A 50,557-nucleotide genomic window follows, 5' to 3' on the forward strand; every position below is an offset into this window, starting at 1 on the left:
TCTCGTACGCGGTGGCGAGGTCCTCCGGGTCCTTCAGGTCCAGCACCACCGAGTGCTTGTTCCGGTTCACCGAGAGGTAGTACGTGCCGAAGCCGTTGACGCTCGGTGGCACGAACGCCCGGGTGTCATCCCCCTCGGGGCCCTCCACCTTGATCACGGTGGCGCCCATGTCCGCGAGCAGCATGGTGCAGTACGGCCCGGCCAGGATGCGGGAGAAGTCCGCCACGACGATGCCGCTGAGCGGACCCGAGCGCGCGGGTCCCGTGGGCGTGGTGCTGAGCGTCATGAACCCTCCACTTCCAACTGTGCTCCAGAACACACAAGCACCGCCGCGGGGCCCTGTCCACCGCAGGGAGAGGGCCCCGTGCGGTGGCCTCAGTCGTAGTCGTACCAGCCGTGGCCGGACTTGCGCCCGTACTCCCCGGCCTCGTACTTCTCCTTGACGGACTCGGCGGGCAGGGAGGCGGGGTCCCCGGTCTGCTCGTACTCGGCCATGCGGATCAGGTAGACCACGTCGATGCCCACCATGTCCATGAGCTCGAACGGGCCCATGGGGTGGTTCAGGGCGGTCTTCGCGGCGACGTCGATGTCCTGGAAGTCGGCCACGCCGTCCTCGTAGAGCTTCAGCGCCTCGGCGCGCAGGGCCCCGAGCAGGCGGTTGGCCACGAAGCCCGGAACCTCCTTCTTCAGCTGCACGGGGGCCTTGCCCAGGGAGCGGGCCAGCTCCGTGGCGGTCTCCACCGTCTCCGTGGAGGTCCCAGCGTGGGGGACCACCTCCACGCACTGCATCACCAGCGCCGGGTTGAAGAAGTGCAGGTTGCACACCTTCTCCGGGCGGTTCGTGGCACCGGCCACGCGGGAGGACACGATGTTCGAGGAGTTCGTGGCCAGGATGGTGTGCGGCGGGCACACCCTGTCCAGCTCCGCGAACACCTGTCGCTTGATCGTCAGGTCCTCCACCGCGGCCTCGATCACCAGATCCGCCTGCGCGGCGCACGCGTCCCGGTCCGTGGAGAACGTGAGGCGCTCGAAGGCCGCTTCCACGTCCTCCCGGGTGCGGCGCTCCTTGCTCACGTTCCGGCCCATGCGGGAGTGCAGCTGCTCGGAGGCGCGGTCCACGGCCTCCTGTTTGATGTCCACCACGTCCGTCTCGTACCCGGCCAGGGCGCACACCATGGCGATCTGGGAGCCCATGGCCCCCGCACCGACCACGGTGATGTGCTGGATGTCCTTCAGGGGGTTCTCACTCACCTGTTCACGTCCTTCTGTGCCGCGGTGCGGAAGTCCGGGGCCCGCTTCTCCAGAAAAGCGTTCGTTCCCTCGGCCTTCTCCGCGCTGCTGTAGAGCACGGACTGCGCCAGCCGCTCCAGGAGGATCCCGGTCTGGTGGTCCACGTCGAAGCCGTGGCGGACCACGGTCTTGGCCAGCTGGATGGCCAGCGGGCCCTTGGCCATGATGGCCCGCGCGGTCTCCCGAGCGGCGTCCAGGAGCTGGTCCGGCTCCACCACCTGGGCGACGAGTCCCATGGCCAGGGCGTCGTCGGCCGCCACCCTGCGTCCCGTGAGGATGATCTCGGTGGCCCGCCCCAGACCGACCAGCTTGGCGAGCCGCTGCGTGCCGCCGGCCGCGGGCATGATGCCGAGCCCGGTCTCCGGCAGCGCGAACTGCGCGTTCGTGGAGGCGATGCGGATGTCGCACGCCAGCGCCAGCTCGTGCCCGCCGCCGAACGCGTACCCGTTCACGGCCGCGATGGTGGGTTTGGGGAACTGCTCCACCTTCTCGTACACGCCCTGCATGGTGGCCTTCAGCCCGTCCTTGGGGGTGCGCACGGCGAGCTCGTTGATGTCCGCGCCCGCCACGAACGCCTTGTCCCCGGCGCCGGTGAAGATCAGCACCTGGACGCCCTCGTCCTCGGCCAGTTCCGCGAGCGTGCGGGTGAGGGCCTGCAGGACCGTGGCGTTGATCGCGTTGCGGACCTCCGGGCGGTTGACGGTGACCAGGGCGATCCCGTCCGTGACCTCCACGGTCAGGACGTCGCTGTCCTCTGTGCTCATGGTGGGTTCTCCCTCTCTGTGGTGCGGTGCGCTCCGGCACCGCGGCGACCTCTGGTGTTCTTCATACCCCGTCCGGGTGAGCGGCGGCACATTTCCGGCACGACATGACCGCCCCGCGTTTCTTTCGGTGGCCGTACAACGCCCCGGATGACCGCCCGCCGCTCAGGACGACGCCGCCGGGCCCTCCCCGCGCGCCACGTTCCGCTCGTGCGCCTTCACGTCCGCCAGCAGCCGACGCCGCTGGGCCCGGACCTTGCGGGCCTCGCGGTTCCGTGCGGCCTCCTGAGCAGCGCGCTTGCGGGCCGCCGTGCCCGGGGCGGGAATCTGGCTGAGCAGGAGAGCCAACAGCCCGATCATGAGAGCCCAGGTGCTCTCGTGCCACACGAACTGCAGGAGGAGTGCGATCACCAGGCACAGCAGGCAGCCGATGCCGGGCAGGAACTTCACGAACTGGTTCACGGTCACTCCTCGGGGGTCTGGCCCCGTGCATGGCGGGGCGCGGGTTGGCCTTCCACCACGCTGTCAGGTCAGGGTGGGCATGTCATCCGCCCATTGGCCATTCTTTGCAGACACCGGCCCGCGCTACCCCGCCTCGCCCCGCAAGCGGTCGTAGAAGCCCGCCGCCATGGCCAGGGACACCAGTTCGCTGGTGGGCATGTCCTGCAGCACCTTGGCGAACTTCTCGGAGAGGTCGTTGTGGCTCCACACGCTGTCCTCCAGGACCACCCGCAGCTCGGGGGAGCGGGCGAAGTCCATGGGGGTGTTGTTGCGGGCCTGCTGCCGGAGGTTCTCGTTGTCCTGGGCGGTGGTGAGCCAGAGATCCACGGCGTTGACCTTGTAGTCGTCGCTGGCGTCCAGGCCGCCGAGGTACTTGTTCACCTTCTCCACCAGCTCGGTCTTGGCGGCGCGTTCGCGTTCCGCCTGCTTGCTCATGCCCACCTCGGTGAGGCCTCGCAGGCCCTCGGCCTCGCCATCTTGTAATTCCAGGTTCTGCTCGCGCTGCTTCTCCAGGTGGTAGTGCGTGAGCACCACGTCCTCGGCGGTGACCGTCTCGGGGGTCTCGGTCTCCAGTACGGCGTTGAGCCGCCGCTCCAGCAGGTCCGCGAACACGGAGAGCTTGAGGTACTCCGGGTCCCCGAAGTTCAGGATCTGCGAGAAGAACGCGTAGGACGTCACGTACTGGCCCAGCAGGGAACGGAACTCTTCGAGCACGTCCCGCGCGGCGGCGTCGTTGTCCGCGAGGGCGCGGTTCCAGCGGTCCATGAAGCGGTCCACGGCGGGGTCCAGGCCGGGGGAGAGGGAGCTGTGCTTGCCCCGCACGTTGTTCCACGCCTCCCACACCTGGTCCACCTCGGAGGTGTTGAAGATCCCGGCGGCCTTGAGCTTCTCCAGCTGCTTGGAGACCAGGTCCAGGTCCGAGGGTGTCTTGATGACCGCCTCCTGGTAGTACTCCTGGAACGCTTTGAGGATCTCGTCGGCGTCGTTCACGAAGTCCAGTACGTACGTGTCCGTCTTGCCGTCCATGCGCCGGTTCAAGCGGGACAGCGTCTGCACCGCGGCGATCCCGGAGAGCTTCTTGTCCACGTACATGCCCACCAGTTTCGGTTGATCGAAGCCGGTCTGGTACTTGTTCGCGACGATCAGGATGTGCTGGTCGTCCTGGTTGAACACCGAGGCCAGGTCCCGGCCCTTCACGTCCGGGTTCATGGACGCCTCCGTGACTTCGGGGCGCTCGCCGTCCCCGATCACCGACACGTCCGGGTCCGGCAGCGAGCCGGAGAACGCCACCAGGGTCTTCAGCGGCAGCCCCTCGCGCTCGATGTGCCGCTGGAACGCCCGCTGGTACTGCACCGCAGACGCGCGCGAGCTCGTGACCACCATGGCCTTGCCGCGCCCGTTCAGCGCGGGCTGGACGGTGTGCAGGTAGTGCTTGATGATCACGTCCACCTTGGAGTCCACGTTGGTGGGGTGCAGCTCCACGAACCCGATGTACGCGCGCGTTCCCCGCCGCACGTCCACCTCCTCGCCGCCGCCGGACGACGACGCCGCTGCCGCGCCTTTCCTGCCGCCCGTCCCGTTGGCGCCGGGCAGGGTGTCCGGGTCCGAACCGCGCAGCGCGATCTTGGCCACCCGCTCGTAGGTGGTGTAGTTCTTCAGGACGTCCAGGATGAAGCCCTCCTGGATGGCCTGCTTCATGGAGTAGAGGTCGAACGGCTCGTTCTCTCCCGCCTCGTTGGGGGTGCCGAAGAGGTCCAGCGTCTTGGCCTTGGGTGTGGCCGTGAACGCGAAGTAGCTGATCCGGTGGCCGTCGTCCGCCTGGGCCGCCATGCGGAGCAGGGCGTCCTGGTCCGCTCCCGGCTCCAGGACGCCGTCCTGGTCCACGAGCGGTGCGCCGTCCTCGCCCAGCGCGGCAGCGGGGTCGTTGAGGTACAGCAGCTCCTTGACCGCGCTGGCCGCATTGCCGGACTGCGAGGAGTGGGCCTCGTCCGCGAGCACCGCAAAGCGCTTGCCCTCGAATGTGCCGCCCTGCTCGCGGATCTTCGAGAGGGCATAGGGGAAGGTCTGCAGGGTCACGCCGATGATGGGCACCCCACCGGCCAGCGCCTCGATGAGCTGGGCGGTTTTGGAGCCCTCAGAGCCGGAGGTGATGGGCTGGAACTGTCCCGTGGCGTTCACCAGCTGGTCCACGGCGTCCTGGAGCTGGCGGTCCAGCACCTGGCGGTCCGCGATCACGAAGACGGTGTCGAACACCTTCTCCCCGGCGGGTGTGTGGAGCGTGGCCATCCGGTGGGCGGTCCACGCGATGGAGTCCGTCTTGCCGGAGCCCGCGGAATGCTGGATCAGGTACTTGTGCCCCGGACCCTCCACACGCGCGGCGGCGGTGAGCCGGCTGACGGCGCGCCACTGGTGGTAGCGCGGGAAGCGGATCTGGGCGGTGTCCGTCTCCGCGCCCGTGCGGGGGTCCACCTTCTTCTGGTGGTTCACGTACACGAACTTGGTGAGGATGCTCAGCCACGTGTCCCGCTCCAGGGTCTCCTCCCAGAAGTAGGAGGAGCGCGCGCCGTGCGGGTTGGGCGGGTTGCCCGCGCCGTGGTCGTGACCGCGGTTGAACGGCAGGAACGACGTTCCCCGGCCCTTCAGCTCGGTGGTCATGTACACATCGTTGTCCGTGAGCGCGAAGTGCACGAGCGCGCCCCGGAAGGGGGTCAGCAGGGGTTCACCGGCGGGAGCGCGGTCGTTCTCGTACTGCTTGATGGCTTCCTGGAGGGACTGCGTGTAGTTCGTCTTGATCTCCACCGTGGCCACTGGCAGGCCGTTGAGGAAAAGGACCAGGTCGATGCGGTCCGCCTTGCGCGTGGAGTACACGACCTCCTGCACCACCCGGAGGCGGTTTTTCGCGTAGCGCTCCGCAATGCGGGGGTTGCGGTCATCTGCCGGGGGCATCTGCAGCATGCTGAACCGGCGCGCCCCGGGCACCATGAAGCCCTTGCGGAGGACGTTCAGCACGCCGCCGCCGTCCCGCTCCGGCTGGGAGAGCTGACTGGTGAGCCGATCCAGGATGCGGCGCTCGCCCTTGGTTTTTGCCGCCTCGTCACCGTGGGGCGGGACAATCGTGGCCAAGTTCTCCGGGTCTGTGTCTTCGAGCCAGCCCAGGACGTCCTCGGGGAAGAGGGCACGCTCCTTGTCGTAACCGGCCGACGTCTCCGAGTGGAGCCACCCGTGGTCCCCGAGGTACTCCGCGATCTCCTGCTGGAGCTTCTTCTCCTGGTGCTGCTGACTCATGGGCTCTCCCTAGTTCTTTCTGTGCAGACCCTGCGCGATGTCGTCTTCCAGCTGCTCCGCCGCGGGCCTGTTCCTGGCCGTGACGTCGATCTGACCCGTGACCGCGGCCGTAATGAGGGCGGCGCGGCGCTCGCGGGCAAGGTCGATTGCGTTCTTAGCTTGGGCTTCGACCTCCAACTCACGAGACATTAGTGAATCTACGTGTGCAACAATTTCTTTCTGGGTGCGCTCGTCCGGCACCGGGACTTGAATGCCAAGAAAATCGCTGTAACTCAAATTTTGCATTGACGAACTTGCCCCCACGGAAAGCATGGATATCTGCTCTCGGTAGGCGCGGGTGGATAGGGCCAAGGCTATATATGAGTTAACCGCTTTAAAATCGATTGACCAAAGTTTATCGGAGAGGAAAAGATTCTGTGCATCATTGGCGATGTAAACCGCCGAACCAACCAGGTCGGGCGTATTTGCTCGATTTACAAGGACTCGGTCACCCGTCAAAGGTGCAGTGAGTCTGGAGGCTTCGCGGGGGTCCGTTACAGCCTTATTCTCGGAAGGGTCAAACCAGCCTTTTGAGACTGCCCCAGTTTTTAGGATGCCGGGGGCTCCAGGGTGAGCTGGTTCCGAGTCTGCATTTACGCTGGTGCCAGTCCTCCTCATGGGGGACAGTCTGCGAAGTTTTATACGGGTAAATTGTTCACCTCGCAGTAGACTCTCTACCGTGGCTTTCATTCGCGCGTGTGAAATATCTAGGAAGAGGTGTAAGTCCTTTATGAGGTGGTCAATTTCGGCGGTCTCGTGGTCGAGGTAGTCCGCTATTTTATTCTGCACACTCACGTCGGGCGCTGGCGTCCGGTAGTTCTTCATACTGGACTCCGATACCCGGCGGAGACCTCCGGCTCCGGTCATTGAGGCAATTGCCGCTGATCGGAAGCCTTCCGACTGCAGGACGTAGGTCAGGAAGCGTTGGGACACATCCGGTTGGGGGCGCAGAACGGACACCTCGGTGGTGGCGAAGGTCGGCCCCTCCAAGTCGGCGCCATCAAGGCCTTTGCCGTTCTCGAAGCACGGTGTGACTTTGGCGTACGCAATGTCCGATGGTTCGAGGTAGGAATATCCTGTGGATAGCGCTTCGTAGGTACGGTGCTGGGTAATGGTTGGCGGGGTGAAGTTTCCGATGTCTTCCATGGGCAGCAGTGGCCACTCTGCTACAGGATCCGAGGTCACGGCTTCGGGCACGGGCGGGTTGAACTGGGCGAGATGACGCAGCTTCACCGTGGGGTGGGGGCTGCTCACTTCTTGACCTCTTCCAACCGGGCACGGATGCGGCCCAGGACCTCGTCCAGGTCGCGGTCGATCTCCTCCAGCGGGCGGGGTGGGACGTACTCGTAGAAGTGGCGGGTGAAGGGGATCTCCGCGCCCTCCTTGGTCTTGGACTCGTCGATCCAGGCGTCAGGAACGAAGGGCTTCACTTCCCGCTCCAGGTACTCGTGAATGTCCTCGTCCCAGGGGACGTTCTCGGTGTCCCGCAGTGTGGCATCCGGCTCGGGGGTATTGAGACGGCCGGTTTGCAGCTCGCCGTCCTCGTCCCGTTCGCTCAGCTCGTTGACGATCACCTTCACGAGAGCCGGCTTCAGACGCAGGCCCTTCTCCGTGGCCACTGCCATGAACTCGTTGGTGAACTGCGCGCGGTTGGTGCTGACCGTGCCGTCTCCGCGCTGGGACAAAAGGTCGAGTGTGGAACGCAGCGCGGCGGCGTCGTCGTCCGAAAGCTTGGTGACCTGCTTGGCGGCCATGACGCGCTCGATGCGGTCCTCCGTGCACGCGAAGTTGAGCCGGAGCGGGCGCTCCACCGTGATGGTGCGGTAGAAGAAGTCCTCGGTGCGGAAGATCTTGGAGTGCTTGGTCTCCGCGAAATCCCGGTAGAGCCGGGCGATCTCTGCGATGTTGTCGGCGGAGAGCTGCTTGCGCTTGGAGCCCACGGACTTGCGCATCTTCACGAACATGTCCGTGGCGTCGATGAGCTGGACCTTGCCGCGGCGCTCCTCGGGCTTGTCCTTGGAGAGGCTCCACACGTAGGTGGAGATGCCCGTGTTGTAGAACATGTCCGTGGGGAGGCCGATGATCGCCTCCAGGTAGTCGTTCTCCAGGACCCACTTGCGGATGTTCGACTCGCCCGAGCCCGCGCCGCCCGTGAAGAGCGGGGAACCGTTGAGGACGATGGCCGCGCGGCCTGCAGCCTGGGTCTCGTCCGCGGAACCGGGCTCGCGCATCTTGGAGATCATGTGCATGAGGAACAGCAGCGAGCCGTCCGAGACGCGGGGGAGGCCCGGGCCGAAGCGGCCCGTGAAGCCCGCGACCGTGTGCTCGCGCGCCACCTCGCGGCGGTTCTGCTTCCAGTCCACACCGAACGGGGGATTGGAGAGGCAGTAGTGGAACGTGCGGTTGCGGAATGCGGGCTCCGTGAGGGTGTTGCCCAGCACGATGTTGTCAATCGGCTGGCCCTTCACCACCATGTCCGCCTTGCAGATGGCGTAGGACGCGGGGTTGATCTCCTGGCCCAGCAGATTCACCTGGGCGGAGGGGTTGAGCGACTTGATCTTGTCGTCCGCCACGGAGAGCATGCCGCCGGTGCCGGCCGTGGGATCGTACACCTCACGGATCAGGCCGGGGACGGTGAGGTCCTCGTCGTCCGTGAGCAGCAGCGTGACCATGAGGTCGATGACCTCGCGCGGGGTGAAGTGCTCACCCGCGGTCTCGTTGGAGGCCTCCGCGAACTTGCGGATCAGCTCCTCGAAGATGTGGCCCATCTGGTCGTTGCTGACCGCGTCCGGATGGAGGTCCGCCTTGGAGAAGTGCTGGAGGATCTGCAGCAGCAGGTCGTGGTTTGCGAGGTCCACGACGGTGTCCTCGAAGCGGTACTTCTGGAAGATCTCCCGCACGTTCGGGGAGAACGCGTTCACGTAGTCCCGGAGGTTCTCCTCCAGGTTGTCCGGATCCCCCTGGAGAGACTTCAGGTCATGGCGTGAGCGGTTGTAGAAGCTGTAGGTGTGGCCCGCGCGGGCTCGGAGCATCCCCAGGGGCGGCTCCACGTCCACGTACATGGGGCCGATGGCCTCCAGCACCGCCTCCTTGGTGGGAGCCAGCACCGCATCCAGGCGGTAGAGAACCGTGAACGGCAGGATCACATCGCCGTACTCGTGCTGCTTGTAGGTGCCGCGGAGGATGTCCGCCGCACCCCAGATGAAGGACGCATGGTTGAACACTTGGGGGCCTTACGTGGAGATCAGGAGGGTACTGCGAGTGTAGGGGGCGCGGGTGCCGTGCGCGCGGAAGGGGTGCGGGCGGCGTCGGGGTCCGATGGTTGCAGCTCTGCGGCGAGACCGTGGGGGAGCGGAAGTCATAACTCCGAAGCGCAATTTTATGAGAAACTCAGTTACTCATAATTTTGGGAGGCGATCTTCTGAGCAAGCACAGCTGGCCGGCCATCGGGCTCGAGGAGCTGGCGTGGGTGCCCGGCGCCCAAGCCTCGTGGGGTGTGAACGCCACGAGAGGCGGACGCACGGAAACCTATCGGGCTGCGGTGGTTCCGCTCATCGAAGGGCGGGTCCCGGGGCTGAGCGAGAGCACGCGGCTGGACGCGGAGGAAGCGTCCCACGAACTCGCACGGTTCGATGCAGAGCTGGGGGAACGCGTCGCGTCGTTCGCTCCGGTGTTGCTCCGCTCAGAAGCGGCGTCATCCTCGCAGATCGAGAACCTCACGGCGTCCGCGAGGGCCATCTTCAGCGCGGAGCTCGGTGTGCGCCGCAGCCGCAACGCGGAGGAGATCGCGGCCAACACCCGGGCCATGCAGGCAGCACTGGAGCTTGCGGACAGCCTCTCGGCCGAGGCCATCATGGAGATGCACCGGGTGCTGATGTCGGGACAGCCGCAGCACACCCCTGGCCAGTGGCGGGACCAAGCCGTATGGATCGGCACCCGGTCCGACTCCCCGGCGGGGGCAGCGTACGTCGCGCCCGTTCACGAGCGCATCCCGGAACTGGTGACGGACCTCGTGCAGTACATGAACGGGAGCACCGCCAGTCCGCTGGTCACGGTGGCGGTGGCGCACGCCCAGTTTGAAACCATCCACCCGTTCACCGACGGCAACGGGCGCACAGGGCGCGCCCTGGCACAGGCCATGCTGAGGCACTGGGGCATCACCCGCAATGTCGCGGTGCCCGTCTCGGCGGGGCTGCTCGCGGACGTGAACGGATACCACGCGGCGCTGGACGCGTACCGCGCCGGGGACGTGGAGCCCATCGTGCAGAAGTTCTCTGCCGCGTCCTTCCGGGCGGTCGCCAATGCCCGGCGGCTCGTGGCGGACATCGACCGCATCCGCAGCGAGTGGGATGCCCGCCTCACCGTTCGGAAGAACTCCAACGCCTGGAAGCTTCTGGACGTCCTGGCCCGTCGGCCCGTGCTGGACAGCGCCACCGCTGCCGCAGAGCTGGGCGTCCAGCAGCCGAACGTGTATCCGCCGCTGCGCGCTCTCACGGACGCCGGGATCGTGAAGTCCAAGGCAGAGCACAAGCTGGGCCCGTTCTGGCGCAGTGACGAAGTGCTGGCGGCGATCGACGCGTTTGCGGAGCGGGCGGGGCGCCGGCCCACCGGGTGAGGGCGGCCCCGTCCGGGTGAACCAGGACGCCGGGATCGAGGCCGCGTGGCAGGGCTTCCCGGCACCCGGCCGCGGCAGACTACTTCAGCTCCGTCACCGTCCGGAACTCGTACCCCAGCCCCTTGATCCCCTTCACGGTGTCCTTGAGGTAGGTGATGTCCAGGTACGGGTGGAAGAAGAAGCTTGCCGTGGACTCGCGCACCACCAGGTTCGCCTTGGCGCGGGAGACCAGGAACTCGGGGGAGCGCGTGGCGTGGTTGTTCTGCTCGCCCTCGGTGATGTTGCCCAGGTTCTCCGGGTAGACCGTTCCGCCGTAGATGTCGTGCACGGTGTAGGGGAACTGCTGGCTGTAGGACTTCCGGGGGTCGGAGGTGCCTCCGGTGAGGGTGCTCGCGTAGTAGTTCCCCTGCTCGTAGCGCGCGTCGTACTCCTGGGCCATGGCCGTGTAGGCGTTCACCGACCCTCCGTAGTGGGGGGTCTCGAAGATCGCGGTGTCGCCGAGTCCGGCCTCGGACATGACCTCCCGCCCCGCCTGCAGCCGCTGGGTCCACTGGGAGACGTCGTCCTGGGCCACCCGGCCCACGGGGGTGATGTACGAGTCGTTGGTGCAGTCCTCGAACGTGTAGGGCTCGGTGTCCGTGGTGGTGCACCCGTACCTGTAGAACTCGTAGTCCTCCCCGGACCGCCCGCTGTAGGGGTTGTTGCCGGTGCCCATCTGGTGGGTTGTGCCGTGCTGGATGAGTGTCCCGCCCTTGTCCTGCATGTACTTCAGGGCCTTCACCACCTCGGGGCGGTCCTGGAGGCTCAGCCCGTACCAGTCCGAGCCGTCCTTGTTCCTGCCGATCTGGACGGGGATCACGGCCACCTGGAAGGGCACGTTCTCGGAGGCCAGATAGTCCGCCACCCGACGCAGGTCCTCGGGGTCGGACTCCGGCCCCACGTCCTCGAGGCGCACCGCGGCCTGCTTGACGGCGGGTGCCCGGGAGCCCAGCAGGTCGTAGAAGAGGTCCGTGTACACCAGGTAGACGTCGTTCGCGTCGATGTAGTCCAGGGGCACCTCGGCCACGTAGGTGAGGTTGCCCGAGCGCACCGCCCAGGGCACCTCCGTGGGCCCGGTGCCGGAGGACGTGCACGACACGCGCTTGCCGCTCTCCGTGCACTGCGAGGTGGCCAGCACCTCCACGCCCTTCCGCGTGCCGGTGAACGGAACCGTGAGATCCTCGGCGCCCTTCGTCTCGCGGTGCACCGACCGGCCCCGGTATCCCACGGTGGCGGCCTTCGTGCTGGCCACGGAGGACACCTGCCGGGGATCCCACCCGTACTTTTCCGTGAACTGGGCCGCCTGGGCGTCGTCCCCGCCCGCGAGCTCCTCCACGTTCTGGTCCACCCACATGACCGGCTTGTCGCTGCCGCGCACGTCCGCCAGGAAATCCCGGGGCAGGGTGGTCCGGTAGTCGGTGCCCAGGTAGACCGCGGCGTCGTACTTCTCCAGCATCCCGGCCTCGTAGCGGGCCACCGGCTTCAGCTCGGTCCTGCCGAAGTGGGTGAGGAGGTTCCCCGTGGCGATCGCGTACATGGCGGTGTCGTCTGCGTACTCGCCGGTGTCGTCGTAGAGGACCAGAGTGGACTTGCCCTCGCCCCTGCCGTAGCTCGCGGGCAGCTGCTCCTCCGCGGCGGTCGAGCTCTCGCCGTCCAGCGCCGGATCGGTGTACTGCTTCGCCACCGAGGATGCCTGCCCCTCCACCAGCGACGTGCTCGTCAGCCCGAACACCACCACCAGTGCGACCACCAGCACCAGGGCCAGCCCCGCGAGCCACCCCCACTGCGCCCGCCGTGTGAGCTTGAAGTTCTCGTCCATCGTCCTCCGCCTTCCTGGTCCGCGCGCCCTGGGACGCGCGGCGCGGCGTCGTCGTCCGTGCCGGCAGCCGGGGCGGTTGCGCCCCGTGGCTCGCGGACGTCGTCGCCCGCCGTCTTCTCGTGCCGCGCCCCGTCCGCAGGGCGCACCGTCACCCCTGTCCCGTGACCTCGAAGTCGCGGAACAGCACCCGGGCGTCCTCCGTGTAGAGCCCGATCGCGCCCCCGCGGTAGGGGGAGTCGTCGTCGGTGACCGTGGCGAGCTCGGTGCCGTCCACGGTGACCGTCATGCGGGGCCAGTCCTGGGTGACCTCCACCCGGTGGTCCTCGCCCACGGGGAACGTGCGGTCCGTGCCGGAGGCGATGAAGCGCTGCGCCCCGGGGTAGGCCGGGTCCTGCTTGGAGACCTCCCAGCCGTTGGGCTTCAGGGCCACCGCGTAGAAGTGGTCGTTGTCGCGCAGGTTCCACTGCACCCAGCCCACCTCCCACACGTTGGGGGAGTCGTTGCGGCGCAGCTGCTCCTCCGTGCGCACGGTGACCGCGAAGTCCGCGTCCTGGTAGCTGTCCACGGTGTGCACGAGCGCGCCGTGGGTCACGTTCGCGGCCTCGGCGGCGTGGGGTTCCAGCAGCACCTGGTCGTCGGTGCCCTTCACGGTGCCGTAGCCCGTGTACATGACCTGCCAGCGCCCGTGCGTGGAGCCGTCCGCCCAGGGCTGCACGCGCCAGAGGTTATTCATGACGGCCACCACGGCCAGCACCAGCACCACCGCGACCACGCCCACGACGACGCCGCGGCGCCTCATGCATGGGCCTCCGCCGTCAGCTCCGCGGCCGAGGCGTCAACCTGCTCCTGGTTCTCGACCACCCGCTCGGTCTTGGCCCAGCCGTTCTGGCCGCGCACCGCGCGCCACGCCGCCTTCCACCCGGCCACGTACCACAGCACCGCGTAGAGCACGTAGAGGTGGATCAGCCCCACCGCCTTCAGCGCGGAGAGTCCGCTGTGCCGCTCCTGGGACCAGTAGACGAGCCCGTAGAGCAGCGCCGGCCCGAACGCGATCAGGTAGGAGGACAGCCACCACCCGGAGACCACCGCGGTGCCGGTGACCACACCCACCGCGAGGTCCAGGACCCAGAACGCGAACGCGAGCGTGAGGAAGGAGGTGAGCAGCAGCAGGAACGGGCTGGTCAGGTGGTAGACCAGGTCCGCGCGCCGGGCACCGGTGAGGTCCCGCAGCACCCACGGCACCAGGTTCCACGACTGCAGGTGGCCCTGGAACCACCGGGTGCGCTGCTTGACCCAGCGCTTCACGTCCACCAGGCCCTGCTGGTGAACGGACGCGGTGGAGACGAACTCGGTCTGCCAGCCGTCCATGAGCAGCCGCACACCCAGGTCCAGGTCCTCGGTGAGGCTCCGGGACCACGGGGAGGCCCCCAGGCCGTTGAGCGCCGAGAGCCGCACGAACTGGCCGTTGCCACCGAGCCCCACGCTGCCCAGGTGGCGCCGCCCGCGCTGGAACACGTGGGTGTAGAGCACGAACTCCACGTCCTGCATCCGTGCCAGCAGGTTCTGCGCCCGGTTGTTGATGCGCACGCCGATCTGGGCCGCGCCCAGGCGGCGGTCCTTGAACAGCGGCATCACGTCCGCCAGCGCGTGCGGGTCCAGGCGGCCGTCCGCGTCCATCACGCACACGACCACGTCCGAGTGGGCGGTGCCCGCGATCAGCTCGCTCGTGCGCAGGTGCTGGACGGCGGCGTTGAGCGCCTCGCCCTTGCCCTGCCGGGCGTTCGGGAGGGTGCGCTGGAACAGGTGCACACGAGGATCCGGGAAGGAGGTCACGATCTCGGCGGTGCCGTCGTCCGAGCCGTCGTCGATCACGATGATCTCCACGTCCGGGTGGTCGAGTCCGGTGAGCCGCTCCAGGCTGGGGCGCAGCACCCGCTCCTCGTTGAGGCACGGCACCACGAAGACAACCTTCAGGTGCCCTGGGATGCGCTCGATCCGCACCCTGCGGTCCTGGGCGCCGCGGGGCTCGAAGCGGGAGAGCACCAGGATGAACAGCCCGTACAGCACGCTCACGGTCACCAGGACCACGGCGAGCACCAGGACCAGGTCCACGCGGTGGCCGAAGAGCAGGACCACGGTCAGCCCTCCGCTCGCACGGTGTGCCGACCCCGCCCAGGGATTTCCTGGTGGGGCAGCTCCGCCTCCGGGGTGATGGGTGCCATGGCCCGCGGGTGGGCCGCCTGGCGCGGGCGGCGCCGGATCTGGTGCCACGTGGTGATCGCGCTGGCGATGGACACCGTCCCCAGGAAGAACAGCAGATAGGCCAGGAACAGGGCCATGGCGATCATCAGCAGCATGCGGCTGCCGCCCTGCAGGAAGATCTGCAGGAACTCACCCGTGGATGCGGCGTGTGACAGGACGTGGACAGGCATGTGGAATCCCCCGATTCACCTGCGGAAGTGGCGCGGATCCCCCCGGACCTGAAACGCCGCTGACGTGCCACGATGCGTGGCCTGGGAACACCATGACAGGTCGGAGTTGCGAAAGTGAAGGTGTGACGGTGACGGAATGGGAGCGGGGAAACCGCCGGTCCGTGAACAGATCGGGTTGATTCGTCACCATCCCGCGGTTTTTGCCGCCAATGACGATGAATATGCATTTACATTGCCGAGAGGTGCGTTCCGAAAATTCTTGTTTGTTACGCGGTGTCCTGGCCCTCGTCGGCGGGGGTTCCGTGACCTCGTGGGACGAGGTGGCCGGTGAGACCGGGACGAGCCGGGGGGCGCCGGGACGGGTGGGCCGTCCGGCCGCTCCGCCTACCCTGGACCCATGCCCACCCCAGACCTCACCCTTCCTGCGCTCCCCGATCTCCTCGACTCCGCCCACGTGGTCTCCCTCCCCATGCGCGTCACCTTCCGCGGCGTGACCGAGCGCGAGACCGTGGTCTTCCGCGGCCCCGCCGGCTGGGGCGAGTTCGGCCCGTTCCCCGAGTACGGGGACGCTGAGGCCGCCGCGTGGCTGCGCGCCGGGGTCGAGGCCGCGTGGCAGGGCTTCCCGGAGCCCGTCCGTGACCGGGTTCCCGTGAACGCCACCGTCCCCGCGGTCCCCGCCGAGCGCGTCCCGGACGTCCTGCGCGGCTACGACGGGCAGGTCCACGCCGTGAAGATCAAGGTGGCCGAGCGCGGCCAGGGCCTTGCGGACGACGTCGCCCGCGTCGCCGCCGTCCGCCACCTCCTCCCCGAGGCCGAGCTGCGCGTGGACGCCAACACGGGCTGGGACGAGGACGCCGCCGTGGCCGCCCTCAGCGCGCTGAGCGAGTTCCGCCTCGCCTACGCCGAGCAGCCCGTGGCGAGCGTCGAGGGTCTGGCGAGCGTGCGGCGTCGGCTGCGGGAGGCGGGCGTGGGAACGCTGATCGCCGCGGACGAGTCCGTGCGCAAGGCAGAGGACCCGCTGGCCGTGGCGCGCGCGGGTGCCGCGGACCTGATCGTGGTGAAGGTGGCGCCGCTCGGGGGAGTGCGCCGCGCCCTGGACATCGTGGCGCAGGCGGGACTGCCCGCCGTGGTGAGCTCCGCCATCGACTCCTCCGTGGGCATCCGCGCGGGCGTGGCCCTGGCCGCGGCACTGCCCGAGCTGCCGTACGCGTGCGGGCTCGGCACGCTCTCGCTCATGGAGGCGGACGTCACCGCCGAGCCGCTGCGGCCGGTGGACGGCTTCCTGCCCGTGCGGGACGTCGCCGTGGACCAGGCCCTGCTCGCCGAGCACGCCGTCACGGGCGAGCGCCGGGACTGGTGGCTGGAGAGGCTGCGCCGCACCCACGCGCTGCTCGCGGGGGAGCGGGACCGGGGCTGACGACGTCGGACGGTCACCGGGCGCGGTTCACCTCCAGTTCGCCCGGCGGTCGCCCGGCGATCACACGGCAGTGGTGAGGTGGCTCACGGAACCACTCGCTGACATGCGCCAATGCATGTCTCACCCAGGGAGCCACTCCATGACACAAGCACCCGAACGCCGCCGTCTGCTGCCCATGCTGGGCCATGTGAACGGCAAGCGCAGCCCGCTCACGTGCGAGCTCAAGTGCGGCAGCCAGTGCATGACGCCGGACGCCAACACCTCCGCCAACGAGTACGGGCACGACATCATCTCCGCCGCCGTGAGCCGCCGCGCGGCCCTGGGTCTGGGCGCCGCCGGCGCCCTGACCGTGGGCGTGGTGGCCGCGAGCTCCGAGCCCGCGCAGGCCACGTACGGCTACTGGGGCCAGGGCAGGGCGCGCCTGGACTTCACGCCCATCAAGCCCGTGGACATGACCGTGGACGACCTCAGTGTCCCGCAGGGCTTCGACTGGTCGCCCATCATCCGCTGGGGCGACCCCATGTTCTACGACTCCCCGGAGTTCGACCCCAAGAACCAGACCCCGGAGGCCCAGGCGAAGCAGTTCGGCTTCAACTCCGACTACCTGGACATCATCCCGGACCCGAACGGGCTCACGGGCGTGCTGGTGAACAACCACGAGTACACCAACGAGAACACCATGTTCCCCACGGGCTACGACAAGACGAACCTGGCCAACATGGTGCGCACCACCATCCAGGCGCACGGCATGTCCGTCGTGGAGATCACCCGCGCGAAGGTGGGGGAGCCCTGGACGTACGTGCGCGGGGGCGCCCGCAACCGGCGCATCACCCTGACCACCCCGTTCGTGCTGGACGGCCCCGCGGCGGGCTCGGACCTGCTCAAGACGCAGGACGATCCCACGGGCAAGCGCGTGCTGGGCACCCAGAACAACTGCTCGGGCGGCGTGACCCCGTGGGGGACGGTGCTCTCCGGCGAGGAGAACGTGCACCAGTACTTCATCACCTCCGGCACCGCGGAGGAGAAGCGGTACGGCTTCCCCACCACCATGCCCTCCCGCCGCTGGCCCGAGGTGGAGAAGCGCTTCGACGCCCGCATCCCCGGGTACAAGAACGAGCCCAACCGCTTCGGCTGGGTCGTGGAGATCGACCCCCAGAACCCGAACTCCGCCCCGCTGAAGCACACCGCCATGGGCCGCTTCAAGCACGAGGGCGCGAACGTGCGCGTGGGGGACGACGGCACCGTGGTGGCGTACTCCGGTGACGACGAGAAGTTCGAGTACATCTACAAGTTCGTCTCCGCCAAGAAGTACAAGGCGGGGGACAAGAAGCACAACATGACCCTGCTGTCCGAGGGCGACCTCTACGTGGCCAGGCTCAAGGGCAACTCCCCGCAGCGCCAGATCACCGGAACGGGCACCCTGCCCGCGGACGGCGAGTTCGACGGCTCCGGCGAGTGGCTGCCGCTGGTCAAGGGCGGGAAGTCGATGGTCAAGGACATGTCCGTGGAGCAGGTGCTGGTCTACACCCGCCTGGCCGCGGACAAGGCCGGTGCCACCAAGATGGACCGTCCCGAGGACGTGGAGCCCAACCCGCACACCGGCAAGGTGTACGCGGCGCTGACCAACAACTCGGACCGCGGTGCGGCGGGCAAGGCCGGTGTGGACGAGGCCAACCCGAGGACCGGCAACCGGGACGGCTACGTCCTGGAGCTCACCGAGCGGCACAACCTCCCGCAGGCCACCCGCTTCGACTGGAACCTGCTGCTCGTGTGCGGTGACCCCACCAAGGACTCCGGCACGTACTTCGGCGGCTTCCCCAAGGAGAAGGTCTCTCCCATCTCCTGCCCGGACAACCTGGCCTTCGACAACTCCGGGAACCTGTGGATCTCCACGGACGGTGCGCCCTCCAAGATCGGCTACAACGACGGCCTGTTCAAGGTGGCCCTCTCCGGCACCGAGCGCGGGCGCGTGCAGCAGTTCCTGGCGGTCCCCCAGGACGCCGAGACCTGCGGACCCGTGGTCCACGACACCGAGGGCATGGTCTACATCTCCGTGCAGCACCCGGGCGAGGACGGCTCCTTCGAGCAGCCCCGCTCGTACTTCCCGGACTACGCGCTGCCCACGCGCCTGGGCCCCGGCGAGTTCTCCATGCCTCGCCCGGCCGTGGTCCAGGTGTTCCGCAAGAACCGCAGCAACAAGCCGCAGTTCCCGGGCGGCGTGAGCGACCAGCCCGGCAAGACCGAGAACCAGGGCAAGCGCCGCAAGAACGGGAAGACCGGTCCCAAGTACCGCGGCTACCAGGGCAAGTCCACGCGCGAGCTCCGGCAGCGCGCTCAGCAGGCTCCCAAGAGCTACGAGGGCTGAGCCGGCACCCCACCGGGCGCCACCACGGCGGGCGGGACCGCGAGCACTCGCGGCCCCGCCCGCTCGTCCGTTCCCGGCACCACCTCCGCCCCCGGACGACGACGCCGCCCGCGCCCGCCCTGCCCCCAGCGCACCATTGGTCGGTCCACACGGTCCACACGGTCCACCCGGTCCACCCAGCCCCCGCCGCCCGGCACCCGGGTGAGAGGCGGCGGCAACTGGGCGCGGCGGCGTCGTCGGCGGGAAGAAAGGCGCGTGTGACCTGCGGGGACGCCGGTTGTGTGACGTGTTTGTGACGGTGGGTCGTGGGGGTCCGCGAGGGCTCTGTACGTTGGGACGAATCGTCTCCCTCTCACCCAAGGAGCACCCATGACCACCCCCGCAGAGACCGGGCAGAGACCGCCCACGGCGCAGTCCGGCCGCGTGCGCGGACCCCGCAAGGGCACCGACCTGGGCCAGTGGAAGGTCAGCGGCCGCACCCCCCTGAACCACAACGAGGAGTTCAAGGCGGAGGAGAACTCCCTCAACGTCCGGCAGCGGATCATCGAGGAGTACTCGAAGACCGGCTACGCCTCGATCCCCTCGGACGACGTCCACGGCCGGTTCCGCTGGCTGGGCCTCTACACCCAGCGCAAGCAGGGCGTGGCCGGGGCGAACACCTCCAAGCTGGACGCCGAGGCCCTCTCGGACGAGTACTTCATGCAGCGCATCCGCCTGGACGGCGGGCAGCTGAGCACCGAGCAGGCGCGCGTGCTGGGCGGGATCTCGCAGGAATTCGCGCGTGGCACCGCGGACGTCTCGGACCGGCAGAACATCCAGCTGCACTGGATCCGCGTGGAGGACGTCCCGGAGATCTGGGACCGCCTGGACGCCGTGGGGCTCACCACCCTGGAGGCGTGCGGGGACACGCCCCGCGTGTTCCTGGGCAGCCCGGTGGCGGGCGTGGAGAAGAACGCGGTCCTGGACCCCAGCGAGGACCTCGCCGCACTGCGGGAGGAGTTCATCGGCAACCCCGAGTACGTGAACCTGCCGCGCAAGTTCAAGACCGCCATCACCGGCAGCCCCACCCTGGACGTGGTGCACGAGATCAACGACGTCAGCTTCGTGGGCGTGAACCACCCCGAGCTGGGCCCCGGCTACGACCTGTGGGTGGGCGGCGCGCTGTCCGTGTCCCCGCGCCTGGGGGAGCGGCTGGGCGTGTTCGTGTCCCGCGAGGACGTGGTGCCCGTGTGGGCCGGGGTGTGCGGGATCTTCCGCGACTACGGCTACCGCAAGCAGCGCACCAAGGCCCGCCTGAAGTTCCTGCTGGCCGAGTGGGGCACCGAGAAGTTCCGCCAGGTGCTCCAGGACGAGTACCTGGGCCGCGCGCTGCCGGACGGCCCCGCCCCCGAGCGCGCGGTGGGCCACGCGGACCACGTGGGCGTGCACGAGCAGGTGGACGGCAACCGGTACGTGGGCTTCGCGCTCACCGCGGGCCGGCTCTCCGGGGACGCGCTGGTGGCCCTGGCCGACGCCGCCGAGGCCGCCGGCTCCACCCGCATCCGCCTCACCCCGCACCAGAAGGTGCTGGTGCTGGACGTGCCCGAGAACAACGTGGAGGGGTTGATCGAGGCCGTGGCGCCGCACGGGCTGCACGCGAAGCCCAGCCCGTTCCGCCGCTCCACCATCGCGTGCACCGGCATCGAGTTCTGCAAGCTCGCGTTCGTGGAGACCAAGGGCCTGGCGGCCCGGGTGATCGACGAGCTGGAGCAGCGGCTCACGGACGTGGAGATCCCCACACCCATCTCACTGCACGTCAACGGCTGCCCCAACTCGTGCGCCCGCATCCAGACCGCGGACATCGGGCTCAAGGGCCAGTACATCGGGGAGGAGTACGTCTTCCAGGTGCACCTGGGCGGCGGCCTGGCCTCCCCGGACCGGGAGGAGGGCGGCCTGGGCCGCACCGTGCGCGGGCTCAAGGTGACCGCGGACGACCTCCCCGACTACGTGGAGCGCGTGACCCGCACCTTCCTGCGGGAGCGCGAGCCGCACCAGAGCTTCGCCGAGTGGGCCCTGAGCGCCCAGGAGGAATCACTGCAATGACCACCACCGACACGACAACCGCCCCCGGGCGCACCCGCTCCACCGAGGAGCTCAAGGCCCTCGTGGAGGACGCGCAGGCGCGCTTCGGGCTGCGGGACGCGGACCCGGACGAGGTGCTCGCGTGGGCCGCGGAGACCTTCGGGAAGAAGCTGGCCGTGGCGTGCTCCATGGCCTCGGACACCGTGGTGCCCGCACTGGTGAGCACCCACCTGAAGAACGTGGACGTGCTGTTCCTGGAGACCGGCTACCACTTCCCGGAGACCCTGCAGACCCGGGACCGGTTCGCGAGCGAGTGGCCCGTGAACGTGCGCACCCTGCTGCCCGAGCTCACCGTGGCGGAGCAGGACGAGAGGTACGGCGCCAAGCTCCACGACCGCGACCCCGGCCTGTGCTGCGGAATGCGCAAGGTGGCCCCGCTGGACAGGGCGCTGGAGGGCTACGAGGCGTGGGTCACCGGACTGCGCCGCGAGGAGACCCCCCACCGTGCGAACGCCGCACCCGTGGAGTGGGACGAGCACCACCAGATGGTGAAGATCAACGCCATCGTGGACTGGAGCTTCGACCACGTGGTCGAGTACGCGGAAACCAACCTCGTGGTGGTCAACCCGCTGCTGAGCCAGGGCTACCCGTCCATCGGGTGCGCCCCGTGCACGCGCAGGGTGGCCCCCGGAGAAGACCCCCGGGCCGGGCGCTGGTCCGGTGCGGGCAAGACGGAATGCGGGATCCACCTGTGAACACCACCACACTGACCCAGCTGCAGCGGCTGGAGGCCGAGTCCATCCACATCTTCCGGGAGACCGCGGCGGAGGGCGAGCGCCCCGTGCTGCTGTTCTCCGGCGGCAAGGACTCCGTGGTCATGCTGCACCTGGCCGCCAAGGCCTTCTGGCCGGCACCCATCCCGTTCCCCGTGCTGCACGTGGACACCGGGCACAACTTCCCGGAGGTCCTGGAGTTCCGGGACCGCACCGTGGAGCGGCTGCGGATCCGGCTGGAGGTGGCGTCCGTGCAGGACTACATCGACGACGGCCGCCTGGCCGAGCGCCCGGACGGCACCCGCAACCAGCTCCAGACCGTTCCCCTGCTGGACGCGATCACCGAGGGCCGCCACGACGTGGTCTACGGCGGCGCCCGACGGGACGAGGAGAAGGCCCGCGCCAAGGAGCGGATCATCAGCCTGCGGGACGAGTTCGGCCAGTGGGACCCCCGCAACCAGCGCCCGGAGCTGTGGAACCTCTACAACACGCGCCACCGCCCCGGTGAGCACGTGCGGGTGTTCCCGCTGTCCAACTGGACGGAGCTGGACATCTGGTCCTACATCACCGAGCAGGGCATCGATCTGCCCTCCCTGTACTACGCCCACGAGCGGGACGTGGTGAGCCGGGACGGCATGTGGCTGGCCGTGGGCGAGCACGTGCAGCCGCGCGAGCGGGAGACCGTGCAGACCCGCACGGTGCGCTACCGCACCGTGGGGGACATGAGCTGCACGGGTGCCGTGGAGTCCCCGGCCGCCACCGCCCAGGAGGTGCTGGCCGAGGTTATGACCAGCACGCTGACGGAGCGCGGCGCCACCCGCGCGGACGACCGCGTCTCCGAGGCCGCCATGGAGGACCGCAAACGAGAGGGCTACTTCTAGAGATGAGCACCGAGAACACAGCGAGCCTGCTGCGGATCGCCACGGCCGGCAGCGTGGACGACGGCAAGTCCACCCTGGTGGGGCGGCTGCTGCACGACACCAAGAACATCCTGGTGGACCAGCTGGAGGCCATCGAGCGCGTGAGCGAGTCCCGGGGGCTGAGCTCCGCGGACCTCGCGCTGCTCACCGACGGGCTGCGGGCCGAGCGCGAGCAGGGCATCACCATCGACGTGGCCTACCGCTACTTCGCCACCCCCGCGCGCAGCTTCATCCTGGCGGACTGCCCCGGGCACGTGCAGTACACCCGCAACACGGTCACCGGGGCGTCCACCGCGGACGCACTGGTCGTGCTCGTGGACCTCACCCACGGGATCGTGGAGCAGACCCGCCGCCACCTGGCCGTGGCCGCGCTGCTGGGGGTGCCGCACCTGATCGTGGCGGTCAACAAGATCGACCTGGTGGACGACGCCCAGGAGGCCTTCGAGGCCCTGGACCGGGACCTGCACGCGCTCGCGGACGAGCTCGGCGTGCTGGCGCTGCGGACCATCCCCGTCTCCGCCCTGCGCGGGGACAACGTGGCCGAGCGCTCCGCGCAGACCCCCTGGTACGAGGGCCCCTCCCTGCTGGAGTGGCTCGAGAACCTCCCGGACGCCTCCCAGCTCACCCGGGAGGAGCAGTTCGCCCTGCCCGTGCAGACCGTGATCCGCCCGCAGTCCGCGGCGCTGTCCCCGGAGTTCACGGACTACCGCGGCTACGCCGGTCTGGTGGCCTCCGGGTCCGTGGCCGTGGGGGACACCGTGCGGGTCCAGCCCGCGGGCCGCACCACCACGGTCACCCGCATCGACGTGGCCGGCGCGCCCGCCGAGCGCGCCGTGGCCGGGCAGTCCGTGACGCTGAGCCTCGCGGACCAGATCGACATCAGCCGCGGTGACCTCATCGCCGCGCCCGCCGCGGCGCCGGAGGGCTCCAAGTCCGTGGACGCCGTGGTGTGCTGGCTGGACGACGAGCAGCCCCTGCGCGAGGGCCAGCGCGTCCTGCTCAAGCACGGCACGCGCGTGGTCCGCGGCATCGTGGGCTCCCTGGACGGTCGGCTGAACCTGGAGAGCCTCGCGGCGGAGTCCGTGTCCGCGTTCGAGCTCAACGACATCGGCCGCGTGAGCCTGCGCGTGGCCGAGCCGCTGTTCACCACGGCCTACACCCGCTCCCACGCGCTCGGGTCGTTCCTGCTGATCGACCCGCAGTCCGGGCGCACCCAGGCCGCGGGCATGGTCCAGGACGACGGCGCCCGCACCCCGGGCGTGCTCGGCAACCTCCGGGTGGACGCGGGGGACTGGGACATCTGAGCCCCCGGGTCACCCCGCCCCGCACCGCCCCCGACAGCCCGCTGCCCGGGGGGGGCGGTCTCGTCCGCCCAGAACCGCGACGCCGTCGACCGGGCCCGCGCGGAGGGCCGCCGTTCTGCGTGTCGGCGGGGCTGGGTAGCGTCGGCGGCGTGATCACGCCCAGTCTGCTCTCCGCCACCACTGTCCTGCGGGCCCTCGCGCTGCGCGGGATGCGGCACCTGGTGGTCTCCCCGGGGTCCCGCTCCGCCCCGCTCGCGTACGCCGCGGCGGCCGCCCACGCGAGCGGCGCGCTGAGCGTGCACGTGCGGATCGACGAGCGGGACGCGGGGTTCACCGCCCTGGGAATCGCCCGCTCCACGGGGCACCCCTGTGCCGTGGTCACCACGAGCGGCACGGCCGTGGGGGAGCTGCTGCCCGCCGTCATGGAGGCCTCCCACGCGGGCGTGCCCCTGGTGGTGCTCAGCGCGGACCGGCCCCCCGAGCTGCGGGGCACGGGCGCGAACCAGACCACCCAGCAGCCGGGCATGTTCGCCAACTTCGTGCGCGCCGCCGTGGACCTGCTGCCACCGGAGGGCTCCGACCTCACGGACGAGGACCACCGCGAGGACCTGGAGTACCTGCTGCGCCGCCCGCTGGCGGCGCTGTCCGGGGACCGCGAGGACGCTCCGGGTCCCGTGCACCTCAACGTGGCCCTGCGCGACCCCCTCCACCCCGTCTCCGACGCCGACCACACCCACCTGGCCGACTGGGCCGGTGAGCTCACGCGCGAGCTGCGGCGCGTCCGCTCCGGCACGGCCACCGAGCCCGTGGCGCACCCGTGGTCCGTGGTGCCCGAGCCGTTCCTGCCCTCCACCCCGACCCCTGAGCCCGTGCCACCGGCCGGGACGGGAACCTCCCACCCCGTGGTCCTCGCCGGCGACGGCGCCGGGGCCGCCACCGCGCGCTTCGCCCTGGCCCACGGCATCCCCCTGCTGGCCGAGCCGTCCTCGAACGCCCGGTCGGGGGAGGCCGCCTTGGCCTGCTACGAGAGCCTGCTGACCTCCTCGCTGGGGGAGCGGGTGGACACCGTGGTCCTCGTGGGCCGTCCCACCCTCAGCCGCTCGGTGGCCGCCCTGCTCCGGCGCCCGGACGTGCGGGTGCTCGCGGTGCGTCCCGGGCCCGCCCCCTGGTTCGTGCCCGGACGCCGCCCCGAGACCGCCGTGCGCTCCTTCGGGGAGGCGGCGAGCGCCGTCGGGCCCGTGGCTCCCGGGTGGTTCCGCGCGTGGCGGCAGGCCGGGGCGGCCGCGGACGCCGCGGTGGTGCGCTGCGCGGACGCCCAGGAGGGACTGACCCGCCTGCACGTGGCGCGTGCCGTGTGGGACGCGAGCTGCCAGGACGGCTCGGTGCTCGTGGTGGGCTCCTCCACCGTGGTGCGGGACATGGACCTCGTGGCGCGAGCCGCGGACCCGGTGCCCGTGGTGGCGAACCGCGGGCTGGCCGGGATCGACGGCACCGTGGCCACCGCCCACGGCGTGGGCCTCGGCACGGGTCGGCCCGTGCGGGCGGTCATGGGGGACCTCACGTTCCTGCACGACGCCGGGGGCTTCCTGGTGGGTGCCGGGGAGAAGGTCCCGGACGTGCACACCGTGGTGGTCAACGACTCCGGCGGTGGGATCTTCCAGACCCTGGAGCACGGTGGGCTGGGCCGGGACGAGCGCTACACCGCGGCGGTGGAGCGGTTCTTCGGCACCCCGCACCGGGCCGGGATCGCGGAGCTGTGCGCGGCGTACGGCGTGGAGCACGTGCGCGTGGACACCGCCATCGAGCTCGCGGCCGCGCTCGCCGCTCCGGTGGTGGGTCGCCGCGTGGTGGAGGTGGTGCTGGAGCGGGAGACCCTGCGGGACTTCAACACCGCGGCCCGACGCGCGGGGACCCGGGCCGCGGAGCAGCACCTGGCCGGTAACGCTGGCCGGTGACGGCGGGGCCGCTCGCTAGCATGGCTCGCATGAGCGAACCCACGGCACAGCAGACAACCCCTCGCACCGCCCTGGTCACGGGTGCCACGCGCGGCATCGGACGGGCCGTCGCCCAGGAGCTCGCCCGGGACCACGTGGTCCTCGTGGGCGGGCGCTCCACCGCGGACGTGGAGCGCGTGCGCGAGGAGCTCGCGGGGCTGGGCCCGGGCACGCGCGCGTTCGTCGCGGACGTCAGCGACGACGCCGCGGTGGCCGCCGCCTGGGCGCCCCTGCGTGACGAGTTCGCGGCACTGAACGTCCTGGTGCACTCGGCCGGGATCGCGCCCCAGGCCGCCGTGGCGGAGGCCTCGCGCGAGACGTGGGAGCGGATCTTCGACGTGAACGTGGTCTCCGTGGCGCAGCTGACCCGGCTGACCCTGCCCGAGCTGCGTGCAGCCCGCGGGGACGTGGTGGCCATCAACTCCGGCTCCGGGTTCACCTCCCGGGCGTCCTCCGCCCTGTACTCCGGGAGCAAGTTCGCGCTGCGCGCCCTCACGGACGCGCTGCGCGAGGAGGAGCGGGAGAACGGTGTGCGCGTGACCTCGGTGCACCCGGGCCGCGTGGCCACGGACATGCAGGAGGAGCTGCACGAGCACATGGGTCAGCCGTACCGCCCGGAGGAGTGGATCCAGCCCGAGCAGATCGCCGCGGCCGTGCGCCTGGCCGTGGACGCGCAGCGCACCTCCGAGGTGGAGGTCATCACGGTGCGCCCCTCCGGGATGCGCTGACCCCGCGGACCCCGCCCGGCCCATCCGTCCGCCGCGTCCGGCGAGGCCGCCGCTCCCCGCCCGGACGCACCGCCCGGTGCGCCCGCCGCGTCCCGCTCACCGTGCGGGCAGCGACTCCAGCATGGGGCGCAGCTTGGCCCACGTCTCGGCGAGCTCTGCGCGGGGGTCGGACTCGGCCACGATCCCGCACCCGGCGCTGACCCGGGCCCGGTGCGCGTCCAGCTGGACCGCCCCGCGCAGGGCGATGCCCCACTCGCCGTTGCCGGAGCCGTCGAGCCAGCCCACCGGCCCGGCGTAGAGGCCGCGGTCCGTGCGCTCGAGGTCCTCGATCACCGCTCCGGCGGTGTCCGTGGGGGTCCCGCACACCGCGGCCGTGGGGTGCACGGCCTCGGCGAGCTCCAGCGCGGAGGGCGGGGTGCCGTCCACCCCGGCGCGCAGCCGTGCGGTGACGTCCGAGGCCAGGTGCCACACGTTGGGCAGGTCCAGGATGAAGGGCTGCTCGCCGCCGGAGACCTCGTCCGCGTAGGGGGAGAGCCCCGCCACCAGCGACTCCACGGCGAAGCGGTGCTCCCGGCGCTGCTTGTCGGAACCGGCCAGCTCGGCCACCGCGAAGTCCTCGGGGTCCGCACCCTCGGGGAGGTCCTGACGGTCCAGGGTCCCGGCGAGCACGCGCGCGGAGGCCGTGCCGCGGTGCACCCGGACCAGCATCTCGGGAGTGGCGCCCAGCAGCCGCCCGGCGCCCTCCTCCGCGGAGTTCTCGTCCCCGAGCCGCACGCAGTACGTCCAGCACGTGGCGAAGCGCTCGCTCAGCCGCCCCAGCACGGCACCCAGCTCGATGGGCCGTCCGGTGTCCACCACCACGTCCCGCGCCAGCACGAGCTTGTCCAGCTCGCCCGCCCGGATCATCCCCACGCCGTCCGCGACGGCGGCCATCCACTGCTCCTCGTCCAGCGTGCCGGGCTCCACGGCGGGCTCCGATGCCGCCGCGTCACCGTCTGCGGGCGCGCGGTCGGGCAGGACGGCGGGAACGAGACGGCGCCAGGCGGCGTCGACGTCCTCGGGGGTGGGCACGGCGGTGCCGGAGGCGGTGAGGGTGAGCCAGGCGGCGTCGTCGTCCGTGGCCACCACCAGCTCGGGGACCACGAGCCCCGAGACCGCCGCGGAGGACGGCGCGAAGGCGAACGCCCCGAAGGCCAGCAGCCCGGAGCCGGGACGCTCCACCCGGTCCTCGACCGCGGCGTCCTGGCGCACGGCGTCCCACCACACGCGGGCGGAGGTGAACCGGGTGCCGCCGCGGACCCGGAACGCCGCGGTGCGCCCGAGCCCCACGAGCCCGCGACCGCCCATGATCCAGGTGGCGGGGTCGCGGCCGTCCAGCAGGCGGCGGACGTCCGGGTGGCGGGCGAACTCCCTGGCCGAGGGGACGTCGGAGAGGGGGAGTGTCAGGGCGCCCAGGCGGGGCGCGGAAAGCTCAGGAGTCATCGCCCACCAGCATAGGACGCGCCCGCCACCGGCCCGTTCCGCCCGCGGACCACGGGAAGCCCGCCCGGGGCGCACCCGCGGCGGCTCGGGGCGTCGGAGCGCGGTGACACAATGAGGACGAATTCGTCCAGGGGGCACGCGCCGCACCGGTGCGCGCCCCGGAGCCGGGAAACGCGGAGGGCTGCGGCGCAGTGAAGGTCTTGATCAGCGGGGGTGGCCCCGCCGGTGCCACGGCGGCGTACTGGCTCGCGAGCCAGGGGATGGACGTGACCGTCCTGGAGAAGTCCTCCTACCCCCGGGAGAAGGTGTGCGGGGACGGGCTCACCCCGCGTGCCGTCCGGCAGCTGCAGCTCATGGGCGTGCCGCACGGGAAGGCGGAGGGGTACACCCGCAACCGGGGGCTGCGGCTCGTGGCCGCCGGGCGCACCGTGGAGTTCCCGTGGCCCGAGCTCACGGACTTCCCCTCCTACGGGCTGGTGCGCACCCGCGCGGGCTTCGACGAGGACCTCGTGCGCCACGCCCGCAGCGCCGGGGCCACCGTGGTGGAGCGCCGCTCCGTGAAGGACGTGCTGCGGGACGTCACCGGCCGCGTGGTCGGCGTCAGTGCCGCCGTGCTGGACCCCGCCACGGGGCGCCGCACCGGCGAGACCGAGGAGCACCGCGCGGACCTCGTGCTCGCCGCGGACGGCAACTCCACCCGCACCGCCGTGGCCGCGGGACTGCACCGGCGCACCGACCGCCCCATGGGCGTGGCCGTGCGCACCTACTACCGCTCCCCGCGCTCCGAGCTGGACTGGATGGAGGGCTGGCTGGAGCTGCAGGACGGCTCCGCCGCGGAGCGCCCGCTGCTGCCCGGCTACGGCTGGGTGTTCGGCGTGGGGGACGGCACCGCCAACGTGGGCCTGGGCATCCTGGACACCTCACCTGCCTTCGGCTCCCTGGACTACCGCGCGGTGCTGCGGGACTGGACCGCCTCCATGCCCCCCGAGTGGACCTTCGACCCCGAGCACCAGGTGGGCTCCGTGGGCTCCGCCGCCCTGCCCATGGCCGCCAACCGCACACCCCACTACGTCCCCGGGCTCATGCTCCTGGGCGACGCCGCCGGGCTCGTCTCCCCGTTCAACGGCGAGGGGATCTCCAACGCCATGGAGTCCGCACTCTTCGCGGCGCAGTGCATCGTGGACGCGGCCGCCGCGAACGGGCCCCAGCAGCGCGAGAACGCCCTGGCCCGCTACCCGCGGCTCGTGCGCGCCGAGTGGGGAGCGCACTTCACCCAGGGCAGGGCGCTCGCCGAGCTCATCGGCCACCCCGCGGTGCTCACCGCGGCCATGCACGCGGGAATGCGCGTCCCCGCGCTCATGCGCTTCGCGGTCCAGGTGATGACCGAGCTCTCCGACCGCCCCGCTCGCAGTGTGACCGACCGCGCCATCGCGGTCCTGGACGCCCTGACCCCCGCGACCTGATTTGTCGATAGAGTGGTGGACCGTGACTGAACCCAGCCGCCCCGAGGGCTCCCTGCGCCTGCCCGCGGGGTTCGAACTCATCGCCCAGGACCCCCACCTGGGCCCCCTCATGCTGCGCTCGCTCGGGCGCGTGGAGGAGCGGCTGGGAGACGCGGTGCGCTCCGCTGACGGGCTCGCGGACGTCACCGCCCGCCACCTGCTCAGCGCGGGCGGCAAGCGCGTGCGGCCGCTGCTGGCCCTGCTCGCCGCCCAGGCCGCGGGCACCGTCACGGACGAGGTCGTCGAGGCCGCCGTGGTCGTGGAGCTCACCCACCTGGCTTCCCTCTACCACGACGACGTGATGGACTCCGCCCCCCTGCGCCGCGGCGTGGAGACCGCGCACACCGTGTGGGGCAACACCGTGGCCATCCTCACCGGCGACATGATCTTCGCCCGTGCCTCCGCCCTCGTGTCCGCACTGGGCCAGGAGCCGCTGCTGATCCAGGCCACCACGTTCGAGCGCCTGGTGATCGGCCAGCTCAAGGAGACCACCGGCCCCGCCGAGGGCCAGGACCCCGTGGAGCACTACATCCAGGTGCTCGCCGGCAAGACCGGCTCCCTGATCGCCGCGAGCGCCCAGTACGGCGCCCTGCTCGGCGGCGCCCCGCGCTCCGTGGTGGATCTCATGGTGGTCTACGGCGAGAAGCTGGGCCTCGCGTTCCAGCTCGCGGACGACATCATCGACCTCACCGGCCACCCGGACGTCTCCGGGAAGACCCGCGGCACGGACCTGCGCGAGGGTGTGGACACCCTGCCCGTCCTGCTGCTGCGCCGCGACGCGGCCGGACCCGACCCGGAGGCCGCCGCCTCCGCAGCCCACGTCCTCCGTCTGATCGACGGAGACCTCACCGACGACGCCGCCCTGGCCACCGCCGTGGCGGCCGTCTCGGACCACTCCGCAGCCGCCGAGGCATGGCAGATCGCCAACCGGTGGGCGGACGAGGCCATCGAGGCCCTGGCACCCCTGCCGGACTCCGTGGCCAAGGCGGCACTGATCGAATTCGCCCACGCGGTGGTGCACCGCCAGGGCTGAGTTCCCTGTGAGATCCATCCGTTCCTGATCCACTGGCGTGCGCCCCACCCGGCGCGCGTGCATGGATGCACACCTTCACGAGGTACCCGTATGTCCACTGACTCACCGCGTGGTGGCGCCGCCAAGGAAGCATTCTCCGGGCGCACCATGTTCATCTTCGCGGCCATCGGCTCAGCCGTCGGCCTCGGCAACATCTGGCGCTTCCCGTACGTCGCGTTCGACCACGGCGGCGGCGCCTTCATCATCCCCTACCTGGTGGCGCTGCTGACCGCAGGGATCCCTCTGCTCATGCTGGACTACGCCGTGGGCCACCGCTACCGCGGCTCCGCACCCCTGTCCTACCGGCGGCTGCACCGCAAGCTCGAGACCATCGGGTGGTGGCAGCTGGCCATCTGCGTGGTCATCGCCCTGTACTACGCCCTGATCATCGGCTGGGCCATGCAGTACACGGTCTTCTCCTTCTCCAAGGCGTGGGGCTCGGACCCCGCCTCCTTCTTCATGAAGGACTACATGCACGTCTCGGACCAGGTGACCATCGGCTTCGACTTCATCTGGCCCGTGTTCACCGCCACCGCCATCGCCTGGCTGGTCATGCTGGTGGTTCTCATGCTCGGTGTGCAGAACGGCATCGGCAAGATCAACGTGGTCCTGATCCCGCTGCTCGTGGTCATGTTCCTGATCATGGTGGGGATCGCGGTGACGCTGCCCGGCGCCAGCGACGGCCTCAACGCGCTGTTCACCCCCTCGTGGTCCGCCCTGGGAGACTCCTCCGTGTGGGTGGCCGCGTACGGGCAGATCTTCTTCTCGCTCTCCGTGGGCTTCGGCATCATGGTCACCTACGCCTCCTACCTCAAGCCCCGCTCGGACCTCTCCGGCTCCGCGCTGGTGGTGGGCTTCGCGAACTCCTCGTTCGAGATCCTCGCCGGCATCGGGGTGTTCGCAGCACTGGGCTTCATGGCCCACGCCTCCGGCACCCAGGTCTCGGACGTGGCCACCTCGGGCATCGGCCTGGCGTTCATCGCCTTCCCGGCCATCATCTCCCAGGCGCCGTTCGGCACCCTGATCGGCGTGCTCTTCTTCGGTGCCCTCACGTTCGCCGGCTTCACGTCCCTGATCTCCATCGTGGAGGTCATCGTGGCCGGTGTGCGTGACAAGCTCGGGCTCTCCCGCGTCACCTCCGTGGTGGTCGTGGTGGTGCCCCTGGCCGCCGTGTCCCTGCTGTTCTTCCCCACCACCACGGGGCTGAACCTGCTGGACGTGGTGGACTCGTTCGTGAACAACTTCGGCATCGTGGCCGCCGCCCTGGTGGCCGTGCTGGTGCTCACCGCGGGGTTCACGGCGCTGCCCACGCTGCGGGACCACATCAACTCGGTGTCCTCCTTCAAGCTGGGGCGCACCTGGATGATCATGGCCGGCGGTCTCACCCCCGTGATCCTGGGCTACATCCTGATCGACCAGGTCAGTCAGACCATCTCCAAGGGGTACAACGACATGCCCCAGTGGTTCGTGAACACCTTCGGGTGGGGCATGGCCCTCTCCCTGGTGGTCGTCGCGTACCTGCTGGCCAAGCTGCCCTGGTCCAGGCGCACCGCCGAGGCGTTCACCAGCCCGGCACCGCCCATCCAGGACGCGTACCTGGACCGGAAGGAGATCGCCCAGCACGAGCCCCTGACCCACTACCGGGATACCGCCGGCCGCACGGTGGCGCTGGACCAGGACTTCTCGCTGAACGCCATCCACCACGGCACCGTGGTGCAGCGCTCCGCGCCCTGGGCCGGTGCGCCGTCGGTCACCGGAACCGGTCGCGGGGACACCGCAGAACACAGCGCCTCCGCGGGGTTCGCCCCCGGTGACGCGGAAGGAGGGAACCGATGAGCATCGGCGCGATCATCATGATGAGCATCGCCATGGTCACGGTGTGGGGCGGTCTCGCCCTCGCCGTGGCAAACATCAGGCGCTCGCCCGAGCACCCGGACGAGCTGGACCTCTCCCCCGAGGAGCAGCAGCGGGTGCCGTCGCCGGAGGGCGACGCCGCCGCGCAGCGCCCGGGCACCGCAGAGCGGGTCTGACCCGCTCCCGGAACCTCCGGCACCCAGAACCGCCCCGGACCCGTCTCACGGGTCCGGGGCGGTTCGTCGTGCGGGGCTTGCGAGGCCGGCTCAGTCCCGGGGCGCGGAGGGTCTGCCGGAGCCGCTGCCGGAGCGGCGGGCGAGGCGGGGTGCACGAGGCGCGCGGACGGCGTCGAGCACCAGGAGCACCACCGCGACCCACACGAGCCCGAAGCCTGCCCAGCGCTCGGGCGGCATCTGCTCGTGGAACAGCGCCACGGCCAGGATGAACTGGCCGATGGGTGCCACGTACTGGATCATCCCCACGGTGCTCAGGGGCAGCCGGGAGGCGGCGGCGCCGAACAGGAGCAGGGGGACGGCGGTGATCACGCCCGCCGCGAGCAGGAGCAGGAAGTGCCCCGCGCCCTCGGTGACCAGGGTGAGCCGGTGCTGAGAACCCAGCACGGCCACGGCGGCGAGCGCCAGGGGAGCGATCATGGTGGTCTCCCCGCTCAGGGTCACCAGGGCGGAGTAGCGGGAGCCCAGTCGGGACTTCACGAGCCCGTAGAACCCGAAGGTGAACGCGAGCCCCAGGGACAGCCAGGGCACCGCGCCGTAGAACACGGACATCACCAGCACGGAGGCCGCGCCCACGGCGATGGCGGCCCACTGCATCCGGCGCAGCTTCTCGTGCAGCACGAGCACGCCCAGCAGGATGGCCACGAGGGGGTTGATGAAGTACCCCAGGGACGCCTCGAGCGTGTGCCCGGTGGTCGCGGCCACGGTGTAGAGCAGCCAGTTCCCCGCGATCAGCACTCCCGCCGCGCCCAGGGCCAGCACGGCCTGGCGGTCACGGAAGAGCCGGAGGTAGTCCCGCAGCCCGCCGGTCACCGCGAGCAGCAGCAGGCAGAAGAGCAGCGAGAAGAGGATGCGCATGGCCACGATCTCGTACGGGGTGGCCGGGGCCAGCAGCACGAAGTAGAGGGGCAGCAGCCCCCACAGGGCGTAGGCGCCGAAGCCGTAGCCGACTCCGGCCCGGGCCCGAGCGTGGTGGTCGGGGTCCGGGCCGGTGGTCGCGGTGTCGGTCATCGCAGCATCCTATCCCCGGGCGGACGTGCCGTGACGGCCGGGGACGGGATGGTGGGCCTACAGGTCGAAGAAGCGGCTGAGGAACCCGCGCTTCTTCTTGCCCTTGCGCTCGGCCTGCTCGTTGGTCTCGACCTCCTGGCCGTCCACCACGGCGGGGGCGGTGAGGTCGTCGTCCGCGGCACCCGGGCCGGCCACGGTCTCGCGCTCCACGAGCTCCTCGTGCTCCTCCCGCAGGGGGCGCTCCTCGCGGGCCGTGCGCTCCCGGACGTCCTCGCGGACCGGGGTCTCCTCGCGGGTCACCGTGCGCTCCTCGAACTCCTCCACCACGGTCTCGCGCTCGGCCACCTCAGGTGCGCCCGGCTGGGACGCGGCGAAGTCCGGATCGGGAACGCGGGACATGGCGGTGGTGTCGGGGTGCGGCGAAGCCTGCGGCCCGGCGGTGGCCGCATCCTCGCGGGAGCCGGGCAGCACGGTGGTCTCCACGCGTCCCGGCTCGGCGGGCGCGCGCGTGGGCTCCTGGTCGAAGGGCAGGTCCGCGTCCCGGACCTGGCTCGCGGGAACGGCCACGTCCCCCTCGGGCTGCTCGGGCTCGGGCGCCTCGATGTCCTCGGGAGCCAGCTCGCTGGGCAGCGGCTCCTCGCGGGAGTCCACCGGCGCGGGCGACGCCGCGGCGTCGGCCTCCGCGCGCTCGCGCCGCTTGCGATCGGCGGCCTCGGCGCGCTGCTGCTCCCCGAGCTGCTCGGCGCGGGTCACCGCCGCGCGCCGGTCCTCGAGGAGGGCCTCGCGGTGAGTCTGCGCCTGGCGCTCCAGCTCGCGCAGCTCGGCCTCGCCCACGGTGGGCTCGGCGGGCTCCACGCCCGTGATCTGGTGCTCGTCGAACCAGAAGCGCTGGGCGCCGTCGTGGACGGTGACCACGCAGGTGGCGTCCGTGTCCCACTGCACGTGGGCGCCGCGCAGCCGGGCGTAGCTGGCCACGGCGGCGTTGTGGTCCACGGCCGTGCCGGTGGTCAGGGACTCGCCGATGACCTGCATCATCCGCTGCTCGGTGAGGCGGGGCAGGTCGAACTGGGGGCCGTCCAGCAGCAGCCACGCGGTGATGTTGCCCCCGGCGCGGGCGGGGTAGTGGGCGTAGAGACCCGTGGCGGCCTTGGCGGCCAGCGTGAGGCGGCGGGCCAGCCCGTCCTGCAGGGGCAGCTCGTCCGTGGTCAGCTCCGCCACGCCCTGACGCTCTCCGGCCTGCCTGGTCTGCACCGCCGCGGAGACCACCCGGGGGTCGAAGTGGCCGAGCTCCTGCCAGGACCACACGAAGGACCCGCGCGCGGCGGACTCCGTGCCCAGCAGGTACGGGGTCAGGGTGACCGGGGGAGTGGTTTGCAGGGTGAACGACGGCGCGGAGAAGTCCACGTCCCATTCCGCGCCCTGGGACAGTTCCGCCAGCACTGCCTGGTATTCGGTGGAGATGAAGATCGACGCGTCGATCAGCTCCTGCAAGGTTTTCGTCATGGCCCCAGGCTAACAACTGGTGCGGACTCCCACACGGTGCGCACTGCCCCGCGGCCCGGGCACCCGCGCGGGACGCGGCGGCGGGTCCGGGGGGAGGGAGCGCGGCGTTGGCTAGGCTGGTCCCGCGCGCGGACCCGGCACGTCCGGAAGCCACCGCGCGGCCTCCTGACGAGCTGACCCGGCACGGACGGGTCGAAGGGACAGTGACACCACATGAGTTCTGCACCCCAGCCCACCGCGGCGGATCCCACCCCCGGCGAACGCGACCTCGTGGCACGGGTGGGTGAGTGGGTCATGTCCGTGCTGCGCACCGAGCCGGGGTGGGACTCCATGCTCGTGGAGTTCAAGCCCCAGGGTGGCCGCGTGCACCTGCGCGTGGTCGAGAACCGCAGCGGCAGCGTGATCCCCGGCGCGGCCGGGCCCGTGAAGACCGACAGCCCGGTGCTGGAGACCCTCGCGCAGCTGCAGCGCACCTGCCACGTCCCCGGCCGGGGCAGCTGGTTCTCGGTGGCGGTGACCATCGTGGCCGAGAACTGGCCCGAGCCCACCCTGCGCACGAGCGCCTCCTACGCCTTCGACGAGATGCCGCACGCCTACGCCCAGGAGGGTTCGTACACCGCGCAGGACGTCCTGGCGCAGCTGCGCGAGTTCCCCCGGACCCAGGAGCGCACACCCCTGTGGGCTGTGGAGCTCGCGAGCAGCGCGGGCATCGAGCTGCCGTACGCCGCGCCCTCCGAGGACCCGGAGCACGGGGACGTGCACCCGCGGCTGCGGGCCGCCGCCCAGGCGTGCTCCACGGATGACGGCCAGCGTGCCCTGGCCGGGGCGCTGCGCGAGGCCCTCGCGGGCACGGTGCTGCTGGACATCTCCGGCTCGGACATGGTTCCCGGCCCGGACGGCCAGCCCGTGGGCCCCGACTCCCAGCTGCGGGTGCAGACGGTCTCCCAGCCGGACGGGCGCCGCGCCCTGGCGGTCTACACGGCCGCGGAGCAGGCGCAGGCGATGCTCTCCCGCAGCTCCACCGGGTCGCAGCGGGAGAAGCCCGCGCTGCTGCGCCAGCGTGCCGCCGCCGTGATGGCCATGGTGGCGCAGGACGCCCAGTACGACGAGGTGGTGGTGGATCCCGCCGCCGAGCACGCCCTGCGCATCCCCCGGGAGCAGATCGAGTGGGTGGCCCGCTCCCCGCAGAACGAGCCGTTGAAGCAGGCCCTGCTGGACGACAACATGGCCAACGTCCTGGGTGCCCTGTTCAACCCGGACGGGCACCTGCTGCTCGGCACGCGGGACCAGGACGACAGCGCCCTGCCGGTCATGGTCCAGCCCGAGCGGAAGGGCGAGACCCCCGACACGCTGCTGGTGTTCACCTCCGCGGCGGAGGTGGCCGCGCTGGACCCCACCCTCACCGTGCGCTCGGCACCCTCGCGGCAGGTGCTGCAGTTCGCGCTGGACGGCGGTGCCGCGGCCATCTGCCTCAACGCCATGGCGCCGGTGGCCACGCTGCCCACCGAGCAGCTGCGGGAGATGCTCCAGCTCATCACCCAGCGCGAGCAGCAGGCACCCGCGCAGCAGGCCGACGACGCCGCCGGGCGGGACCGGGGGCAGGGTACCTCCGGGCAGTGAGACAGGCCCCGTCCCCGCCAGAGCGGGAACGGGGCCTGGTACCGGGCGGGCGCCAGGGGCGCCCGCTCAGTGGCGGGGATCAGATGCCGTAGGCGTCCGATCCGGCGTTGCGGGCCTCGGCCTCGCGGACGCGCCGACCCAGCTCGGGATCCACCTTCTCCCAGTACTGGAAGGCCGCCTCCTTGATGGTGGCGTCGGTGACGTCCCCGATGTGACCGGCGATGTTCTCCACGGTCTCGGCCTTCTCCTCGTCGTTGAAGACCTCGCGGTAGAGCGTGCCGGCCTGGCCGAAGTCGTCGTCCTCGGAGTGCAGGGTGGCCGCGGTGCGCAGCAGCTCGCCGTCGGACTCCCAGCGCATCTCGTCAGCGGCGGCCGGACCGACACCGGCGATGGGCCCGCCCTTGGTGTTGGGCGCGTACACCGGCTGGTTCGGGTGCTTGAACGTGTACCGCATGGGGCCGTCCTGCGAGTACGAGTTCTGCTCGGAGCGGTAAGGGAAGTTCACGGGCAGGTCCGCGAAGTTCGCGCCGATGCGGTGCCGGTGCGTGTCCGGGTAGGAGAACACACGGGTCATCAGCATCTTGTCCGGGGAGATCTCCACACCGGGCACGGTGTTGCTGGGGGAGAACGCCGCCTGCTCGATCTGCGCGAAGTAGTTCAGCGGGTTCTGGTTCAGTGTGAACTTGCCCACCTTGATGCGGGGGTAGTCCTTCTTGGAGATCGTCTTGGTGACGTCGAAGGGGTTGAACCGGTAGGTCTTGGCGTCCTCGTACGGCATGACCTGCACGTACATGGTCCAGGACGGGAAGTCGCCCTTCTCGATGGAGTCGAACAGGTCGCGGCGGTGCGCGTCGGCGTCCTTGCCCGCGATCTCCTCGGCCTCGGGGCCCGTGAGGCCCTCGGTGCCCTGGTCGGAGACGAAGTGGTACTTCACCCAGAAGCGCTCGCCGGCCTCGTTGCTCCACTGGTAGGTGTGGGAGCCGTAGCCGTTCATGTGGCGGTAGGTCTTGGGGATGCCGCGGGGGCCCATGAGGTAGGTCACCTGGTGGGCGGACTCCGGGGACTGGGTCCAGAAGTCCCACTGCATGGTGTTGTCGCGCATGCCGGAACCGGGCAGCCGCTTCTGCGAGTGGATGAAGTCCGGGAACTTGATGCCGTCGCGGACGAAGAACACGGGGGTGTTGTTGCCCACGATGTCCAGGTTGCCCTCGGTGGTGTAGAACTTCAGGGCGAAGCCGCGGGGGTCGCGCCAGGTGTCCGGGGAGCCCTGCTCGCCGGCCACGGTGGAGAAGCGCGCCAGCATGGGGGTCTTGGTGCCCGGCTGGAACACGGCGGCCTTGGTGTACTGGGAGACGTCCTCGGTGATCTCGAGCTCGCCGAAGGCGCCGGCGCCCTTGGCGTGGACCACGCGCTCGGGCACGCGCTCGCGGTCGAAGGCCGCCAGCTTCTCCACGACGTAGGAGTCGTGGAGGACGATGGGCCCGTCCGCGCCCACGCTCAGGGAGTGGGCGTCCGCGTTCGTGGGAACGGGCAGGCCCTCCTGGTCGGTGGTGAACGAACCGGTCTTGCGCAGTCCGTGCTCGTGGGGAGTGGTGTCAGACATGGTTCCTCCTGGGTGATGGATGGGATCCGACGAAGAAGTTGACGTTACTGGACCGTGGCGCTCTGCTCCGCGGTGTCCTGCTGGCACCGCGGGCAGATGCCCCGGAACACCACCTCCGCGGACAGCAGCTGGAAGCCGTGGTCCTCGGAGGGCACAAGACACGGGGCGTGTCCCACCGTGCAGGGAACGTCCTCCACCACACCGCAGCGGATGCAGTACGCGTGGTGGTGGTTGTCCCCGGTGCGGATCTCGTACCGCGCCGGTGACCCGGGCGGTTCGAACTTGGAGACCATGCCGATGGCCGCGAGGTCCGCGAGCACCACGTACACCGACTGGACGGACATGTTGGGCAGGACCGAACGGACCTGACGCACCGTGTCCTCGGCGGTGGCGTGGGGAACGGACTCCACGGCGTCGAGCACCGCCAGGCGTTGCCTGGTGACCCTGCGCCCGTGCGAGCGCAGGTGCGAGCTCCACTCGTCCCGCGAGGGGTGCGGCGCGGGCTCCACGGTGGTCTCCATGGCTCACACCCTAGCCTTATTCTGAGTCATTCACAATAGTTAGTGTGACCTAACTCGCTGTCGGACCGGCCGTGGCGCCTCCCGCCATGCCGTGCGCCACGGCCGCGCGGGCATCGGTCAGGCTGCCGAGGCCCCATCCGTGGGCTGCACGAAACGCCCCCGGGAGCGGTCGGAGAACTTCCGAAAAAAGTTTTTCGATTTTCGCGTCACGATCCGTGGGCCCGCGCGTCTACACAGTGAATCGCGTGCGGGCTGCACAAGATTCCGGACGGTCCGATCGCTCTGGGGCCGCCGAGCCGCCGCCACGGCCAGTACGGGGACACATCACGTGGCGGCGGCGGGCTAGAGCGGCTCCGCGCCGGGTGGGCTGCCCGGTGAGGGGGGAGGAGCGCGGTACTAGGAGACGGGGACGGGATCGGCGGGGGGCCGGTCTCGTCCCCGACCGCACCGGCTGCCACGCGTGCCGACCGCAATGCGAGGTCGCCGACTGCCGCCCTCCGCCTGCGACTGCCACAATGGGGAGAACGCACTTCACCCCACACCTCTCGAGAGAGTGTCATGCCAGACAGCCCACGCTCCGGATCCCACGGGTTCGCGGACCACGACGAGCTCCCCGCCAGCGACGAGCACCTGCTCACCGCCGTGCGCGAGGGGGACACTTCCGCCTTCGGAGAGCTCTTCGAGCGCCACCGTGGAGCGGCCCTGGCCGTGGCCCGGATGCACTCCCGCAACGAGGCCGACGCCCAGGACCTGGTCTCCGAGGCCTTCACCCGTGTGCTCGGGCTGCTGCGCGAGGGCCGCGGCCCGCGCGAGTTCCTGCGCGCCTACCTGGTCACGGCCGTCTCCCGCCTCGCCGCGGACCGCGCCAACGACCTCAGCCGCACCCGCCCGGAGGACCCCCAGCCGGAGGGGCCCCTGGACCGCGTGGAGTTCTTCGACGACATCGTGGTGCGCCAGGTGGACTCCGCCGTGGTGGCACGGGCGTTCGCCTCCCTGCCCGAGCGGTGGCAGGAGGTCCTCTGGTACCTCGAGGTCGAGGGCCGCCGACCGCGCCAGGTGGCGTCCGTGGTGGGGTCCCAGCCCAACGCCGTATCCGCTCTGGGCAAGCGCGCCCGGGAGGGGCTGCGCGCCGCGTACATGCAGGAGCACGTCTCCGCCCAGGCGCTCGAGGACTGCCACAGGTACTCGTCCCAGCTGGGCGCGTTCGCCCGCGGCTCCCTCACTCCCTCGCGCACCGCGGTGGTGCAGGAGCACCTGGACGGGTGCCGCCGCTGCACCGCCGAGTACCTCCAGCTGCAGGACCTGGGGCTGGGCATGCGCGGCTGGATCCTGCCGGTCCTCGCGGGCCTGCCCCTGTGGTCCGGTGCGGGCGGCCGCCTCTCCGAGATCCTGGCGGGTTTGCCCCTCTGGGGTGCGGGCACGGCCACGGCCACCGCCGTCTCCGCGGGCACGCACGCCGTCGCGCACGACGCCGCCGGGCCCGTCCCCGGGAGTGCCGCACCCCATGCTGCGGCTCCAATGGGTGAGCCCGCGCCCGGGACGGGTGCAGGGGCCGCGTCCGCGGGACCGGGATCCTCCGGCGGGGCCACCACGCTCGCGGGCACCGCCACGGGCTGGGCCGTGGCCGGAGCCGCGCTGCTGGTGGCCGCGGCCGCCGCGGTGGGCATCGTGGCCGTGGCCCAGGGGGAGGATGAGGCCCGCCCCGCCGTGGCGAGCTCCCCCGAGGCCACCTCGAGCACCGGCGCGTCCGGCACCGCGGCGACCGGGGCGAGCAGCCCCGCCGCTGCGAGGACCGGGGACGCCGCACCACGGCCTGGCAGCACCGCTGCGGCCAGCGACCACGCCGCTCCCGCGGACTCCACCCGGCCCTCCGGCGAGCGTGGTGGCGCTGCGGGGGGATCCGCCGCACCCGAGGCCCCGGCGGCGAGTGCGGCGCAGGGTGGCACCCGGCAGAAAACGGGTGGCGGGTCCGGGAGCGACGGAGCGTCGTCGGGCGCCAGTGCTCCCCAGAGCCCCCGCAATGATGGGGCGGGAACCCCGTTCCTGCCGGGGACGCAGCATCCAGGGGCCGTGCCGTCCACGCCCTCGCCGCAGCCGAGCCTGCCGGTCACGGTTCCTCCCGCGACGTCCCCGAGCGCGCAGGTGGTGCCGCCCACCGCACAGCCGTCCGCCGAGGTCCCCACCGCAGCGCCCTCTGCCGCAGTGCCCACCACGGCCGCTCCGACTGTCGCTCCGGACCCCGGGATCCGGCCCGAACCCAGCCCGTCGGACGTCATCTGCGTGGTGACCGGGGGCTCCATCGGCCTTCCATGGTGCCCGCTCTTCCCATAGCCGACGATCCCCGCGCACCCGCGCCACCCCGCCACAGAACCGGCCCGCGGTCCCCGCCGCGGATCGCACCCAGCACCCGGGAGCCCACGGGCCACCCGCCGACCCCGAGGAGACACCTGCATGCACCGGCACTACAACGGACTGAAGACCGCACTGCTGCTGGGCGGGATGTGGGTGGTGCTGCTGGGCATCGGGTGGGTGATCGCGGGCGCCACCCGCAGCTCGGTGTTCATCGTGCTGTTCGCGGTGGTGGGGCTGTTCACCACGGCGTACAGCTACTGGAACTCGGACAAGATCGCCATCCGCTCCATGCGCGCGGTCCCCGTGACACCGCAGCAGGCCCCGGCCATGTACCGGATCGTCCACGAGCTCTCCCAGGCCGCGGGTCAGCCCATGCCGCGCCTGTTCATCGCGCCCACCATGAGCCCCAACGCCTTCGCCACCGGGCGCAACCCCGAGCACGCCGCGGTGTGCTGCACCGAGGGCATCCTGCAGCTGCTGGACGAGCGGGAGCTGCGCGGCGTGCTGGGCCACGAGCTGATGCACGTCTACAACCGGGACATCCTCACCTCGTCCGTGGCCGCCGCCGTGGCGGGCGTGATCACCTCCGCCGCGCAGATGCTCCAGTTCGCGGCGATCTTCGGCGGAGCCGGCGGCCGTGGGGACGACAACCGCGGCGGAAACGCCCTGGTGGGTCTGCTCATGGCGTTCCTCGCGCCGCTGGCCGCCACCGTCATCCAGCTCGCCATATCCCGCACCCGCGAGTACGACGCCGACGAGGACGGCTCACGGCTCACCGGCGACCCCCTGGCACTCGCCTCGGCGCTGCGCAAGATCGAGGGCGGGGCCGCGCAGCGACCCATGGACCCGGAGGACCAGCGGGTGGTCAACACCTCCCACCTGATGATCGCGAACCCCTTCCGCGGCGGGGCCGTCACCGGTCTCTTCCGCACCCACCCGGCCACGCAGGACCGGATCGCGCGGCTCGAGAACATGGCCCGCGCCGGGGGAGGCCGCCCGTCCTAGCGGTAGTTCACGAACTGGAGGTCCACCTCCAGGTCCGAGCCCTTCAGCAGGGCGATGACGTCCTGCAGGTCGTCGCGGGACTTGGAGGACACGCGCAGCTCGTCTCCCTGGATGGTGGCCTTCACGGCCTTGGGGCCCTCGTCCCGGATGAGCTTGGTGATCTTCTTGGCCTGGTCCTGGGCAATGCCCTCCTTGACGGAGGCCTCGATGCGGTACTCCTTGCCGGAGGGGTACGGGTCACCGGCGTCCAGGGACTTCAGGGAGATCCCGCGCTTGACCAGCTTGGACTGGAACACGTCCAGCACGGCCTCGGCGCGCTCCTGCGAGTTGGCCTTGATCAGGATCTTCTCTCCCGAGAAGTCGATCTCCGCCCCCACGCCGCGGAAGTCGTAGCGCTGGGCCACTTCCTTCTGCGCCTGGTTCAGGGCGTTGGAGACCTCCTGCTTGTCCACCTTGCTGACCACGTCGAACGATGATTCTGCTGCCACTGTCTGCTCCTCGGCTGGTGGGGTGCGGTCGGGGGAGCGCGGGGTGCCGTGGGCTCACGCGTCCCAGAACTGCCTGGTGCGGTCAGCGAGCAGACGTCCCTGCGCGAGACCGGCTTCGAACGAGGGTAGCCGACGCGCCGGATCGAGCGGGTTGGCCCCGAACGCCGCGCGGCTCGCGGCGTCCGCGGTGACGTGCAGCGCCGAGCCGCTCTCCTCGATCAGGCGCAGCGACTGCTCCAGGGTGGGCCCGAAGGGACTCGTGGGTGGCTCCGGGTTGCACGAGACCACGAGCACCCGGTCGTGGCCCGCCGCGAGGTCCGCGTTCGTGGCCGAGCGCATTCCGCCGTCCATGTAGGCGCGGCCGTCGACGTGCACCGGGGGGAACACGGCGGGCACCGTGCAGCTCGCGGCCACCGCCCGCTCCAGGGGCACGCCGCTGCGGGCGTCGAAGACCGCGAGGCCGCCGGTGGCGGTGTCCACGGCGGTGACGGCCACGCGGCCCTCGGGCCACTGCTGCGGCAGCTGGGCCGCGATCTGGGCCATCCACTCCTCCTCCGAGGGTGCTACGGCGGCGACCAGCGCCCGCTTCCCGATCGCCGCGCGCCCCGCCTCGGGGCTCGTCGCCTCCCGGGCGGCCTCGGCCATCAGCTCCATGAACCGCTCGGCGGAGAACTCCGGCATTGCCGACGCCGCCCGGCCGGGGGAGGGGGCCTCCTGCGCCAGCTGCCCGCGCAGGGTGGTCTCGTCCATCCGGCCGGCCCGCAGGTTCACCGCGACCACCGATCCCGCGGAGGTGCCGACCACGAGTTCCGCGGCGCCCAGGTCCACCCCCGCCTCCAGGAGTGCGCTGAGAAGTCCGCTCTCCCAGGCGATGCCTGCTGATCCGCCGCCCCCGAGAACGATGGCGCGGGTGCTGCTCGTGGTGTCCACCATGGTGGTCCGTCTCCTTCGTCGCAGCCAGCGGGCCCCGCCCGGCGGGTGGGGGAACGGCTGCAGGTCGTGGCTGGTCCACCGTTCATGATCAGCCTGCTGATCACCGTGGGTCAACAGCGGCAGGCGCGCCGCGGGGTGGGTGGCCCCCGCCTCTCCCGTGGCGGCACCCGGGGTGCTCGCGGGTGATTTGGGACGCCCGCGCTCCGCCGTGTACTGTTGAGGTGCTTCACCGCGTTGCACATTTGCGCGGGCGGGCGTCTCGGCAGGTTACCCGAGCGGCCAAAGGGGGCTGACTGTAAATCAGCTGGCACTGCCTACGGGGGTTCGAATCCCTCACCTGCCACCGAGAAGAATGCCGCGGGCATTCACCAGGGGCTTTCCGGACCACACGGTTCGGAAGGCCCCTTTTTCACGTCACGGTTTCTCGCCCGGCGTCTTCCGGCCGTGCACTCCTGCCCGCCGCCCGGGGTGGGGGGGCGTTCCTTGTGCCACCAGTGAACTGTCTGGAACCGGGCGGGACCAGGGCCCTAGTGTCGGGGACATGGCTACCGTTGACATCACCCAGGACACCCTGGGACAGACCATTTCCGACAACGACATCGTCCTGCTGGACTGGTGGGCGGAGTGGTGCGGACCCTGCAAGCAGTTCGCGCCCACCTACGAGGCCGCCTCGGAGAAGAACCCGGAGATCGTGTTCGGCAAGGTGGACACCGAGTCCGAGCAGGGCCTCGCCGCGGCCGCGCAGATCTCCTCCATCCCCACGCTCATGGCGTTCCGCGAGGGCATCCTGGTGTTCTCCCAGCCCGGTGCCCTGCCGGCCTCCTCGCTGGAGCAGGTCATCGACGCGGTGAAGAACCTGAACATGGACGAGGTCCGCGCCGAGGTGGAGAAGCAGGCCGCCGAGGCCGAGTCCGCCGCCGCGCCGGAGGCCCCGCAGAACTGACAGGACTCTCCGCGCACCGCGGCCCTGGGCGGCCACGGAGCCACGGAGACCACGAGGGCGGCTCCCCGGGAAGGGGAGCCGCCCTCGTGCACTGCCGCGGCGTCGTCGTGGGGGGGGTCTGCCGGGGAGGAACCGGGCCCACCGCGGCTCAGGCCGCCGAGACCCCCAGCAGCGAGCCGATCAGGAACGTGGCGCCCAGGGCGATCGCGCCCCCGAGCACCACGCGCACGGTGGCGCGCCCCACGCGGGGGGTGCCGCCCAGGCGTGCGCCCAGGGTTCCCGTGAGGGCCAGCGCCAGGAGCACGGCCGCGAAGGTCACCGGGATCCGCCAGTGCGGGGGCGGCAGGAGGATGGCGAGCAGCGGCAGCAGGGACCCCACGAAGAAGGCCAGGGCGGAGGAGACGGCGGCGGCCCACGGGCTGGCGATGTCGTCCGGGTCGATGCCCAGCTCGGCGTCCAGGTGGGCGCGCAGCACGTCCTTCTCCGTGAGCTCCAGGGCCACCTGGCGCGCGGTGGCCTCGCTCAGCCCGCGCTCGCGGTAGAGCTCCGCGAGCTCGTCCAGCTCCGCCTGGGGCATCTCCCGCAGCTCCCGCTTCTCCTTCTCGATGAGGGCCTCCTCGGAGTCCCGCTGGCTGGACACGGACACGTACTCGCCCATGGCCATGGACAGGGCCCCGCCGATCACGGCGGCCGTGCCCGCCACCAGGACGGGCCCGGTGGCGGTGGTGGCCCCGGCCACGCCCACCACGGTGGCGGCCACGGACACGATGCCGTCGTTCGCGCCGAGGACGCCCGCGCGCAGTCTGTTGAGCCGGTTCCCGGTCCTCTCGATGTGGGGTTCCGGAAGAGTGTGCTGAGTCATGCGAGGAGTGTGCGCCCTCGTTCGGCGGTTCCGCCACGTAGGACAGGCACACCTGAACGGAGCTGACCCGGGCTGCGTCGCGTCAGTGGTGGCGGTGGTCCTGGGGGCTCAGCCGGGGGCCGAACGCCGGTTTGCGGTGGCCGCTGGCCTTCAGCAGGCGCACCACCCGCTGCCGGTGCCCGCGCCACGGTTCGAGCAGCTCCAGCATCCGCTCGTCGGAGCCCGGGGCGCCGTCGAAGAACCAGCAGACGTAGTCCGCGAGGTGGTAGTCGTAGACGCTCACCCCGTCCGGGTCCCCGTGGGTGCACTGGGTGACCTCCGCCGCCGTCCACGGGCCGATGCCGGGGATGGACTGCAGTGCCGTGCGCACCCGTGCGGGGTCCGGTTCGAGGACCAGGCGCTCCAGCGCGGGGGCCCGCTGCACGGCGCGCATCACGGTGGCCGAGCGTGCCGGGTCCACGCCCGCGCGGTGCCACTGCCAGGACGGCACCCTCCGCCACTGCGCCGCGGTGGGAGCCACGCGCATCCCGGCAGGTGCGGGTCCGGGCGCGGGCTCCCCGTGCCACCGCAGCAGCGCACGGTAGGCACGCACCGCTTCGAGGGCGGTCACCCGCTGCTCCAGGACGGCGACGACGGCCCGGTCCAGCACCGCACCCGTGGCCGGCAGACGCAGCCCGGGGTGGGTGTGCCGGGCCCGGCGGAGGGAGTCCGGCAGGGCCTCGAAGGACGGCGAGGACTCGAACTCCTCCCACGAGTCGCGGGCACCCACCCACCCGGAGGCGGAGGGCAGCCAGGCGTGGGCGCCGGGTCCCCACGCCTCCACCACCACGTCCCGCAGCAGGGGGTTCTCACCCGGGGTTCCCTGCGGCCGGGAGAAGCGGGCGCTCACGGGCAGGCCGCCGCAGCGGGTGGTGATCCAGGCGCAGCTCTCGCCCAGCACCCGCACTGTGGGGTCCTCCGCGCCGCGCCCGAGCACGCGCAGGGTCTGTCCCAGGTGCAGGGGACCGTCCGGGGTCCAGCGGGCGCGGGCGGGGGCGGCGCTCGTTCCGTTCTGGGCGTCCTGGACCCTGTCCCGCGTGGTCATGTCCCGATGCTGGCACGCGGTTCCGACATCTGCTCGGGTGACCGCGGGGCAGCACAGGGGGGGGATGGCCGCGCCACCAGTGCGCCGACTACGAGTCACCGGTGGGGGAAACACCCGGGAAGCGGGAGCTCCGGGGGCGTGCGCCCGCGATATTCTGCCGCGTGGGGCCGGTGGGAGCGGCACGTGCCCGAGCGGCGTCGTCCCCGCGTGCTCCCTGCGCCCGGACGCCCTCCACTGCCCTCCGTGGTGGGTGCACGTGGCCCCGCACGGAGAAGCCCGGAGAGACCCCCCAGCCCCCCCCAAGCCCCTCAGACCCCGGAGGCACGCGCGATGGCCCGCCCCCACCACACCGCCGCAGAACCGCCCGGCGCCGCACTCCCGTCCGGCGCGGCCGCAGTCTCGGACCCGGGCCGCCGGAGCAGGTGGGCGCGGCTGCTCCCGCTGCTGGTCGGCGGCGTGGCGACCCTCCTGTACTGCGCCCTGTCCTGGAGCCAGTGGCTCAGGTGGGACGTGCCCTCGTGGGACAACGCGATCTTCACCCAGCTGCTGTCCTCCTACGCCGCCGGGGACGGCCCCACCGTGGACCTCAAGGGACACGGCTTCAACCTGCTGGGGGACCACTTCCACCCCCTGCTGGTGGTGCTGGCGCCCGTCTACCGGATCTTCCCCTCGGCGCTGACGCCCATGCTCGCGCAGGACGTCCTGTTCGGGATCTCCGCCGCCCTCGTCACGCGCGGCGCTCTGCGGGTGCTGCACCTCGCTCCCGCCGCGGCGCTCGGCGTGGCCTACGCCCTGAGCTTCGGGCTGCAGCAGGCGGTGGCCGTGCAGTTCCACGAGATCGCGCTCGCCGTCCCGCTGCTCGCGGCCGGGCTGTGCGCGCTGCGGGAGCGGCGGTGGGTGGCGGCGGCCCTGTGGAGCGCGCCCGTGGCGCTGGTCAAGGAGGACCTCGGCATCACGGTGGCGGCGATCGGCGCGCTCATGCTCGCCCACGCCGCACGCCCCGCCCTGTCCCGGTGGCTGCCCGCCGCACGACGCCGCTGGGTCGCCCTGGGTGTCCAGCCCTCGCCCTCCCGTGGGGCGGCGCCCCCCGGGGCCGCGGGGAGGCGCCCACCCTGGGAGGTGGCCCGCGCCGCGGAACCGGACCGGGCGGCGTCGTCCGCCAAAGCCCCGCCGTCCCAGGACGGAAGGGCGGGCGGGTGGACCGCCGAGGAGGGGAGATCGGACGGCTGGACCACCGGGCGCAGGCGGTCGCTGGTGTGCGGGCTCGCGCTGGTGGTGTGGGGCGTGGCGGCCACGGTGCTCGCGGTCACCGTGGTGCTGCCCGCCCTGAACCCGGCGGGGACGTTCGCCTACGCCGACAAGCTGGACGTGACCGGGCTGCTGCGGGATCCGGCGAGCGCCGTGATCCTGCAGGTGGTGCCCCCGCAGAAGCTGGTCACGTGGCTGATGCTGCTGCTCGCCGGCGCGGTGGTGGCGGTGCGCTCGCCGCTGGCGCTCGTGGCGGTGCCCACGCTGGCGTGGCGGATGCTCTCCCCGAACGAGGGGTACTGGGGGCCGGGGTGGCACTACAGCGCGGTGCTGATGCCCGTGGTCTTCGTGGCCCTGGTGGACGCCGTCGCCCGGCTGCGCGCGGACGCCGCCCGTGTGTTCCGCCACGAGGAGCGCGGGCAGCGGCCCCGGAGGAACGTCGCGGTGCGGGAGTCCACCGTGCTGTGGGTCCTCTCCACGGCCGCACCGTGGGTCGCACTCACGGTGGCGCTCGCAGTGGGCACCCAGCAGCCGCTGGCCCAGCTGGGCGGGGCCGCCGCGTGGCAGCCGGATCCGCGCGCCCAGGCGAAGACCGCCGCGGTGGCCGAGATCCCGCGGGACGCGAGCGTGGGCACGGACCTGTCCCTCATGAACAGGCTGGTGAGCCGCACGCGGGTGCACTGGATCGGCAACGGCGGGGACCCCGCGCCGCAGTACGTGGTCGTGGACCGCGAGGACGGGACGTGGGGCGGGGCGCCGCCGCAGGACGTCGCCGGCTACGCGCAGCAGGTCTACGGCGAGCAGTACGCCGTGGTCAGTGACGAGCAGAACATCGTGGTGGCCCGCGTCAGACCCGTGGCGGAGCGGCCGGTGCGATAGAGTGGGCAGCGATCATCCCGGTTCCATGTCCTCAGCAACCGTTTCGCCGTCCTCGGCACGTCGGTTTTCGGACTTCGGCGGACACCCCGCTCGCACCGGTGACATCCACTCCACTCCACCGAAGCGAGGTTCTTCCGTGCCCACCGATTCCACTCCCGACCACTCGGACACCGACCACTCCGCCCCGCAGGGTGAGCCCACCGCCGCGCCCGTGACCCACGAGGTCCGCACGGACGGCGACGCCGCCCAGGCACCCGCTCCCGCCGCGGACGGCTCCTCCGAGCCCACCCCTCCCACCTTCGCCGAGCTCGGCGTGGACGCCCGCGTGCTCGCGGCGCTGGACGAGGTGGGCTACGAGTACCCCTCACCCATCCAGGCCGCCACCATCCCCGCGCTGCTCAGCGGTCGGGACGTGGTGGGCCTCGCCCAGACCGGAACCGGGAAGACCGCGGCGTTCGCGGTCCCGGCCCTGTCCAAGCTCGCGGAGCTCTCGGACCTGCACGGCCCGCAGCGCACCACCCGCGTGCTCGTGATGGCCCCCACCCGTGAGCTCGCCCTGCAGGTGGCCGAGGCCTTCGGCTCCTATGCCACCCACCTGGAGGACTTCACCGTCCTGCCCGTGTACGGCGGCTCCTCCTACGGTCCGCAGCTGGCGGGGCTCAAGCGCGGCGCGCAGGTGGTCGTGGGCACGCCCGGCCGTGTGATCGACCACCTCAAGAAGGGCTCCCTGCAGCTCGAGGACATCGCGTACGTGGTGCTGGACGAGGCGGACGAGATGCTGCGCATGGGCTTCGCCGAGGACGTGGAGACCATCCTGTCCCAGACGCCCGTGGAGAAGCAGGTGGCCCTGTTCTCCGCGACCATGCCCAAGGCCATCCGCCGGATCGCGCAGCAGTACCTGCGGGACCCCCAGGAGATCACGGTCAAGGCCAAGACCACTACGGGCACCAACACCCGTCAGCGCTACATGCAGGTCACCGGCGCCCACAAGCTGGACGCCATGACCCGGGTGCTCGAGGTCGAGGACTACGACGGCGTCATCGTCTTCGTGCGCACCAAGGCCGCCACCGAGGAGATCGCCGACAAGCTCAAGGCCCGCGGCTACACCGCCGCCGCCATCAACGGCGACATCCCCCAGAACCTGCGCGAGCGCACGGTGGACTCCCTGCGCGAGGGCAAGATCGACATCCTCGTGGCCACGGACGTGGCCGCCCGTGGCCTGGACGTGGAGCGGATCTCCCTGGTGGTCAACTACGACATCCCCCACGACACGGAGTCCTACGTGCACCGCATCGGCCGCACGGGCCGCGCGGGGCGCAAGGGCGAGGCCATCCTCTTCATGACCCCGCGCGAGAAGTACCTGCTGCGGGCCATCGAGAAGGCCACCCGCCAGCCGGTGGAGCAGATGCGCGTGCCGTCCACGGACGAGGTCAACCAGACCCGCAAGGACAACTTCGCGCAGCAGATCACGGAGACCATCGAGTCCGAGGACCTCTCGCTGTTCCGCGAGATGGTGGAGCAGTACGAGTCCGAGCACGACGTGGACGCCGAGGAGATCGCCGCGGCGCTGGCCGTGATCGCCCAGAACGGGCGCCCGTTCTTCGTGGAGGACCTCCCCGAGCCGCCGCAGCGCAAGCAGCGTGACCGGGACCGCGGGGACGGGCCCCGCAACCGCCGCACCCCCGGGGAGGAGGCCGGTATGCGCACCTACAAGCTGGCCGTGGGCCACCGGGACCGCGTGGTCCCCGGTGCCGTGGTGGGCGCCCTCACCCACGAGGGCGGGCTGAACGGCTCGCAGATCGGCGCGATCGACATCCGCCCCACCTTCACCCTGGTGGGCCTGCCGGAGAACCTGCCGGCCGGCACCCTGGACAAGCTGTCCAACACCCAGATCAACGGCGCGCCCATCCGCATCCAGGAGGACCGTGGACCCGGCGGCGGCGGGCCCCGTGGCGGCAACCGCTTCCGCGGCGGCGACCGCGACCGCGGCCCCCGCTCCGACCGTGGACCCCGCGGCGA

The 50,557-nt window shown here is 71.1% G+C and carries 39 protein-coding genes and 1 tRNA gene; 20 read left to right on the forward strand and 20 right to left on the reverse strand.

All coding sequences use genetic code 11. The annotated features are described in order from the left end of the window. From Q4A22_RS02255 to Q4A22_RS02285, 7 genes are all read right to left on the reverse strand, one after another. Window positions 1-286 (reverse strand): CoA transferase (locus Q4A22_RS02255; RefSeq protein WP_303176894.1); only part of this gene is annotated, 286 nt, incomplete at its 3' end. Window positions 287-375: 89 nt separating this feature from the next. Beyond that, complete coding sequence (locus tag Q4A22_RS02260; protein ID WP_303176895.1) at window positions 376-1,251, reverse strand: 3-hydroxyacyl-CoA dehydrogenase family protein; 876 nt, start codon at window positions 1,249-1,251, stop codon at window positions 376-378. Beyond that, window positions 1,248-2,054 carry an enoyl-CoA hydratase/isomerase family protein gene (locus Q4A22_RS02265; protein ID WP_303176896.1) on the reverse strand — a complete coding sequence of 269 codons (807 nt, stop codon included), beginning with the start codon at window positions 2,052-2,054 and terminating at the stop codon, window positions 1,248-1,250. Before Q4A22_RS02265 ends, Q4A22_RS02260 begins: the two co-directional genes overlap by 4 nt. A gap of 162 nt (window positions 2,055-2,216) precedes the next feature. Then, window positions 2,217-2,513 carry a hypothetical protein gene (locus Q4A22_RS02270; RefSeq protein WP_303176897.1) on the reverse strand — a complete coding sequence of 99 codons (297 nt, stop codon included), beginning with the start codon at window positions 2,511-2,513 and terminating at the stop codon, window positions 2,217-2,219. A gap of 123 nt (window positions 2,514-2,636) precedes the next feature. Beyond that, window positions 2,637-5,837, reverse strand: coding sequence for a type I restriction endonuclease subunit R (locus tag Q4A22_RS02275; RefSeq protein ID WP_303176898.1), 3,201 nt, complete (start codon window positions 5,835-5,837; stop codon window positions 2,637-2,639). A 9-nt stretch (window positions 5,838-5,846) separates the two neighbouring features. Further along, window positions 5,847-7,130: a restriction endonuclease subunit S gene (locus Q4A22_RS02280; protein WP_303176899.1), complete on the reverse strand. Its 1,284-nt coding sequence runs from the start codon at window positions 7,128-7,130 to the stop codon at window positions 5,847-5,849. Further along, complete coding sequence (locus Q4A22_RS02285) at window positions 7,127-9,100, reverse strand: class I SAM-dependent DNA methyltransferase (RefSeq protein ID WP_303176900.1); 1,974 nt, start codon at window positions 9,098-9,100, stop codon at window positions 7,127-7,129. The genes Q4A22_RS02280 and Q4A22_RS02285 overlap by 4 nt, the downstream gene beginning before the upstream one ends. A 182-nt stretch (window positions 9,101-9,282) precedes the next feature. On the opposite strand from Q4A22_RS02285, the gene Q4A22_RS02290 reads away from it, so the two are divergent. Beyond that, window positions 9,283-10,491 carry a Fic family protein gene (locus Q4A22_RS02290; RefSeq protein WP_303176901.1) on the forward strand — a complete coding sequence of 403 codons (1,209 nt, stop codon included), beginning with the start codon at window positions 9,283-9,285 and terminating at the stop codon, window positions 10,489-10,491. Between the two features lie 79 nt (window positions 10,492-10,570). On the opposite strand, the gene Q4A22_RS02295 is transcribed toward Q4A22_RS02290, so the two are convergent. The 4 genes from Q4A22_RS02295 to Q4A22_RS02310 form a co-directional block, all read right to left on the reverse strand. After that, complete coding sequence (locus Q4A22_RS02295) at window positions 10,571-12,349, reverse strand: DUF2334 domain-containing protein (protein WP_303176902.1); 1,779 nt, start codon at window positions 12,347-12,349, stop codon at window positions 10,571-10,573. A 148-nt stretch (window positions 12,350-12,497) separates the two neighbouring features. Further along, window positions 12,498-13,148, reverse strand: coding sequence for a family 16 glycoside hydrolase (locus Q4A22_RS02300; RefSeq protein ID WP_303176903.1), 651 nt, complete (start codon window positions 13,146-13,148; stop codon window positions 12,498-12,500). Then, complete coding sequence (locus tag Q4A22_RS02305; RefSeq protein ID WP_303176904.1) at window positions 13,145-14,485, reverse strand: glycosyltransferase; 1,341 nt, start codon at window positions 14,483-14,485, stop codon at window positions 13,145-13,147. The genes Q4A22_RS02300 and Q4A22_RS02305 overlap by 4 nt, the downstream gene beginning before the upstream one ends. 2 nt (window positions 14,486-14,487) lie before the next feature. Beyond that, window positions 14,488-14,781 carry a hypothetical protein gene (locus tag Q4A22_RS02310; protein ID WP_303176905.1) on the reverse strand — a complete coding sequence of 98 codons (294 nt, stop codon included), beginning with the start codon at window positions 14,779-14,781 and terminating at the stop codon, window positions 14,488-14,490. Window positions 14,782-15,178: 397 nt separating this feature from the next. Here Q4A22_RS02310 and Q4A22_RS02315 point away from each other — a divergent pair, with 397 nt between their 5' ends. The 8 genes from Q4A22_RS02315 (at window position 15,179) to Q4A22_RS02350 (ending at window position 26,343) form a co-directional block, all read left to right on the forward strand. Beyond that, the gene (locus Q4A22_RS02315) at window positions 15,179-16,198 is read left to right on the forward strand and encodes an o-succinylbenzoate synthase (RefSeq protein ID WP_303176906.1); all 1,020 of its coding nucleotides are present in this window, start codon (window positions 15,179-15,181) and stop codon (window positions 16,196-16,198) included. 139 nt (window positions 16,199-16,337) lie between these two features. Beyond that, window positions 16,338-18,563 (forward strand): PhoX family phosphatase, encoded by a 2,226-nt coding sequence (locus Q4A22_RS02320; protein WP_303176907.1) that lies wholly within the window; start codon window positions 16,338-16,340, stop codon window positions 18,561-18,563. A gap of 369 nt (window positions 18,564-18,932) precedes the next feature. Next, window positions 18,933-20,645 carry a nitrite/sulfite reductase gene (locus Q4A22_RS02325; RefSeq protein WP_303176908.1) on the forward strand — a complete coding sequence of 571 codons (1,713 nt, stop codon included), beginning with the start codon at window positions 18,933-18,935 and terminating at the stop codon, window positions 20,643-20,645. Further along, on the forward strand, window positions 20,642-21,379 hold the full coding sequence (locus Q4A22_RS02330; RefSeq protein WP_303176909.1) for a phosphoadenylyl-sulfate reductase: 738 nt from the start codon (window positions 20,642-20,644) through the stop codon (window positions 21,377-21,379). The genes Q4A22_RS02325 and Q4A22_RS02330 overlap by 4 nt, the downstream gene beginning before the upstream one ends. Continuing rightward, window positions 21,361-22,278, forward strand: a complete 918-nt coding sequence (gene cysD, locus Q4A22_RS02335) for a sulfate adenylyltransferase subunit CysD (protein ID WP_303176910.1) — start codon at window positions 21,361-21,363, stop codon at window positions 22,276-22,278. The genes Q4A22_RS02330 and cysD overlap by 19 nt, the downstream gene beginning before the upstream one ends. Window positions 22,279-22,280: 2 nt before the next feature. Then, the gene (locus Q4A22_RS02340) at window positions 22,281-23,621 is read left to right on the forward strand and encodes a sulfate adenylyltransferase subunit 1 (protein ID WP_303176911.1); all 1,341 of its coding nucleotides are present in this window, start codon (window positions 22,281-22,283) and stop codon (window positions 23,619-23,621) included. Between the two features lie 149 nt (window positions 23,622-23,770). Further along, entirely contained in the window at window positions 23,771-25,576 is a 1,806-nt protein-coding gene (gene menD / locus Q4A22_RS02345) for a 2-succinyl-5-enolpyruvyl-6-hydroxy-3-cyclohexene-1-carboxylic-acid synthase (RefSeq protein ID WP_303176912.1), read from the forward strand. A gap of 29 nt (window positions 25,577-25,605) precedes the next feature. Further along, the gene (locus tag Q4A22_RS02350; protein ID WP_303176913.1) at window positions 25,606-26,343 is read left to right on the forward strand and encodes an SDR family oxidoreductase; all 738 of its coding nucleotides are present in this window, start codon (window positions 25,606-25,608) and stop codon (window positions 26,341-26,343) included. A gap of 96 nt (window positions 26,344-26,439) precedes the next feature. Here the strand turns inward: Q4A22_RS02350 and Q4A22_RS02355 are convergent, their stop codons facing one another. Beyond that, the gene (locus tag Q4A22_RS02355) at window positions 26,440-27,825 is read right to left on the reverse strand and encodes an isochorismate synthase MenF (protein ID WP_303176914.1); all 1,386 of its coding nucleotides are present in this window, start codon (window positions 27,823-27,825) and stop codon (window positions 26,440-26,442) included. A 191-nt stretch (window positions 27,826-28,016) separates the two neighbouring features. On the opposite strand from Q4A22_RS02355, the gene Q4A22_RS02360 reads away from it, so the two are divergent. The 4 genes from Q4A22_RS02360 (at window position 28,017) to Q4A22_RS02375 (ending at window position 32,429) form a co-directional block, all read left to right on the forward strand. Next, entirely contained in the window at window positions 28,017-29,288 is a 1,272-nt protein-coding gene (locus Q4A22_RS02360) for an NAD(P)/FAD-dependent oxidoreductase (protein WP_303176915.1), read from the forward strand. A 109-nt stretch (window positions 29,289-29,397) separates the two neighbouring features. Beyond that, window positions 29,398-30,360: a polyprenyl synthetase family protein gene (locus Q4A22_RS02365; protein ID WP_303176967.1), complete on the forward strand. Its 963-nt coding sequence runs from the start codon at window positions 29,398-29,400 to the stop codon at window positions 30,358-30,360. Window positions 30,361-30,450: 90 nt separating this feature from the next. After that, window positions 30,451-32,235: a sodium-dependent transporter gene (locus tag Q4A22_RS02370; RefSeq protein WP_303176916.1), complete on the forward strand. Its 1,785-nt coding sequence runs from the start codon at window positions 30,451-30,453 to the stop codon at window positions 32,233-32,235. Next, a complete protein-coding gene (locus tag Q4A22_RS02375; RefSeq protein WP_303176917.1) occupies window positions 32,232-32,429 on the forward strand; it encodes a methionine/alanine import family NSS transporter small subunit in 198 nt (65 codons plus the stop codon). The genes Q4A22_RS02370 and Q4A22_RS02375 overlap by 4 nt, the downstream gene beginning before the upstream one ends. A 90-nt stretch (window positions 32,430-32,519) precedes the next feature. On the opposite strand, the gene rarD is transcribed toward Q4A22_RS02375, so the two are convergent. Then, a complete protein-coding gene (gene rarD / locus Q4A22_RS02380; protein WP_303176918.1) occupies window positions 32,520-33,497 on the reverse strand; it encodes an EamA family transporter RarD in 978 nt (325 codons plus the stop codon). 57 nt (window positions 33,498-33,554) lie between these two features. After that, window positions 33,555-35,000: a DUF6882 domain-containing protein gene (locus tag Q4A22_RS02385; protein WP_303176919.1), complete on the reverse strand. Its 1,446-nt coding sequence runs from the start codon at window positions 34,998-35,000 to the stop codon at window positions 33,555-33,557. 213 nt (window positions 35,001-35,213) lie between these two features. On the opposite strand from Q4A22_RS02385, the gene Q4A22_RS02390 reads away from it, so the two are divergent. After that, window positions 35,214-36,620, forward strand: a complete 1,407-nt coding sequence (locus Q4A22_RS02390) for an SseB family protein (protein WP_303176920.1) — start codon at window positions 35,214-35,216, stop codon at window positions 36,618-36,620. Between the two features lie 79 nt (window positions 36,621-36,699). Here the strand turns inward: Q4A22_RS02390 and Q4A22_RS02395 are convergent, their stop codons facing one another. Together Q4A22_RS02395 and Q4A22_RS02400 are read right to left on the reverse strand one after the other, a co-directional pair. Further along, window positions 36,700-38,223, reverse strand: coding sequence for a catalase (locus tag Q4A22_RS02395; RefSeq protein WP_303176921.1), 1,524 nt, complete (start codon window positions 38,221-38,223; stop codon window positions 36,700-36,702). A 44-nt stretch (window positions 38,224-38,267) separates the two neighbouring features. Continuing rightward, the gene (locus tag Q4A22_RS02400; protein ID WP_303176922.1) at window positions 38,268-38,744 is read right to left on the reverse strand and encodes a Fur family transcriptional regulator; all 477 of its coding nucleotides are present in this window, start codon (window positions 38,742-38,744) and stop codon (window positions 38,268-38,270) included. Between the two features lie 558 nt (window positions 38,745-39,302). On the opposite strand from Q4A22_RS02400, the gene Q4A22_RS02405 reads away from it, so the two are divergent. Further along, window positions 39,303-41,075 carry a sigma-70 family RNA polymerase sigma factor gene (locus tag Q4A22_RS02405; protein WP_303176923.1) on the forward strand — a complete coding sequence of 591 codons (1,773 nt, stop codon included), beginning with the start codon at window positions 39,303-39,305 and terminating at the stop codon, window positions 41,073-41,075. 120 nt (window positions 41,076-41,195) lie between these two features. Continuing rightward, window positions 41,196-42,101 (forward strand): zinc metalloprotease HtpX, encoded by a 906-nt coding sequence (htpX, locus tag Q4A22_RS02410; RefSeq protein ID WP_303176924.1) that lies wholly within the window; start codon window positions 41,196-41,198, stop codon window positions 42,099-42,101. On the opposite strand, the gene Q4A22_RS02415 is transcribed toward htpX, so the two are convergent. Beyond that, window positions 42,098-42,589 carry a YajQ family cyclic di-GMP-binding protein gene (locus Q4A22_RS02415; RefSeq protein ID WP_303176925.1) on the reverse strand — a complete coding sequence of 164 codons (492 nt, stop codon included), beginning with the start codon at window positions 42,587-42,589 and terminating at the stop codon, window positions 42,098-42,100. The genes htpX and Q4A22_RS02415 overlap by 4 nt on opposite strands. 54 nt (window positions 42,590-42,643) lie before the next feature. Further along, window positions 42,644-43,636, reverse strand: a complete 993-nt coding sequence (locus Q4A22_RS02420) for a patatin-like phospholipase family protein (protein WP_303176926.1) — start codon at window positions 43,634-43,636, stop codon at window positions 42,644-42,646. Between the two features lie 147 nt (window positions 43,637-43,783). Between Q4A22_RS02420 and Q4A22_RS02425 the strand changes: the two genes are divergently transcribed. Both Q4A22_RS02425 and Q4A22_RS02430 read left to right on the forward strand, forming a co-directional pair. Beyond that, window positions 43,784-43,865, forward strand: a tRNA-Tyr gene (locus Q4A22_RS02425). 198 nt (window positions 43,866-44,063) lie between these two features. Next, window positions 44,064-44,465 carry a co-chaperone YbbN gene (locus Q4A22_RS02430; RefSeq protein WP_303176927.1) on the forward strand — a complete coding sequence of 134 codons (402 nt, stop codon included), beginning with the start codon at window positions 44,064-44,066 and terminating at the stop codon, window positions 44,463-44,465. Window positions 44,466-44,613: 148 nt separating this feature from the next. On the opposite strand, the gene Q4A22_RS02435 is transcribed toward Q4A22_RS02430, so the two are convergent. Together Q4A22_RS02435 and Q4A22_RS02440 are read right to left on the reverse strand one after the other, a co-directional pair. Next, on the reverse strand, window positions 44,614-45,327 hold the full coding sequence (locus tag Q4A22_RS02435; protein WP_303176928.1) for a VIT family protein: 714 nt from the start codon (window positions 45,325-45,327) through the stop codon (window positions 44,614-44,616). Window positions 45,328-45,409: 82 nt separating this feature from the next. Further along, window positions 45,410-46,411, reverse strand: coding sequence for a DNA-3-methyladenine glycosylase (locus Q4A22_RS02440; RefSeq protein ID WP_303176929.1), 1,002 nt, complete (start codon window positions 46,409-46,411; stop codon window positions 45,410-45,412). A 456-nt stretch (window positions 46,412-46,867) separates the two neighbouring features. On the opposite strand from Q4A22_RS02440, the gene Q4A22_RS02445 reads away from it, so the two are divergent. Then, window positions 46,868-48,538: a DUF2079 domain-containing protein gene (locus tag Q4A22_RS02445; RefSeq protein WP_303176931.1), complete on the forward strand. Its 1,671-nt coding sequence runs from the start codon at window positions 46,868-46,870 to the stop codon at window positions 48,536-48,538. A gap of 136 nt (window positions 48,539-48,674) precedes the next feature. Beyond that, a partial coding sequence (locus Q4A22_RS02450) for a DEAD/DEAH box helicase (RefSeq protein WP_303176932.1) occupies window positions 48,675-50,557 on the forward strand: 1,883 nt, incomplete at its 3' end.

Origin of the sequence: Kocuria sp. (assembly GCF_030530945.1) — a bacterium.
GTDB lineage: Bacteria > Actinomycetota > Actinomycetes > Actinomycetales > Micrococcaceae > Kocuria.

Excerpts from the sequence above, each read along its gene's own strand:
- Q4A22_RS02265 (WP_303176896.1), bottom strand. The coding sequence starts at position 2,054 with ATGAGCACAGAGGACAGCGACGTCCTGACCGTGGAGGTCACGGACGGG.
- Q4A22_RS02275 (WP_303176898.1), bottom strand. The coding sequence starts at position 5,837 with ATGAGTCAGCAGCACCAGGAGAAGAAGCTCCAGCAGGAGATCGCGGAG.
- Q4A22_RS02295 (WP_303176902.1), bottom strand. The coding sequence starts at position 12,349 with ATGGACGAGAACTTCAAGCTCACACGGCGGGCGCAGTGGGGGTGGCTC.
- Q4A22_RS02300 (WP_303176903.1), bottom strand. The coding sequence starts at position 13,148 with ATGAGGCGCCGCGGCGTCGTCGTGGGCGTGGTCGCGGTGGTGCTGGTG.
- Q4A22_RS02310 (WP_303176905.1), bottom strand. The coding sequence starts at position 14,781 with ATGCCTGTCCACGTCCTGTCACACGCCGCATCCACGGGTGAGTTCCTG.
- Q4A22_RS02315 (WP_303176906.1), top strand. The coding sequence starts at position 15,179 with ATGCCCACCCCAGACCTCACCCTTCCTGCGCTCCCCGATCTCCTCGAC.
- Q4A22_RS02320 (WP_303176907.1), top strand. The coding sequence starts at position 16,338 with ATGACACAAGCACCCGAACGCCGCCGTCTGCTGCCCATGCTGGGCCAT.
- Q4A22_RS02325 (WP_303176908.1), top strand. The coding sequence starts at position 18,933 with ATGACCACCCCCGCAGAGACCGGGCAGAGACCGCCCACGGCGCAGTCC.
- Q4A22_RS02330 (WP_303176909.1), top strand. The coding sequence starts at position 20,642 with ATGACCACCACCGACACGACAACCGCCCCCGGGCGCACCCGCTCCACC.
- cysD (WP_303176910.1), top strand. The coding sequence starts at position 21,361 with ATGCGGGATCCACCTGTGAACACCACCACACTGACCCAGCTGCAGCGG.
- Q4A22_RS02340 (WP_303176911.1), top strand. The coding sequence starts at position 22,281 with ATGAGCACCGAGAACACAGCGAGCCTGCTGCGGATCGCCACGGCCGGC.
- Q4A22_RS02350 (WP_303176913.1), top strand. The coding sequence starts at position 25,606 with ATGAGCGAACCCACGGCACAGCAGACAACCCCTCGCACCGCCCTGGTC.
- Q4A22_RS02355 (WP_303176914.1), bottom strand. The coding sequence starts at position 27,825 with ATGACTCCTGAGCTTTCCGCGCCCCGCCTGGGCGCCCTGACACTCCCC.
- Q4A22_RS02365 (WP_303176967.1), top strand. The coding sequence starts at position 29,398 with ATGCTGCGCTCGCTCGGGCGCGTGGAGGAGCGGCTGGGAGACGCGGTG.
- Q4A22_RS02370 (WP_303176916.1), top strand. The coding sequence starts at position 30,451 with ATGTCCACTGACTCACCGCGTGGTGGCGCCGCCAAGGAAGCATTCTCC.
- Q4A22_RS02375 (WP_303176917.1), top strand. The coding sequence starts at position 32,232 with ATGAGCATCGGCGCGATCATCATGATGAGCATCGCCATGGTCACGGTG.
- rarD (WP_303176918.1), bottom strand. The coding sequence starts at position 33,497 with ATGACCGACACCGCGACCACCGGCCCGGACCCCGACCACCACGCTCGG.
- Q4A22_RS02385 (WP_303176919.1), bottom strand. The coding sequence starts at position 35,000 with ATGACGAAAACCTTGCAGGAGCTGATCGACGCGTCGATCTTCATCTCC.
- Q4A22_RS02390 (WP_303176920.1), top strand. The coding sequence starts at position 35,214 with ATGAGTTCTGCACCCCAGCCCACCGCGGCGGATCCCACCCCCGGCGAA.
- Q4A22_RS02395 (WP_303176921.1), bottom strand. The coding sequence starts at position 38,223 with ATGTCTGACACCACTCCCCACGAGCACGGACTGCGCAAGACCGGTTCG.
- Q4A22_RS02400 (WP_303176922.1), bottom strand. The coding sequence starts at position 38,744 with ATGGAGACCACCGTGGAGCCCGCGCCGCACCCCTCGCGGGACGAGTGG.
- Q4A22_RS02405 (WP_303176923.1), top strand. The coding sequence starts at position 39,303 with ATGCCAGACAGCCCACGCTCCGGATCCCACGGGTTCGCGGACCACGAC.
- htpX (WP_303176924.1), top strand. The coding sequence starts at position 41,196 with ATGCACCGGCACTACAACGGACTGAAGACCGCACTGCTGCTGGGCGGG.
- Q4A22_RS02430 (WP_303176927.1), top strand. The coding sequence starts at position 44,064 with ATGGCTACCGTTGACATCACCCAGGACACCCTGGGACAGACCATTTCC.
- Q4A22_RS02435 (WP_303176928.1), bottom strand. The coding sequence starts at position 45,327 with ATGACTCAGCACACTCTTCCGGAACCCCACATCGAGAGGACCGGGAAC.
- Q4A22_RS02440 (WP_303176929.1), bottom strand. The coding sequence starts at position 46,411 with ATGACCACGCGGGACAGGGTCCAGGACGCCCAGAACGGAACGAGCGCC.